This window comes from Achromobacter colocynthidis (assembly GCF_057334535.1).
Window position 1 is genome coordinate 384212 of the sequence record NZ_JBHFIZ010000037.1, and the last position, 57671, is coordinate 441882.

At 65.3% G+C, this 57671-nt stretch carries 38 protein-coding genes and 1 pseudogene; 21 read left to right on the top strand and 18 right to left on the bottom strand.

Features of this window, described 5'->3' with window-relative positions; translation table 11 throughout:
* The 5 genes and pseudogenes from ACE04A_RS21550 to ACE04A_RS21570 form a co-directional block, all read left to right on the top strand.
* Positions 1 to 610, top strand: a pseudogene (locus tag ACE04A_RS21550) (hypothetical protein); the annotation flags it as partial.
* Positions 611 to 613: 3 nt separating this feature from the next.
* Positions 614 to 1540, top strand: coding sequence for a LysR family transcriptional regulator (locus tag ACE04A_RS21555; protein ID WP_485820503.1), 927 nt, complete (start codon positions 614 to 616; stop codon positions 1538 to 1540).
* A 107-nt stretch (positions 1541 to 1647) separates the two neighbouring features.
* The gene (locus ACE04A_RS21560; RefSeq protein WP_448716358.1) at positions 1648 to 2631 is read left to right on the top strand and encodes a tripartite tricarboxylate transporter substrate-binding protein; all 984 of its coding nucleotides are present in this window, start codon (positions 1648 to 1650) and stop codon (positions 2629 to 2631) included.
* A 39-nt stretch (positions 2632 to 2670) separates the two neighbouring features.
* The gene (locus ACE04A_RS21565) at positions 2671 to 4119 is read left to right on the top strand and encodes a sulfatase family protein (protein ID WP_448716359.1); all 1449 of its coding nucleotides are present in this window, start codon (positions 2671 to 2673) and stop codon (positions 4117 to 4119) included.
* Positions 4120 to 4181: 62 nt separating this feature from the next.
* Positions 4182 to 5492 carry an FAD-binding oxidoreductase gene (locus ACE04A_RS21570; RefSeq protein ID WP_448716360.1) on the top strand — a complete coding sequence of 437 codons (1311 nt, stop codon included), beginning with the start codon at positions 4182 to 4184 and terminating at the stop codon, positions 5490 to 5492.
* A gap of 27 nt (positions 5493 to 5519) precedes the next feature.
* Here ACE04A_RS21570 and ACE04A_RS21575 read toward each other — a convergent pair whose 3' ends face one another.
* Both ACE04A_RS21575 and ACE04A_RS21580 read right to left on the bottom strand, forming a co-directional pair.
* Positions 5520 to 8267: a hybrid sensor histidine kinase/response regulator gene (locus ACE04A_RS21575; RefSeq protein ID WP_485820504.1), complete on the bottom strand. Its 2748-nt coding sequence runs from the start codon at positions 8265 to 8267 to the stop codon at positions 5520 to 5522.
* Positions 8260 to 9090 (bottom strand): response regulator transcription factor, encoded by an 831-nt coding sequence (locus ACE04A_RS21580; protein ID WP_259250046.1) that lies wholly within the window; start codon positions 9088 to 9090, stop codon positions 8260 to 8262. The genes ACE04A_RS21575 and ACE04A_RS21580 overlap by 8 nt, the downstream gene beginning before the upstream one ends.
* Before the next feature lie 387 nt (positions 9091 to 9477).
* Here ACE04A_RS21580 and ACE04A_RS21585 point away from each other — a divergent pair, with 387 nt between their 5' ends.
* From ACE04A_RS21585 to ACE04A_RS21595, 3 genes are read left to right on the top strand one after another with little or no spacing between them, the layout of a single operon-like run.
* Positions 9478 to 11211, top strand: a complete 1734-nt coding sequence (locus tag ACE04A_RS21585; protein ID WP_279995886.1) for a ShlB/FhaC/HecB family hemolysin secretion/activation protein — start codon at positions 9478 to 9480, stop codon at positions 11209 to 11211.
* 24 nt (positions 11212 to 11235) lie between these two features.
* Complete coding sequence (locus ACE04A_RS21590; RefSeq protein ID WP_485820505.1) at positions 11236 to 28572, top strand: filamentous hemagglutinin N-terminal domain-containing protein; 17337 nt, start codon at positions 11236 to 11238, stop codon at positions 28570 to 28572.
* A gap of 9 nt (positions 28573 to 28581) precedes the next feature.
* On the top strand, positions 28582 to 29340 hold the full coding sequence (locus ACE04A_RS21595) for a SapC family protein (protein WP_448716367.1): 759 nt from the start codon (positions 28582 to 28584) through the stop codon (positions 29338 to 29340).
* A gap of 106 nt (positions 29341 to 29446) precedes the next feature.
* Here the strand turns inward: ACE04A_RS21595 and ACE04A_RS21600 are convergent, their stop codons facing one another.
* The gene (locus ACE04A_RS21600; protein WP_259250052.1) at positions 29447 to 30217 is read right to left on the bottom strand and encodes an aldolase; all 771 of its coding nucleotides are present in this window, start codon (positions 30215 to 30217) and stop codon (positions 29447 to 29449) included.
* A 192-nt stretch (positions 30218 to 30409) separates the two neighbouring features.
* On the opposite strand from ACE04A_RS21600, the gene ACE04A_RS21605 reads away from it, so the two are divergent.
* Positions 30410 to 31423: a helix-turn-helix domain-containing protein gene (locus tag ACE04A_RS21605; RefSeq protein WP_259250054.1), complete on the top strand. Its 1014-nt coding sequence runs from the start codon at positions 30410 to 30412 to the stop codon at positions 31421 to 31423.
* 19 nt (positions 31424 to 31442) lie between these two features.
* Here the strand turns inward: ACE04A_RS21605 and ACE04A_RS21610 are convergent, their stop codons facing one another.
* The 3 genes from ACE04A_RS21610 to ACE04A_RS21620 form a co-directional block, all read right to left on the bottom strand.
* Entirely contained in the window at positions 31443 to 32753 is a 1311-nt protein-coding gene (locus ACE04A_RS21610; RefSeq protein ID WP_438857586.1) for an MFS transporter, read from the bottom strand.
* Positions 32754 to 32865: 112 nt separating this feature from the next.
* On the bottom strand, positions 32866 to 33492 hold the full coding sequence (locus ACE04A_RS21615) for a glutathione S-transferase family protein (RefSeq protein ID WP_448716369.1): 627 nt from the start codon (positions 33490 to 33492) through the stop codon (positions 32866 to 32868).
* Between the two features lie 192 nt (positions 33493 to 33684).
* A complete protein-coding gene (locus tag ACE04A_RS21620) occupies positions 33685 to 34464 on the bottom strand; it encodes an SDR family oxidoreductase (RefSeq protein WP_485820506.1) in 780 nt (259 codons plus the stop codon).
* 179 nt (positions 34465 to 34643) lie between these two features.
* Between ACE04A_RS21620 and ACE04A_RS21625 the strand changes: the two genes are divergently transcribed.
* Positions 34644 to 35009, top strand: a complete 366-nt coding sequence (locus ACE04A_RS21625) for a winged helix-turn-helix transcriptional regulator (protein WP_279995880.1) — start codon at positions 34644 to 34646, stop codon at positions 35007 to 35009.
* A 387-nt stretch (positions 35010 to 35396) separates the two neighbouring features.
* A complete protein-coding gene (locus tag ACE04A_RS21630) occupies positions 35397 to 36449 on the top strand; it encodes an alpha/beta fold hydrolase (protein WP_485820507.1) in 1053 nt (350 codons plus the stop codon).
* A gap of 19 nt (positions 36450 to 36468) precedes the next feature.
* Here ACE04A_RS21630 and ACE04A_RS21635 read toward each other — a convergent pair whose 3' ends face one another.
* Both ACE04A_RS21635 and ACE04A_RS21640 read right to left on the bottom strand, forming a co-directional pair.
* The gene (locus ACE04A_RS21635; protein ID WP_279995877.1) at positions 36469 to 37431 is read right to left on the bottom strand and encodes a Bug family tripartite tricarboxylate transporter substrate binding protein; all 963 of its coding nucleotides are present in this window, start codon (positions 37429 to 37431) and stop codon (positions 36469 to 36471) included.
* 53 nt (positions 37432 to 37484) lie between these two features.
* A complete protein-coding gene (locus tag ACE04A_RS21640; RefSeq protein WP_448716371.1) occupies positions 37485 to 38759 on the bottom strand; it encodes a flavin-dependent oxidoreductase in 1275 nt (424 codons plus the stop codon).
* Positions 38760 to 38870: 111 nt separating this feature from the next.
* On the opposite strand from ACE04A_RS21640, the gene ACE04A_RS21645 reads away from it, so the two are divergent.
* On the top strand, positions 38871 to 39194 hold the full coding sequence (locus ACE04A_RS21645) for a hypothetical protein (RefSeq protein WP_279995875.1): 324 nt from the start codon (positions 38871 to 38873) through the stop codon (positions 39192 to 39194).
* Positions 39195 to 39198: 4 nt separating this feature from the next.
* On the opposite strand, the gene ACE04A_RS21650 is transcribed toward ACE04A_RS21645, so the two are convergent.
* Both ACE04A_RS21650 and ACE04A_RS21655 read right to left on the bottom strand, forming a co-directional pair.
* The gene (locus ACE04A_RS21650; RefSeq protein ID WP_279995874.1) at positions 39199 to 39474 is read right to left on the bottom strand and encodes a type II toxin-antitoxin system RelE/ParE family toxin; all 276 of its coding nucleotides are present in this window, start codon (positions 39472 to 39474) and stop codon (positions 39199 to 39201) included.
* Positions 39474 to 39740 (bottom strand): CopG family ribbon-helix-helix protein, encoded by a 267-nt coding sequence (locus ACE04A_RS21655; protein WP_448716372.1) that lies wholly within the window; start codon positions 39738 to 39740, stop codon positions 39474 to 39476. The genes ACE04A_RS21650 and ACE04A_RS21655 overlap by 1 nt, the downstream gene beginning before the upstream one ends.
* A 157-nt stretch (positions 39741 to 39897) precedes the next feature.
* Here ACE04A_RS21655 and ACE04A_RS21660 point away from each other — a divergent pair, with 157 nt between their 5' ends.
* The 4 genes from ACE04A_RS21660 to ACE04A_RS21675 all read left to right on the top strand — a co-directional run bounded on the left by ACE04A_RS21660 (position 39898) and on the right by ACE04A_RS21675 (position 44043).
* Positions 39898 to 40797: a helix-turn-helix domain-containing protein gene (locus tag ACE04A_RS21660; RefSeq protein WP_100854558.1), complete on the top strand. Its 900-nt coding sequence runs from the start codon at positions 39898 to 39900 to the stop codon at positions 40795 to 40797.
* A 128-nt stretch (positions 40798 to 40925) separates the two neighbouring features.
* Positions 40926 to 42611 carry a thiamine pyrophosphate-binding protein gene (locus ACE04A_RS21665; protein ID WP_485820508.1) on the top strand — a complete coding sequence of 562 codons (1686 nt, stop codon included), beginning with the start codon at positions 40926 to 40928 and terminating at the stop codon, positions 42609 to 42611.
* 85 nt (positions 42612 to 42696) lie between these two features.
* The gene (locus ACE04A_RS21670) at positions 42697 to 43689 is read left to right on the top strand and encodes a Bug family tripartite tricarboxylate transporter substrate binding protein (RefSeq protein WP_485820509.1); all 993 of its coding nucleotides are present in this window, start codon (positions 42697 to 42699) and stop codon (positions 43687 to 43689) included.
* Positions 43690 to 43725: 36 nt separating this feature from the next.
* Positions 43726 to 44043, top strand: a complete 318-nt coding sequence (locus ACE04A_RS21675; RefSeq protein ID WP_230694195.1) for an NIPSNAP family protein — start codon at positions 43726 to 43728, stop codon at positions 44041 to 44043.
* Here ACE04A_RS21675 and ACE04A_RS21680 read toward each other — a convergent pair.
* The 6 genes from ACE04A_RS21680 to ACE04A_RS21705 form a co-directional block, all read right to left on the bottom strand.
* Entirely contained in the window at positions 44033 to 44818 is a 786-nt protein-coding gene (locus tag ACE04A_RS21680) for an alpha/beta hydrolase (protein WP_448716377.1), read from the bottom strand. The two genes, ACE04A_RS21675 and ACE04A_RS21680, sit on opposite strands and share 11 nt — an antisense overlap.
* On the bottom strand, positions 44815 to 45972 hold the full coding sequence (locus ACE04A_RS21685) for a glycosyltransferase family 4 protein (RefSeq protein ID WP_485820510.1): 1158 nt from the start codon (positions 45970 to 45972) through the stop codon (positions 44815 to 44817). Before ACE04A_RS21685 ends, ACE04A_RS21680 begins: the two co-directional genes overlap by 4 nt.
* The gene (locus tag ACE04A_RS21690; protein ID WP_259250080.1) at positions 45947 to 46903 is read right to left on the bottom strand and encodes a glycosyltransferase family 9 protein; all 957 of its coding nucleotides are present in this window, start codon (positions 46901 to 46903) and stop codon (positions 45947 to 45949) included. The genes ACE04A_RS21685 and ACE04A_RS21690 overlap by 26 nt, the downstream gene beginning before the upstream one ends.
* Positions 46904 to 47072: 169 nt before the next feature.
* Positions 47073 to 48200 (bottom strand): serine hydrolase domain-containing protein, encoded by a 1128-nt coding sequence (locus ACE04A_RS21695; RefSeq protein ID WP_485820511.1) that lies wholly within the window; start codon positions 48198 to 48200, stop codon positions 47073 to 47075.
* A gap of 127 nt (positions 48201 to 48327) precedes the next feature.
* Positions 48328 to 49635, bottom strand: a complete 1308-nt coding sequence (locus tag ACE04A_RS21700) for an ATP-binding protein (protein ID WP_279995866.1) — start codon at positions 49633 to 49635, stop codon at positions 48328 to 48330.
* Entirely contained in the window at positions 49628 to 50329 is a 702-nt protein-coding gene (locus tag ACE04A_RS21705) for a response regulator (RefSeq protein WP_259250085.1), read from the bottom strand. Before ACE04A_RS21705 ends, ACE04A_RS21700 begins: the two co-directional genes overlap by 8 nt.
* Positions 50330 to 50498: 169 nt before the next feature.
* On the opposite strand from ACE04A_RS21705, the gene ACE04A_RS21710 reads away from it, so the two are divergent.
* From ACE04A_RS21710 to ACE04A_RS21730, 5 genes are all read left to right on the top strand, one after another.
* On the top strand, positions 50499 to 51317 hold the full coding sequence (locus ACE04A_RS21710) for an IclR family transcriptional regulator (protein WP_448716383.1): 819 nt from the start codon (positions 50499 to 50501) through the stop codon (positions 51315 to 51317).
* Between the two features lie 190 nt (positions 51318 to 51507).
* Positions 51508 to 52284: an enoyl-CoA hydratase/isomerase family protein gene (locus tag ACE04A_RS21715; RefSeq protein WP_448716384.1), complete on the top strand. Its 777-nt coding sequence runs from the start codon at positions 51508 to 51510 to the stop codon at positions 52282 to 52284.
* 40 nt (positions 52285 to 52324) lie between these two features.
* Positions 52325 to 53905 carry an AMP-binding protein gene (locus ACE04A_RS21720; RefSeq protein ID WP_485820512.1) on the top strand — a complete coding sequence of 527 codons (1581 nt, stop codon included), beginning with the start codon at positions 52325 to 52327 and terminating at the stop codon, positions 53903 to 53905.
* A gap of 93 nt (positions 53906 to 53998) precedes the next feature.
* On the top strand, positions 53999 to 54991 hold the full coding sequence (locus tag ACE04A_RS21725) for a Bug family tripartite tricarboxylate transporter substrate binding protein (RefSeq protein WP_259250093.1): 993 nt from the start codon (positions 53999 to 54001) through the stop codon (positions 54989 to 54991).
* Between the two features lie 30 nt (positions 54992 to 55021).
* Complete coding sequence (locus ACE04A_RS21730) at positions 55022 to 55804, top strand: enoyl-CoA hydratase/isomerase family protein (RefSeq protein ID WP_485820513.1); 783 nt, start codon at positions 55022 to 55024, stop codon at positions 55802 to 55804.
* A 6-nt stretch (positions 55805 to 55810) separates the two neighbouring features.
* On the opposite strand, the gene ACE04A_RS21735 is transcribed toward ACE04A_RS21730, so the two are convergent.
* Both ACE04A_RS21735 and ACE04A_RS21740 read right to left on the bottom strand, forming a co-directional pair.
* Positions 55811 to 56788 (bottom strand): Bug family tripartite tricarboxylate transporter substrate binding protein, encoded by a 978-nt coding sequence (locus ACE04A_RS21735; RefSeq protein ID WP_279995855.1) that lies wholly within the window; start codon positions 56786 to 56788, stop codon positions 55811 to 55813.
* An 18-nt stretch (positions 56789 to 56806) separates the two neighbouring features.
* Positions 56807 to 57667: an alpha/beta hydrolase gene (locus ACE04A_RS21740; RefSeq protein WP_448716386.1), complete on the bottom strand. Its 861-nt coding sequence runs from the start codon at positions 57665 to 57667 to the stop codon at positions 56807 to 56809.
* Positions 57668 to 57671 lie beyond the last annotated feature (4 nt).

Sequence of the window (57671 nt, forward strand, 5' to 3'; positions counted from 1 at the left end):
GCCCGGTGGGGGGGGGGGGGGCGCCAACGGCACCGCCTATCTGTCGCCGGAGCTCTATCGCGAGTTCTACAAGGAAACCAACTGGCATGAAGGCACCACCGGCACCCAGCTCAAGACGCGCAAGGTGTGCACGGCCGTGCACCGGGCGTCGGGCAACTGCGTCAGTTGGGGCGAAGAGCAATACACCGAGACCACGCAGGGCTCCCGCGCCGGCTACTACGAGCAGACGGATTCGCGCGATATCCCCGCCATCAAAGTGCAGTCGCGCGTGCCGCCGAAGCTGGCCTTGGCCAGCTTTACCCTCAAGGGCGGCCAACTGGTGCTGAGCCAGCGCATGCACATGAAGACGCCCAGCTACAAGTACAAGCAATCGGGCTGCCGCGCGGTCGACCCCAAGATGATCGAATGCCCGCTTGAAGACTTCACCGTCTACACGCGCCCGGCGCCGATGGATTTCACGCAGAAGCTGATCGCGCAGCGCCACAGCTTGAGCGATGCCCACCGGCAGTTGCTGTCCACGCTGCAACCCATGCAGATCACGCCGCTGGGCAAGCAAGGCATGGAAGATCCGATCTGGGGGGTGCCGCTGTCGATGGGTAGGGCAAAATAGCGCATGACCCCGCGCCAGCTCCGCTATTTTCTGGAAATCGCCCGCAGCGGCAGCTTGTCGCTGGCCTCGGCCGCGCTGCGCATCGCGCAGCCCGCGCTTAGCCAGCACGTGGCGGCGTTGGAAGCCGAGTTGGGCGTGGCCTTGTTTGAACGGCATGCCAAGGGCGTGACACTTACCGCCGAAGGCAAGCGCCTGCAACAACGCGCCACGTCCATTCTGGAACAACTGGAATCGCTGAAGACAGACGTGCTGGCTCCCACCGGCAAGCCGCGCGGGCCGGTTCGGGTATGTCTAGCGCGGTCGTTGGCCCAGGTGGTTGCCGCGCCGCTCGTGCGGTACGTCGAACAGAACTACCCCGACGTCCGGCTGTTGTTGTCGTCGGCCTTGTCCAGCGAAGTGCGCTTGGCGCTGCAAACGCGGCAACTGGACGTGGCGCTCATGCCCAACGCCTTCGAATTGCCGGGCCTGTATTGCAAGCCGGTCTATGAAGAACAGTTTTCGTTGTTCGGTCTGGAATCGCTATTCGATCGGCCGGGAAAAACGATGGCGTTTTCCGCGATCGGGTCGCGTCCGCTGGTGGCGCCTGACCGCGCCCACGATTTGCGCCGCCTGATCGAACGCACGGCGCTGGATCTGGATTGCCCGCTGAACGTGAAGTACGAGATCAACGACCCCGAACTGAATTTCGCCTTGGTGCGCGACGGCGTGGCGTTTGCGATCCTGCCTGACAGCGCTGGCCTGGAACTGGCGCGTGGCAACAAGGCCATGGGGGAACGGCGCCTGGTCCGGCCGCCCATTGCGCGCATGCAATCCATTGTGCGCGTGGCCGAAGGCGCGCCAGACAGCACGACGCTGGCCATGGAACACGCGCTGGAAGCCGTGTTGCGTACGCTGGTGGCGCGCAAGGTGCTGCGCGGAAAGCTGGCATAAGAAAAAACTTATATAAAACACAGATAAATAATATTTGTCTTCAGGTCTGACGCAGCCGTACGCTACTCCAAAAATGGCGCATCAAAAGCGCCGATACGGAGACAAGCATGCACGTACGACGCAGACAGTTCCTGGGCGCCATGGGCGCCGCCGTGTGCTGTAGCGCGCTGCCGATCAGGCAGCTACAGGCCAGCCCCCCCTTACGCATGCTGGTGGGTTTTGCCCCGGGCGGCGCGGCCGACCTGGTGGCCCGTGCGCTGGCCGAAGGCATGCGGGCATCGGGCTATACCCTCATCGTTGAAAACAAGGCCGGCGCGGGAGGCCGCATCGCGGTCGACTCGTTGCTGGCGGCGGGCGGCAATGGCAATGGCACGGGCAATGCCGTGCTGTTCACCCCCTCCACGAACCTGACGCTGTATCCGCATCTATACAAAGACCTGCGCTACACCCCCGCGGACTTCACGCCGCTGGGCACCGCCAGCCAGTTTGATTTTGGATTCGCGGTGGGCGCCGACAGCCCGGCGAAAACGTTGCAAGAGTTCCTGTCACTGGCGCAAAAGGACCCGCGCATGGCGGTCTACGGTACGCCCGGCGCGGGCACGGTCATGCACTTCCTGGGCGTCATGCTGGCGAACGCCAGCAAGGTTCCCTTGACGCCGATTCCGTACAAGGGCGGTTCACTGGCGCTGACGGACACCGTGGGCGGCGTCCTGCCCGCGCTGATCACCACGCTGCCCAACCTGATTCCCATGCACAAGGCCGGCAAGATCCGCATCCTGGCCATGACCGGTTCGGCGCCGTCGTCCGCGCTGCCCGACGTGCCCACGTTCGCCACAGCGGGCTATCCGTCGCTGACAGTGGCCGAGTACTTCACGCTGATCGGCAACAAGAGCTTGCCCGCCGACCAGGCACAGGCATTGGCGGGGGCCGTGGCCGACGCCGTGCGTTCGCCTGCGTTTGCAAAGGTCATGCAGCAGCAATTCTTCGACCCCAAAGTCACCGCGCCCGCCGCCTTGAAACGACAGATGGAACGCGAAGATGCGTTCTGGGCCCGGGTCGTCAAGGACAGCGGCTACACCCCCGAGGCCTGACGCGCCGCGCGCGTGGCCTGGCTTTATCCAGGAAGCACTATGAAAGGCAAGAACATCGTCGTCATCATGTCCGATGAACACAATCCCGCGTTCATGGGTTGTTCCGGGCATCCGTTCATCAAGACGCCAAACCTGGACGCGCTTGCCGCGCGTGGCGCACGCTTTCCGAACGCCTACACGCCCAGCCCGATCTGCGTGCCGGCGCGCGCGGCGTTCGCCACCGGCCATCGCGTGCACCAGACCCGGCATTGGGATAACGCCATGCCGTACGTGGGTGATCCGCAAGGCTGGGGCCATGTGTTGCAGCAGCAGGGCATCAACGTTGAAAGCATCGGCAAGCTGCACTATCGCAACGAAGAAGACCCGGTCGGTTTCGACGCGGAACATATCCCCATGCACGTGGTGGGCGGACACGGCATGGTGTGGGCGTCGATCCGGGATCCCTACTTGCCGGTGGCTGGGCGCAAGCGCATGCTGGGCGACCGTATCGGCATGGGCGAATCGCCCTATACGTCATATGACAGGTCCGTTACCGACCGCACCCTGGAGTGGCTGCGCGCGGCGGCCGATCGCGGTGAACCGTTCGTGTTGTACGTGGGCCTGGTGGCGCCGCACTTCCCGCTGATCGCGCCTCGGGAATTCTTTGACCTGTACGACGCCCGGCAGATCCCCGACGCCAAGCTGCATCCCAAAGACGGCTACGAACGCCATCCCTGGGTGCAGGCCTACGCGGAATTCGAGCGCAGCGAAGACACCTTCGAAAGCGAAGACGAGCGCGTCAATGCGTTCCTGGCGTACTACGGGCTATGCAGCTTTCTGGACAGCAACGTGGGCCGCATCGTGGACGCACTGGGCGCGCTCGGCCTGGCTGATTCCACGCACGTGGTCTATACGTCGGACCACGGCGACAACGTGGGTGCGCGTGGGCTGTGGGGAAAATCCACGCTCTACCAGGAAAGCGTCGGCATCCCGATGATCCTGGCCGGCCCCGACGTATCGCCTTCCGTCTGCGATACCGCGGTGGACCTGCTGGACCTGTATCCGACGATCTTGCAAGGCGTACGTGTGGACCCGACGCCACACATGGGCACGCGGTCGGGGCAATCGCTATTCGATATTGCGCGGCAACCCGTCGACGACGACCGCGCCATCCTCAGCGAATACCATGCAGCCGGCAGCAACACCGCGGGTTTCATGCTGCGCAAGGGGCCCTGGAAGTATCACCACTACGTGCGCTTTCAGCCGGAACTCTTCAACCTGGAGTCGGACCCCGGCGAACTGCACGACCTGGCAGGCGAACCCGCTTATGCCGCCGTGCTGGCGGGAATGAAGGCCGCGCTGTACGCGATCTGCAATCCGGAAGACGTGGACCGGCAGGCCAAGGCCGACCAGGCCGCGTTGATTGAACGCATGGGTGGCCCGGAGGCCGCCTCGACGATGGGCTCAAGCGGCGCAACGCCCGCCCCCAAGGTGGAGCAAGCGGCATGAATGAGGAAGAACGGAATGGGGAAGAACGGAATGGGGATGAACGGAATGGGAATGAACGGCCTGTGGACGAACGATACCTACACGACTGGAGCGGCCTGACGCGGGGCGTGCCCAGCGTCGTGCACCGGCCTACTACCACCGACGAGGTGGCGGCCCTGGTACGCGATGCGGATCGGCAGGGGCGCAAGATCACCATCCAGGGCGGCTTGACCGGGCTGGCGGGCGGCGGCGTGCCGGCCGACGGCGACGTGGTCATCAACCTGGAACGCATGAACCACATCGAATCCATTGATGCGGTCGAAGGCGTCATGCAGGTGCAGGCGGGCGCAACCTTGCAACAGGTGCAGGAAGCCGCGCTTGAAGCCGGTTGGTTCTTTCCGGTGGACATGGGCGCGCGCGGCAGTTGCCAGGTTGGCGGCAATGCCGCCACGAATGCCGGCGGCACGCAGGTGGTGCGCTACGGCACCATGCGCGACTCGGTGCTGGGGCTGGAAGCGGTCATGCCCGATGGGTCTGTCGTGACGTCGTTGACGCGCCTGGTCAAGAACAGCGCTGGCCTGGATTTGCGGTTTCTGTTCATCGGGTCTGAAGGCACGCTGGGCGTGATCACCCGCCTGACCTTGCGCTTGCAGCCCGATCCCGGCGCGCCCGCCACGGCGCTGGTGCAGGTGCCGGACACGCAGTCCATGGCCTTGCTGCTGCGCCATCTGAAAAAAACCCTGGGTCCGCAACTGAGCGCGTATGAATTCGTGTCGGCGCAGTTCCTGGAACGTGCCAGCAAGCTGGCGGGCGTGCCCTTGCCATTGCCGGGCAACGCGCCCTGGAGCGTGCTGATCCAGGCCAGCGGCCTGGCCGGCATGGACCCCCAGGCTGCCCTGGAGAACGCGCTGGAAGGCGCGCTGGAAGCGGAGTTGATCAGTGACTGCGCGGTGGCGTCCAGCCTGTCGGACGCCCAGAAATTCTGGCGCTTGCGGGAGTGCATCCCTGAATTGCTGACCGCGTTGAAGCCCACGGTGAACTTCGACTGCGGCCTGCCTTGGGCTGAAATGCCGACGTATGTGGCCGAAGTCGAGGCCACGCTGAAACAGAGATACCCCGACGCGACGCATTTGTTCATGGGGCATCTGGGCGACAACAACATCCACATCCTGACCGGCCCCCACGCGCAAAGCGAATGGCTGGGCGTGGAAGAGATTGTGTACAGCGCATTGCGTGGCCGGCAAGGCACGATCAGCGCCGAACACGGCATCGGTTTCCTGAAGAAGCCATTCTTGGGCTACACGCGCAGCGACGGTGAAATCGCGCTGCTCAAGCGGTTGAAGCGCGCGCTGGATCCCAACGACACGTTGAACCCGGGCCGCATCGTCGATTGACGCTCACACGGCGCGCATTTCAGACGGTCAGGTGTGTTCCCGCATGGTCTCGCACAGCTTGCGGATCGCCGCGATATCGCCCTGCCTGGCCATGCGCCGCAGTTGTTCGCTGAAATCCTTGAACGCCGCATCGCGCGCCTGCAATGCCTGCGCCCAATCGATCAGGTCCGAGATGGCGCCGCTTTCCAGCAGCAGTTGCACCTGCGCCAACTCGGCGTCGGAAAGATGCGCCGTCTGCGGTGGGGCCGAGTCCATCTCGTTGCTTGAGGGTTTGATCGACAGATTCAACAGCCTGCCCAGCACATGGCGAAGCTCAACCAGGTTGATGGGCTTGAGCAAGCTGGCGTCGTAGCCCGCGCCGCCCAAGGCCTGCGTGTCGTGGGGCGTTGCCGACACCGCGATGACGGGCAGGTCCGGCCAGCGCGCGCGGGCGGCTGCCAGCACGGCCGAGCCGTCAACGCCGTCCATGCGGTGGTCCGTGAGGATCAGGTCGGGACGGCGGGCGTCGTCTGCCTGGATGCGCGCCCCCATGCCCTGGCCACCCGCCGCGCTGTCCACCTGAAAGCCCATGCTGGCCAGTTCCTCGACCAGGAACTCCCGAATCTCCGGCGTGTCCTCGGCCAGCCACAGGTGCTTGCCGGATCCGTCCAGCATCGGCAGCACATGCGGCGCGGCGGCAATGTAGTGGTGCGAGATGCGGGACTCGTCCATCTTCCTGACCGGCAGCGTGACGCTGACCCGCGTCCCCTGCCCCACCTCGCTGTCGATGCTGATCGCGCCTTTCATGCGCTGCACCCATTGCTGCACGATGGGCAGGCCCAGCCCCACCCCCGGCTGGTTCTCGGCGGAAGCCAGCCGCTGGAAGGGTTCGAAGATGCGCTGCCGGTCTTCCGGCGCAATGCCGCAGCCGGTGTCGCGCACCGACAGTGCGAGCCGTCCCGCACCCTCGACCGCGTCGCCCGAATCGGGCGCGATGTAGTCGGCGGTCAAGGTCAGGACGCCGCCGCGCGTGAACTTGGCGGCGTTGTCGATCAGGTTGGACAGCACCTGCCGCACGCGCTTGCCATCCATTTCCAACACGGCGGGTACGGACTCCGACACCCGCAACACGAATTGGTTGTTCTGCCGGGCGGCGATCGGCGCGGATTCCTTGGCGACGGCGTCCAGCAAGGCGTGCACGTATTCAGGAGACACGCGCAGCGCCTGGCCGCCCGCGCCGGCGGCGTAATCGATCAGGTCATTCACCATGCTCAGCATGTGATCGGCGCTGCGACGAATGATCGCGCCGCGCGGCGCGTCGTCGCGGCCGCCCGCCTGGATCAGGTCCGCGAAACCGATGATGGACGTCAGCGGCGTGCGCAGGTCATGGCTGATGCGGGCCAGGAAGTCCTGGCGCACGCGGCCGGCTTCGTCAGCCCGAATCAACGCCGCCTGCAACGCCCGCGTGCGCGCCTTGACGGCCTGGTCCAGCCGCAGGTGTTCACGTTCGCGCGCTTGCGTCAGTTCCTGCTGGACCGCCAGTTTTTCCTGACGATGCTGGCGCGTGCGGCCATGCACCAGCACGGCCAGCATCAGCGACACCGACAACAGGTCCCAAGCCACCTCGGGCCCACCTTCCCACCGGCCGGGCAACAGCCCGTTGATGAAGGCCAGCCGCAAGAAGAGCAAGGCGCAATACACCGCGAAGGACAGCAGGAAGATCCGCGCATTGGCATGCCCGCGCCGCCAGCCATCGGCCATGGAAACCGGCCATACCAGCCCCCACAGGAAGACCAGTCCGACCACGGCCTGCGCGCTGGCGCGATACTCGCCCAGCGCCGCCCAGACCGAGCCCGCCAGGCCCAGGGCGATCAGCACGCCATACACCCAGCGCCACAGCCGCACCCGATGCAAGTCCGCGAACCGCATCACGGTATAGCCGAACACCGTGGCCGCCAGCGTCCCCAACACACTGGGCGCGCGCAACACCGTTTCACCGCCGCCCGTCAGTACGTAGCGGTACAGCAAACCCTGAAACGACAGGCTGTAGAGAATTTCAATGATGATGGCGGCGGCCAGAAACAGGAACACCTGATCGCGCTGGGCCACGCCCAGAACGCCGGTATAGATCGCCACCATCAGCAGCGCGCCGATCAGCAGCGCCAGGACCACCGTGCCGCGCTGCGCCGCGTCCACGAATGCCGCCGGCGTCCACAAGGTGGGTTCCATGCTGATGGCCGAACGGCTCTGCACCCTGACCAGCACCGTCACGCGCTCACCCGGCATCAGCAGCAGCGAGGCCACCGACACGGAAGAAGGCACTTCGCGCGAGGCGAGCGGCTCGCGGTTGCCCGCCAGCACGACTTTGAAGGGTTCTCGCTCACCGTCGTGATACAGGTAGAAGCGCACGTCTTCCAGCCTGGGCACGCCGAATGACAGCCAGCGTTCCAGGAAGCGATGGGTGGGGTTGTGCACGTCCAGCTTCAGCCAGTACACGGATGGCGAAAAGCCTCGGTTCAACCAGGCGGGGGTGACGGGCTGCCAGGGGCCGTCCAGGATCTGGCTGACGTCCTGGGTTCCGCTCGGATCTTCCACGCCGAGCAGTTCGTGGTTCAGCGGCAATTTGCCGGTGACGGCGCTCAGGTCCACGGGCGGCGGCGCGGCCTGGGGTTGCACGGCCTGCGCTTGCGCGGGCAGCAGCAGGCAAGACAGCGCCACTAACGTCGACAACAACGTCGACAACAACAACGACAACAACGGCAGCCAACCCGGCAAGCCCAGGCGGCGCTCACGCATGGGGATCCAGTTCCTGGCGCAAGGCCGTGGGCGGCATGCCGAAGCGTTCGCGAAAAGCCGTAGAGAAATTGCCACGGTTGCCATACCCCACCGCCTGCGAAATGGCCTGGATATCCAGGCTGGTCTCGCACAGCAAACGGCGTGCCTCGCGCATGCGTTCTTCCCGCAGGAACTCGAACACGGTCGTGCCCGCGCAGCGCCGGAAGGCCTGGTTCAGCCGCCGCGCATTGGTGTTCAACGCCTGGGCCAGCGCCATCAGTTCGGGCGTGTGGTCCAGCCGTTCGCGCAGCAGCTTGCGCGCCGCGCGAAACAACACACCGTCCAGCGTGGCCCCGGCGGCGGCGGCGGAGGTGCCGTCTTCCGCGCTGGCCTCGGCCACTGGTGACGCCGATGCCGGCACGGGCATGGGCGTTGCAGCCACCCGCAGATGAATCAGCAAGCGCAGGCGCACTTCCTCGAAATCAAACGGCTTGGCCACGTAGTCCACGGCGCCCGCCGACAGCCCCGCCACCCGTTCGCTGGGCAGGCAAGCGGCGGTCAGGAAGATGAGGGGAATGGCGCGCGTGGCCTGGTCGGCTTTCAGCAGGCGGCAGGCGGCAAGGCCGTCGCAGACCGGCATGTTCACGTCCATCAGGATGATGTCCGGCTGCACCAGTTGCGCCTTGCGATAGCCGTCGTTGCCATCCTCGGCCACATAGACGCGGCAGTCCTGACTGGTCAGGAAATCCACGAGCAGCATGCGGTCTTCGGGGCGGTCTTCAACGACCAGTACGCGCAAACCGGCGAGCTGGCCCGGAGCCAGTGGAAAAAAGGCGTCGTTCATGCCCCGAATTCTTTCATGCCGGCTGGCGCCAGCGTTGGTAACAAGAGACAAAACCGAGGCCTCGATTGGAATAATTTTCCTTGCGGCAAACCTACCTGGCATTCCAGCAAACCTCAGTAATGGAATATTTGCGTACTTACGATAATGTTTGTTACAGCGCGAAACTGGTCAGGGCGCCGTCTTTTCCGTCCCGTTGTGGCGTTGCCGCGACAGCCCGACGGAAGCCGAATTTCCCCGTATTTTCCGGCACCTACCAGTGACGGCGTCACGAGCGAAGGCATATTTCAGCGCCAGTCGGTTGCAACAATGTTGTGTACCCAAGTGTGTTTTATATGTCAAATAGCGTCTATCCATTCCAAATGTAACAAATCGCCGTCCGATCCCCCCATGCGCCGTCTATCCCGAATTTGCCGTCCCGTTGTCCTCTGCCTGACCCCCATTTCCTTGCATATCGGCCTTGCGACGACGGCCCTGGCGCTGGCCGCCGGACCGGTCATGGCGCAAAGCGTGCGTCCGCAATTGCCGTCGGCCGCCGAGCCGGGCCGCCCCCTGCCGCAACCGGCCATGCCGGAAAGCACGACCGCCGCGCCGCAGGTGACGGTGCAGCAAGGCAGCGCGTCCGAGGCGCCGGCAGGGGCCGAGAAGCTGAGCTTCACGCTGAGCAACATGCGCGTGGACGGCGTGACCCACTATCCCCCTGAAAAAATCAGCGCGTTCTACCAGGGGCTGGTGGGCAAGACGATCACGGTGGCCGACGCCTTCAAGGTGGCCAACGACATCGAACTGCTCTACCGCAACGACGGCTATGTGACCACGCGCGTCATCGTGCCGGAACAGACGGTGGACGGCGGCGTGTTTCGCATCGTGGTGGTGGAAGGCTATGTGTCGGACGTGAAGTACGACGGCGATATCGGCCCCGCGCAAGCGGCGGTTGAAAAGCTGGTGCAGCGCCTGCGCGGCGTGCGCCCCATCAATGTGGCCGAGGTCGAACGCCAACTGCTGCTGGCCAATGACCTTAGCGGCATGGTCGTACGCGCCTCGCTGGAAGCCTCACCCAAGGAAGTGGGCGGCTCGGTGCTGGTGGTGCACAGCGAACGCAAGCCCGTCGATGCCCGCCTGGGCTTTGACAACCGTGGCTCGCCCTACCTGGGCTGGAGCGAAATGACTGGCCAGGTCAGCCTGAATTCGTTTGGCGCGCGCGCCGACACCTTCACGCTGAGCGGGCGCCTGGGCTTTCCGGCCTACCGCAGCCAGGCCGTGGCCGGCAACTACGACATGCTGGTTTCCGACAGCGGCATGACTTTCGGCCTGGCCGCCAGCTACGCCAAGAGCGAACCGGGCCGCGACCTGGCCCCGCTGAACGTCGCCAGCGACGTGCAAGCCTACACGGCCACGCTGACCTATCCGCTGATCCGCTCGCGCCTGGAAAACCTGCGCGCCTTCGGCATGTTCGACGTGCGCAACGTCACCACCGACATCACCGACACCCCCTTCACGCGCGACCGTCTGCGTGTGCTGCGCGCGGGCCTGAGCTATGACCGCACCGACAGTTGGAACGGCATCACCGCCATACGCGGCACCGTGCACCAGGGCCTGGACGCGATGGGCGCCACGCAGGAAGGCGCCGAACTGGCTTCGCGCGCCAAGGGCCGCTCTGATTTCCTGAAGCTCACCGCCGAACTGACCCGTCTGCAACAGCTCACCGAACGTCTGTCGCTGGTGGCCACCTTCGCCGGCCAATACAGCGCCAGCCCGCTGTTGGCCAGCGAGGAATTCGCGCTGGGCGGCCCCAACTTCGGCCGCGGTTACGACGACGGCGAAATGTCCGCCGACTCCGGTCTGGCCGGCTCGCTGGAACTGCGCTACGCGGTGTCCACCGACAACTTCCTGCCGCACGGCGCGCACGTCTACTCGTTCATTGACGGCGGCCGCATCTGGTCGCGCAGCGAAAGCGCGCCCTTGACGCGCGCCAACGTGTCATCCATCGGGGCGGGCATGCGCGCCAACCTCAGCAAGAGCCTGTACGCCACGCTTGAAGTGGCCAAGCCCACCAGCGGCGATGTCCTGACCCAGGGCAACAAGAATCCCCGCGTGTTCTTCAGCATTTCGGCGCAGTACTAAGCAGCGAACGACAAGAGACCGACCATGAATCGCAATTCCCGCAGCCTTGCCCCCTCCGCTCGCCGTTCGCGCACGAAGAAAGACGCCGCCCTGCCCGCGCTCAGCACGCTGGCCGTGCTGATCGGCTCGCTAGCCTCTGGCGGCGCGCACGCCAACCCCACCGGCGGCAACGTCGTGGGCGGCGCGGCCACCATCATCGACCGCGGCAACGGCACGCTGGACATCAAGCAGTCGACCGGCAAGGCGATCATCAACTGGAAAGACTTCAGCATCGGCGCCAACGAGACGGTCAACTTCCGTCAACCCGGCGGCAAGAGCGTCACGCTGAACCGCGTGGTCGGCAATGACCCCTCGGCGATCTTCGGCCGCTTGAACGCCAACGGCACGGTCATGCTGGTGAACCCGAACGGCGTGGTGTTCGGCAAGGGTGCACGCATCGACGTGGGCGGCCTCGTCGCCACCACCGCGAACATCAGCGACAAGGACTTCCTGGCCGGCAACTACAAGTTCAACCAGGCCTCGTCCAAGGCCAACGCCGCGATCGTCAACGAAGGCACGATCAGCATCAAGGACAGCGGCCTGGCCGCGCTGGTGGCGCCGTCGGTGCGCAACTCGGGCGTGATCGAAGCCAAGCTGGGCCGCGTGGCCCTCGCGGGCGCCAAGACCGTCACGGTCGACTTCCAGGGCGACGGGCTGCTCAGCTTTGACGCCACGTCCACGGTCGGCGAACTGCCCAAGGACGCCAGCGGCAAGCCGGTATCCGCCCTGGTCACGAACAGTGGCGTCATCCGCGCGGACGGCGGCACGGTCCTGATGACCGCACGCGCCGTCAAGGGCGTGATCGACAACGTGGTCAACACCGACGGCATCATCAGCGCCCAATCGGTTGGCATGCAGAATGGCAAGATCGTGTTGTCCGGCGGCGATGCCGGCACCGTGAAGATTGCCGGCAAGGTCGACGCCACGGGCGTGGGCGCCGGCCAGCAAGGCGGCAAGGTCGTCGTTACCGGCGAACACGTGGACGTGACCCGCAGCGCCGCCATCGACGTCTCGGGCGCCGCCGGTGGCGGCGAGATTGCATTGGGCAGCCTGGGCGTGGCCCCGGACAATGGCTCGGCCGCGTTCAGCGACAAGTCGTCCACCGTCAAGATCGCGGCGGGCGCCACGCTCAAGGCCGATGCGCTTGTCAAGGGCAACGGCGGCAACGTCACGATGTGGTCGAACGACGCCACCGCCTTTGCCGGCAGCCTGTCGGCGCGCGGCGGTGAACAAGGCGGCGACGGCGGCTTTGCCGAAGTCTCCAGCAAGAAGAACATCGGCCTGACGGGCTCGGTGGACATGCGCGCGCCCAAGGGCAAGACGGGCCTGCTGCTGATCGACCCAACCGACCTGCGCATTGTCGATTCCGGTAGCGGATCGGGCGCGCTGGACGGCAGCGCCGGTGACGGCACCGTCAACGGCAGCGACGCCAACGCAGCCAACAACACCGTGTCGCGCGGCCTGTTGGAAAGCCTGGCCGGCACCACCAACATCAAGCTGGAAGCCACCGGCCAGATCACCATCGCGGACATGGCCGCGATCAATCTGCAAACCACCTCGGGCAACAGCTTCACGCTGCGCTCGACGCAAACGGGCGGCATCCGCTTCGAGAATTCGAATACGGAAATCAGCACCCAGGGCGGCGCCATCACGCTGGAAGCGCTGGGCGTGGGCAGCACGCTGAACAACATCGGCAAGCTGACCAGCCGGGGCGGCACGATCACGCTGAACGCAACCGGCGACATCAATCTGGCCAACGTCATTGACGCCGGCAGCGGCGCGGCGCTGGTCCGCACCAGCGCGGGCAACATCCGCAACGTGGGTGGCGCTAGCCAGGTGGTGGCGGGCAACACCGTCACGCTGGACGCCAGCGGCGGCAGCATCGGTGAAGCCGGCAACGCCGTCAACACCCAGACCGCGCGGCTGGCGCTTGCCACCGGCGGCAACCTGGCCGTGGCCAACCGCTCGGTGCTGAGCACGCTGGACATCACCAGCCGCCATGCGCAACCGGGCGTCAACAATACGTACGAGCTTGCGTCCAGCGGGCTGACTTTCTCGCTGACGGACAACGGCAGCTACCAACTGAACGCGGTCAACCAGGCCGGCCTGAACTTCTCGTTCACCGGCGACCGCACGCTCAACGTCGGCAACATTGCGCTGGGCACGGGCGCGCTGGCGCTGACGTCCACGGCCGGTGACATCCAGGCGCGCAACAGCCTCGGCAGCATCACCGCCGGCAGCATCGCGCTGAAGGCCACGGGCAGCACTGGCAACAACGGCGCCATTGGCTCGTCGGCCCTGGCGTTGACCACAAACACGGGCGCGCTGACGGCCGCCAGCGGCAGCGGCGGCGTGTATGTGAACAACCTGGGCAACTTGGCCCTGCGTTCGATCGACACCACCGGCGCGCTGTCCGTCTGGGCTGGCGGTCACTTGACCGTGGGCGCCATCAAGGCCGGCACGTCCGTCCTGAGCTCGGATATCGGCAACATCATTGATGATGGCGATGACGCCACCTCGATTTCCACCGGCATGCTGACGTTGTCGGCGCAGAACGGCGGCATCGGCGCCGCATCCCGCGCCCTGAAGACCAACGCCAACAGCGTGTCCGCCACCTCGGGCGCGGGCGGCGTGTATCTGGACAGCACCAGCGGCAACCTCACCATCACCCAGGCACAGGCCAACAACGCCGCGATCGTGATCAACGGCGCAGGCGCCCTGTCCGCCAACAACGTCAGTTCTTCGGGCGGCGCGGTCAACCTGACCGGCAACAGCATCTTCGCCGGCGAGATCAACGCGGGTTCGGGCAACGTCACGCTGACCGCGCGCGCGGGCAACATCACGGGATCATCGGCGTCGCTGATCACCGGCAACCTCGTCACCCTGCTGGCACCGGCTTCCAACAGCAGCTACACCGTGGGCACGTCGGGCACCTACCTGCGCACGGCGGCCGGTGAACTGCGCGCCACGGGCGGCAGCATCTACCTGAACCAGGCCCAGGGCTCGGTGTTGCTGGACGACCTGAAAGCCTACAACGGCATTTCGGTCATCGGCGTAGCCGACCTGACCGGCAACAAGCTGGACGCCGGCGCCGGAACCCTGTGGCTCAACGCCCAGGGCGGCAACATCCTGCGCGCCAATGCCAACAGCGAACTGCTGGGCAGCAGCATCAACCTGCAGGCCCAGCGCCACATCGGCACGGCCAGCGATCACATCAAGACCGCCACCACCAGCCTGATGCTGGCAAGCGGCGGCGACATCTATGTCGACAACCCCGGCAAGACGCTGACGTACCTGTCGGTCAGCAACACGCACGCCGACCCCGCGCGGCGCAACACGCTGCTGGTGTCCGCGCCCTACCTCGCGTTTGACGTCAACGACGATCTGGGCACCGCCTACGAACTGAAGCAGGTCTATAGCTCGTTGCTGAACCAGTTCATCTTCAGCGGCGACCAAACCCTGAAACTGGGCAACATCCGCGCGGGCAGCAGCGTTGCGCTGTCGTCCACGCAAGGCAGCATCCTGGACGATGGCATCGCGGATACGCGCGTTACCGCCAACTCCGTCACCCTTAGCGCCAACCAGGACATCGGCACCGCCGCCAATGCCGTCTCGGTCAACGCGCCCTACCTGTCGCTGAGCACGCGCGGCAACCTCTACGCCACCGACATCGCCGACCTTTATTCCCTGACGGTGACCGCACGCCACAAGGCCGAGGACGATCGCTACGTGCTGGACGTGCGCGCCCCGTCGCTGCTGTTCAACATCACCGATGACATCGGCGGGCACACGATTCACGAGATGCGCGATAGCAACTGGGTGAACTTCAACTTCACCGGTGACCGCGACATCACGGTCGGCAGCATCGACGCCGGCTACAGCGGCAGCATCTCGCTGAACACCACGGGCGCCATTCGCGACGACGGCGACAAGAGCACCCAGTTGCTGGCCAACTCGGTGTACCTGTATGCCGGCCGCGCCATCGGCGCCACCGGCACGGGCTATCTGGACATCCTGACCAGCAACCTGTCCGGCTCGGCCGGCAACGGCGGCTTCTACGCCCAGTTGCCCAAGCCCACGGGCGCCAACAACACCACCGGCATCATCACGCTGGGCAACATCACGGCGACCGACGCCGTGCAGATCGATGCGCGCCAGGGCGACCTGCTGCTGACCGGCACGGTGCGAAGCTGGAACGACGACGTCACGCTGAACGCGGCCAACGGTTCCATCCTGGGTAACGGCGTGGGCAGCGTGTATGCCGGCGGCAGCGACGTCTTCCTGACGGCCACGGGCGCGATCGGCGGCCTGTATTCGGGCAACGTGAGCTATGTGGGCGTGGGCGGCGCGGGCCTGGTCAACGTGCAGGCCAACGCAGGCGGCGACCTCTACCTGAACGGCGGCAACAGCAACATCAAGCTGGCGTCGCTGACGGCGGGCGGCCAGCTTGGCTACATGCAGTTCTCCGGCAACACGACGGTGGGTAGCGTGCAGGCCAGCGGACCGGCCTCGCTTGCCAACAGTTCGGGTTCCATCCTGGACGACGGCGACGCCGCCACGAAGATCCAGGCCAGCAGCATCGCGCTGTCGGCCGGTGGCGTGCTGGGCGCAGCCGGCGCCGCGCTGACCTTGCAAGCCCCCGACGTCAGCCTGACCAGCGGTGGCGACATCAGCGTCAACAACGAGATTGGCCTGACCCGTCTGGCCGTCACACGCAATGGGTCGAGCTATGGCTCGTACGCCATCACCGCGCCCAACCTGACGGCCTTCACGCTGACGGACGACGCTAACGGCATCCACCTGAAGGACATCGCCAGTTCTAGCAATCTGGACTTCGCCTTCTCGACCAACGGCAAGAACCTGCTGGTCGGCAACGTCGATGCCGGCGCGGCCGGCAAGGTCAGCCTGGTGTCGGCCGGCAACATCGCCAACGACGACCTGGCCAACCCGGGCGCGATCCGCGCGGCCAATGTTTCGCTGACCGCGGGGTCGAGCGGCTCGATCGGCTCGTCCGCCACCGACGGCACGCTGGCCCTGAACGGCACGTCGGCGCTGAGCCTGAAGGGCAATGACTTCTTTGTGGACAGCGACACCGTCCTGCAGAGCCTGGCCATCAACAGCCTGCGCGCGGCCGGCGGCACCAGCACCATCGCCATTGGCGGCGGCGCGGGCCAGACCATCCGCATTACCGACGACGGCACCACCCAGTACCTGGAACAGATCACCGGCGGGCTGACGGACTTCAGCTTTACCGGCCGCAAGAACATCCAGGTGGGCGACATCAGCGCCAGCGACTTGGTCAGCCTGACCACGGCTGGCGGCGGCGTCTATTCCAGCATCACCAGCGATGCCGGCTCCGGCCGTATCTCGGCCGGCACGGTCAAGCTGTCGGCCACCGGTAGCGACAGCTACACCGCGCGCAATGCCAACACGGGCGCCATCGGCAGCAGCGGCCGCGCGTTGCGCACCTTCACCAACAACCTGGTGGTCGTCAACAACGGGGACATCACCCTGCACAACAACGGTCGGGAACTTCGCAGCCTGGACCTGAACCTGACGCGCCGCGACGCCTACAGCGACACGATTTACGATACCAACGCCTATTCCTTTTCCGGGCTGGGCCTCCAATCGCTGTCGATCTCGGGTGGCACAACCCTGACGATCGCGGCGGACATGCCCGGCACCGCGCTGGCCATCAGCGCCGATTCCGCCATCACGACCGGCACGATCAATACGGGCGCCACGGGTTCGGTGTCCCTGACCTCGCGCTACGCGAACAGCGTGCTCAGCCCGACCATCTCACGCACGTCCGGCACGATCACCGGCAACAGCGTCACCTTGAATGCGCTGGGCACGAACGGCAGCGTGTGGGCGTCCACCAATACCGGTAACCTGACGATCGGGTCGGCGGGCAGCGTCACCGTCGCCAACGCCCAGCAGTTGTCGTCGCTGTCGCTAACGGCCAACCACAGCAACACCACCGGCACGCAGACGAATGCGTACAGCATCTCGTCCACCGGCCTGACCTTCGCGCTGAGCGATTCGACCAGCGTCAATGGGCTGACGCTCAGCAACGTCACCAGCGCGAACAATATGGCGCTGTCGATTGCGTCCGACCGCGCGCTGACCGTCAACAATGTCGCCACCGGCGCGGGCGGCTCCGTCACGCTGAACAGCAACAACATCTACGGCACCAGCAGCAGCGCCAGCAGCCCCAACATCACCACCGGCGAGCTGACGCTGAACGGCGGCTCGGTCACGGGACCGTACAACAGCAACCAACCGCTGTACGTCAGCGTCGACAAGCTGTCGTCGAACCTTCGCGGCAACCTGTGGTTGTCGAATAACAAGACGCTGACGCTGGGCAACAACAGCGCCCTCGGTTCGGCGCGCGTCAACGTCACCAACGGATCCATCCTGCAAGGCGCGGGCAGCAACTTTGTCACCCCCTCGCTGACGCTGACCGCCACGGGGTCCATCGGTGCCGCAGGCAATGCGGTGCAAACCGATACCCGCCAACTGACCACGCAGACCGGCGGCAACCTGTTCCTGAACAACGCGTCGAACCTGTTCAGCCTGAACGTCACGGCCAACCACGCGGACCAGGGCGTGAACAACACCGTCCAGGTGGCGGCCCAGGGCTTGACGTTCAACGTCACCGACACCGGCGCCTACAACCTGTTCGACGTGCGCGACACCACCGGTCTGCACTTCTCGTTCTCGGGCGACCGCACGCTGAACATCGGCAACATCGACACGGGCCCGGCCCATACCGTCAGCCTGGCCGCCAACGGCACCGGCAGCAACCTCGTCAACCTGTCGCCCACCTCGCACGTCACGGGCGATTCGGTGTCGCTGTTCGCCACCGGCCAGATCGGCGCGGGCTCGGCCGACAAGATCAGCACGACCACCAGCGAGCTCTACCTGACGGCCGGCAGCCACGTCTATGTAGGCAACGACCGCGACCTGTCCACCCTGTCGCTGTACGCGACCGGCGTGGCTCCTGCCACCTACGACATCACGTCGGACCAATTGGTGTTCGACGTCGAACACAACGGCCGCCTGGTCGTCAACGAGGTCCGCGACAACACCGGCGTGAACCTGATACTGTCCAGCAGCGTGGGCCAGGACATCGGCATCATCGATACGCTGCCCACCGGCACCGTCCGCCTGTCCACCAACGGCAGCATCCTGGGCAGCGCCGACGACAACCAGCGCATCACCGCCGGCCAGGTGTCGTTGACCGCACAGGGCACGGGCGGCATCGGCGCCGTGGGCAATGAAATCAATCTCTCCGCCCCGCTGTTGACCATCCAGAACACCGGCGACGTTTACATCGATTCCGACACGCACATTGATTCGCTGTCGCTGTACTCGATGGGCAACGGCGCGCGCACCTACAGCATCAACTCGCCGACGCGCGACAGGCAGGGCAACATCGGCTTTACCGCCACGGACGGCGGTAGCGGCAGCACGGCCGGCCTGGTGCTGGGCAACATCACGGACGCGGGCGGCCTCAACCTGAGCGTCAGCAGCGACCGCAACATCACCGTCGGCACCATCAACGTCGGCTACGACAACGTGTCGCTGACCGCGCGCAACAGCTCGCTGCTGGGCGATGGCGATGCCAACACCAAGATCGACGCCGCATCACTGACGTTGACCGCCAACACCGCCATCGGCGCCGACGGCGCCGGCAATGCCATCGACACCCGCGTCAGCACGCTGACCGGCCGTGCTCTCGGCGGCGGCGCGTACATCACGGTGGAAGGCAATACCAGCCTGCCCAGCCTGACGTCGGTGGGCGCCAGCGCGGTCAGCAATACCGTTGGCGACATCGAGCTGGGCTCGGTCAACACCAGCGGCAACGCCTTCACGGTCAACAACACCGGCGGCTCGATCCTTAGCGGCACGATCGTCAACGCCACCACCGTCAACCTGACGGCCAACGGCTCGATCGGCAACAAGAGCGCCATCCGCACCACGAATCTCACGGGTGGCACAACGACCGTCAACCTCAGCGCCAAGAAGACGGACACGGCGGACGGCAGCATCGCGCTGATTGAAACCTATGGGCTGCGCGCAGACTCGGTCACCGGCGATGGCAACATCACGCTGACGGCCGACACCGCCTACGCCGGCCGCGACCTGGTCGTGGGCACCATCAGCACCACCGATGGCGCGGTGGCGTTGACGACCAACCGCGGCAACATCGTCGGCGCTGACAACAGCAACCGCATCACCGGCAAGAGCGTCACGCTGACGGCTGATTACGGCTCGAATCGCAGCATTGGATCGGGCAACACAAGCCGCATTCATCTGGATACGCCGTCGCTGACGTTGAACACCCCGGGCAGCATCTACGTCGACAACCTGGCCGACCTGACCGATCTGACCATCAACCGGAACAACAGCGCGGGCAATCAGAATGGCAGCTATGGCTTCCTGACCATCGACGCCCAGAACCTGACGTTCAGCGGCGCCGACACCAGCAACAACACCGCGCTGACCATTGTTCGCGACACCACCGGCCTGAACTTCACGTACAAGGCCATCGGTTCGATCACGCTGAACGATATCAACGTGACGGCCAATGGCTCGGTCAACCTGTCGACCAATCCGTACTACACCACCGGCGGCTCCATCCAGGGCATGGTCAGCACGTCGAAGATCACGGCGGGCGACCTGACGTTGTCCACGGCGTGGGGCAACGCCAGCAACTCGATCGGCTCCGCCGGCAACGCCCTGAATACCCAGGTCAACAACATCTCGGCCACGGCCTCGGGCGGCATCTGGCTGAAGCAGGCGGGATCGATCAACCTGGGCAACCTGAGCGCGGGCGAAGACCTGTCGGTCACGACCACCACCGGCGACATTCTGGTTGGCACGGTCACCTACGGCACCGACAAAACGCTGACCCTGAATGCGCAGAATGGCAGCATTCTGGACGGCGGCGGCGCGATCACGGGTTCGGGCACCGGCGCCATCACGCTGACCGCGAAGAACGGCATTGGCACGAACGACGCGGCCGTCAAGATCGCCGCGCCGTACAACCCCGTGTCGGCCACCGTCACCGGCGCCGGTTCCTTGTACCTGGACAGCACCAACAACCTGCTGGGCGGCCTGACGACCTCGGTCGCCAATGGCGAAACGCGCGTCACGTCGACGGGCAGCCTGGTGCTGAACAGCATGACGTCGGCCACCGACGCGGCCGGCAACGGCATCTCGGTGAAGACCACGTCCGGCAACATCACCGTCAAGAACGTGCAGGCGGGCGCCACCCAGGGCCAGATCACGCTGAACGCCGAGAACGGCTACGTGCTGGCCGACGCGGCCGGCGCCACCATCAAGGCCTATGGCGTGGCGCTGAACGCGCGCTACGGCATCGGCGCGAACACCTCGACCGGCCGCATCAACGCAACCGGTCAACGCGTTGAAGCCACCACCAATGGTGCGATGTACCTGGCGGCGGACAACAACTCCGTCTACTCGTACCTGTCGGGCAGCATCATCGACATCGCGGCGGCCGGCAATTTGCAGATCGCCAACGCCATCGCCGGCAACGGCAGCGGCACGATCAAGATCGTGGGCAACGGCACGAACAGCCAACTGGTGGCCGGCAACATCGACGCGGGCACCGGCTCGGTCAATATCGACTACAGCAAGACCGGCAGCACCATCGTTGACGATCGCGAGGAATCCACGCGCATCATCGGCAATTCGGTCACGCTGAAGGCGGGCGCGGGCATCGGCGGCGCCGAAGGCTCGGCCGACAATCTGCAAACGACCGCTGCCCTCATCACGGCGGAAGTCACGGGCAACGGTTCCATTTACCTGGACGACAACCGCGCGGCCGGCACGACGCTGAATTCACTCATCACGCAGAACGGCGCCATCGGCATCACCACCGCCGGCCCCACGCTGGTCAACAGCGCCCTCACCAAGACCAACTCGGCGGACAACGATATCTCGATCGCCACGTCCAACGGCGACCTGTCGATCAACACGATCGACGCCATGGCCTCGGGCGACGTCACGCTGAAGGCGGGCGGGTCCATCCTGGGCGCGCTGGCGGGCAACCTGGTCTATGGCAACAGCCTGACGGCCACCGCCGGCGGCAGCATCGGCTCGGCCACCAACCTGGCCAACGGCACGGGCGGCATTGCGCTGCGCACCAACGTGGCGTCGCTGGGCGACCTGACGACCGGCGCCGACGGCGCGGTCATCGTGCTGAACAACGTGGGCACGCGCGCCTTGACGCTTACCGGCGACGTGACGCAGACCGGCGACAACAGCTCGGTCTACCTCCGTTCGTCGGGCGACCTGGACGCGCGTTCGGGCCTGTCCAACACCGCCGACAACCTGCTGCTGTCCTCGGCCGGCACGTTGACCGTTGCCGGCGCGGGCGTCCAGGCCAACGACACCGTTACCCTGGTGGGTACGCGTGACGTGGTCGCGGCCGGCGCCACGCCGCGCACCATCGCAGTCAAGGGCGACACGCTGAACTTCACCAGCGGCGCGGCAGGCGGCAACACGGTGTTGACCACCGAAGTGGCCAACGCCAACGTCAGCCTGACCGGCATCACCGCGCCGGCGAGCCTTACGCTGAACAACACCGGCGCGTTGAACGCCGCGCTATCCACGGCCAACGGCAACATCACGGCCAACGCCACCGGCACGCTGGATGTGTCGGCCACGGCCAGCGGCAACAACCGCACGATCGACCTGAGCTCGCAACACGGCGACCTGGCGTTCGGCCTTGTCGATGCCGGCGATGCGAGCGGTACCGTCATCCTGGCCGCCGCCGAAGGTTCGTTGCTGGGCGCGGGGATCAACCTCACCACCAACAGCCTCGACCTGACCAGCAAGACCGGCATTGGTGACGCCAGCGCGTCCTTCAACACGTCGGCGCGTTATCTCACGGCCAACGTCGTGGGTGCCGGCGACATCATCGTGGACGGCAACAGCGCCTTGACGCTGGGCAGCATCGCCACGGCGGACGGCCACATCCAGATCGCGGCCGTGGACGATCTGATCAGCACCGTCGGCCTTTCCGCCGGCAATCAGGGCGACATCTTCCTGGGCTCGGTGTTTGGCAACGTGGGGGTCAACCACGCCATCGCGAATACCGACGCCAACAACCTGATGGTGATAGGCGCGCAGATCGGTCTGGCTGCCGTCAACACCGCCGGGTCGCAAACCTATGACGGCGACGTCACGCTGAACGGCGACCTGACCGGCACGGCCATCGACATCACCGGCAACGCCACGCTGACCGGCGGCAAGCGCACGCTGACCGCCAACGGCGAAAACGGCGGCGTTACTGTCTGGGGCCTGCTGAACGGCGGCGGCCAACAAGCCGAGATCGTCGCCAATGACGGCGAGGTGATGCTGGGCGGCAACGCCAGCAACCTGGCCAGCCTCAACATCGACGGCGCCACCATCGACCTGCAGGGCGTCACCACGACCGGCGCGCAGCAGTACAACGGCGACACGACGCTGCGCGGCCAGTACATCACGAGCAACGGCGCCTTCGGTGTCGATGGCGACACCGTACTGGGCAGCGGCGTCAACGTGTACACGGGCAACGGCGCGGTCACGTTCACGGGCGACATCTCGGGCAACAAGGCGCTGAACGTCAACACCCAGGGCGCCATCACCTACGGCGGCGCCGTCAGCACGGCATCGCTGAACCAGGTGGGCACGGGCATCACCACCATCAACGGCGGCAGCGTCACCACGACCGGCTCGCAGTACTACACCGGCCGCGTGGTGCTGGGCGATGACACGACGCTGACCGGCAGCACCATCATCCTGGCCAACGGCGCGGATGGCGCCCATGCACTGGATATCAATGGCGCCGCGATGCTTGCGGGCGCCATCGGCGCCAACACCAAGCTGGCCAGCCTGACCATGAACGGCCCCGCCACGCTGACCACCAGCAGTATCGCCACCACCGGCAACCAGCATTACAAAAACGCCGTCTCGCTCGTCATCGACCAGTCTCTGTCCACCACCACCGGCAGCGTCACCTTCGACGGCACGCTGGACGGCGCCAGCAACCTTGCCATCACATCGACGGCAGGCGGCGACATCAGCTTCAACGGCGAGGGCAACGCCGGGCTGCGCCTGGGCAACGTCACGGCCAACACCGCGGGCGCCACCCGCTTCAACGGCGCGATGTACGCAGCGTCGGTGCAGACGGACGCCCCCGGCACGGTGGCCATCAACGCCAGCCGCATCGACACGACCGGCGTGCAGACCTTCCGCGAACTGGTGACGCTGGGCGCGGACACCGTGCTCAAGGGCAGCACCATCACGCTTGCCAAAGGCGTGAATGCCGCTGATGAAACGCAAGACCTGACCATCCAGGGCGATGCCGTGATCAACGGCGCGGTCGGCGCGGGCACGAACGCCCGCCTGGCTTCGCTGACGATCACCGGCAACACGCAGCTGGAGGGCGGCGCGATCAACACCGTGGGCGCACAAGCCTACCAAGGCAATGTCACGCTGGCCGATGACTTGGTGCTCAACACCAGCGGCGCGGCCGGCAGCAACGTCAGCTTCGGCGGCACCGTCGCCAGCACGGACGGCGACGCCAATGGCCTGACCATCAATGCGGGGTTGGGCAACGTCACGCTGTCGGGCAAGGTCGGCGACGACGCCGACGCCCGCCTGGGTGCGCTGGCCATCAACAGCAGCGGCGCCACCACGCTAGCCAGCGCGGTGTACGCGGCCTCTGTCACCACCAACACCGGCGGCACGCTGGCAATTGACGGCGGCCTGGTCGACACGACCGGCACGCAGTCCTACGGCGAACGTGCCGTGCTGAGCGCCAACACCGTGTTGAAGGGCAGCACGGTCACACTGGCCCAAGGCGCGGATTCGGTCGACGAAACCCAAGCCCTGACCATCACCGGCAACGCCGTGATCAACGGCGCGCTGGGCGACAACGCCCGCCTGGCATCCTTGACCATCTCTGGCACGGCTGACCTGAACGGCGGCAGCATCGACACCGTGGGCGCGCAGTCGTACCAAGGCAACGTCACGCTGTCCGATGACCTGGACATCTACACCGCCAACAGCAACGTTACGTTCAACGGCACCGTCGCCAGCGCTACCGGCGAGACGAACAACCTGAGCATCGGCGCGGGCAATGGCAACGTCAGCTTCGTGGGCGCGGTGGGCAACCCCACCACGGCCCGCCTGGGCGATGTGGCCATCAACAGCAGCGGCGCCACGACGCTGTCCGGCGCGGTGTACGCGGCGTCGGTCACGACCGATGCGGGCGGCACGCTGGCGATTGATGGCGGCCTGGTCGATACGACGGGCACGCAATCCTACGGCGAACTGGCCGTGCTGGGCGCGGACACGGTACTGAAGGGCAGCACCGTGACGCTGGCGCAAGGCGCGGATTCGGTCGACGAAACCCAGGCCCTGACCATCGACGGCAACGCCGTGGTCAACGGCGCGCTGGGCGACAACGCCCGCCTGGCCGCGTTGAGCATCACCGGTTCGGCCGACCTGAACGGCGGCACGATCAATACCGTGGGTGCACAGTCGTATCAGGGCAATGTCACGCTGTCCGACGACCTGGTGCTCGACACCAACGGCGCGGCCGGCAGCAACGTCAGCTTCGGCGGCGCCATCGCCAGCACGGACGGCGACGGCCACGGCCTGACCGTCAACGCGGGCCTGGGCAACGTCACGCTGTCGGGCAAGGTCGGCGACGACGCCAACGCCCGCCTGGGCGCGCTGGCCATCAACAGCAGCGGCGCCACCACGCTTGACGGCGCGGTGTATGCCGCCTCGGTCACCACCGACGCGGGCGGCACGCTGGGCATCAACGGCGGCCGGGTCGATACGACCGGCACGCAGTCCTACGGCGAACTGGCCGTGTTGGGCGCGGATACGGTGTTGAAGGGCAGCACCGTGACGCTGGCGCAAGGCGCGGATGCGCTTGACGAAACCCAAGCCCTGACCATCGACGGCAACGCCGTGGTCAACGGCGCACTGGGTGGCGGCACGGACGCCCGCCTGGCTTCGCTGACCATCACCGGCGACGCGGAACTGGGCGGCGGCACCATCAACACCGTGGGCGCGCAGGCTTACCAAGGCAATGTCACGCTGACCGATGATCTGGACAGCCGCAGCGCCAACGGCGACGTCAGCTTCGGCGGCACGCTGCTCAGCTCGGCCCAAGACGGCCACGGCCTGTCGCTGGCTTCCGGCGCGGGCAACGTGACCTTCTCGGGCGCGGTCGGCGACGCCGCCGATGGCCGCCTGGGCGACATCACCATCGCCAGCAACGGCGCCACCACGTTGGACGGCGCCGTGTACGCGGCATCGATCAGCACCGATGCGGGCGGCACGCTTGCCATCAACGGCGGTCTGGTCGACACGACCGGCACGCAGTCCTACGGCGAACTGGCCGTGCTGGGCGCGGATACCGTGTTGAAGGGCAGCACCGTCAGCCTCTTGGGCGGCGGCGACGGCGAACACGGCCTGACCATCGACGGCGACGCCGTGCTGAAGGGCGCGTTCGGCGCGCAAGACGCGCTGGCCAGCCTGACGATCAACGGCACGTCCAGCCTGGACGGCAGCATCGGCACCACGGGTGAACAGTCGTACAACGGCGCGGTCACGCTGGATGGCGATGTCACGCTGGCTACGCAAGGCGGCAACATCACGTTCAACGACAAGGTCGCCAGCAGCCAAGGCGATGGCCACGACTTGTCGCTGGCCACCGGCGCGGGCAACGTCACCTTCACGGACACCGTCGGCGACGACGCAGGTGGGCGCGTGGGCGACATCCGCATCGCCAGCAGCGGCGCCACCACGTTGGACGGCGCCGTGTACGCGGCATCGATCACGTCGGACGTTGGCGGCACGCTTGCCATCAACGGCGGCCTGGTCGATACGACCGGCACGCAGTCCTACGGCGAACTGGCCGTGCTGGGCGCGGATACCGTGTTGAAGGGCAGCACCGTCAGCCTCTTGGGCGGCGGCGACGGCGAACACGGCCTGACCATCGACGGCGACGCCGTGCTGAAGGGCGCGTTCGGCGCGCAAGACGCGCTGGCCAGCCTGACGATCAACGGCACGTCCAGCCTGGACGGCAGCATCGGCACCACGGGTGAACAGTCGTACAACGGCGCGGTCACGCTGGATGGCGATGTCACGCTGGCTACGCAAGGCGGCAACATCACGTTCAACGACAAGGTCGCCAGCAGCCAAGGCGATGGCCACGACTTGTCGCTGGCCACCGGCGCGGGCAACGTCACCTTCACGGACACCGTCGGCGACGACGCAGGTGGGCGCGTGGGCGACATCCGCATCGCCAGCAGCGGCGCCACCACGTTGGACGGCGCCGTGTACGCGGCATCGATCACGTCGGACGTTGGCGGCACGCTTGCCATCAACGGCGGCCTGGTCGATACGACCGGCACGCAGTCCTACGGCGAACTGGCCGTGCTGGGCGCGGATACCGTCTTGAAGGGCAGCACCGTCAGCCTGCTGGGCGGCGCTGACGGCCCGCATGACCTGACGATCGACGGCGACGCCGTGTTGAAGGGCCCGTTCGGCGCCCAAGACGCACTGGCCAGCCTGACGGTCAACGGCACGTCCACGCTGGGCCAAGGCAGCATCGCCACCACAGGCGACCAGTCGTACAACGGCGCGGTCACGCTGGGCGGCGACCTGACGGTGGCCAGCCGCAACGGCGACATCCGCTTCAATGACGCGGTTGACGGCACGCACGACCTGGCGGTCTCCGCCGGCAAGGGCAAGGTCGAATTCGCCGGCCCGGTCGGCCAAGGCTCGCGCCTGGGCGACCTGACGATTGCCGCCGCCGGAGACACCGTGCTGGACGGCCCGGTCCGCGCCGCCTCGCTGCAAACCAGCGGCAACGGCGACGTGCTGATCAACGGCGGTTCGGTCAACACCACGGGCTCGCAGCAATATGGCCAGCACGTGATCCTGTCGGGCGTCGACACCACCCTGACCGGCACCAACGTGCAGCTCAAGGCGGGCGTGGACGGCACCGAATCGGGCCAGCAAGGCCTGATCATCGCCGGCAACGCCGACATCCAGGGCGACGTCGGCGCCACCACGCCGCTGCGCGGCCTGGCCGTCCAAGGCACCACCACGATGGGCCCGGGCAAGGTCGTCACCACGGGCGACCAGGTCTATGCCGGCGCGGTCACGTTGACGGGCGACCGTGAACTGACCAGCAACACCGGCTCGGTCGTGCTGGGCAGCACGCTGGACGGCGGCAATGGCAACAACCTGGCCATCAATGCCGGCCGCGACGTGCTGGTGGCGGGCGACGCCACCGGCCTGGGTTCACTGACCTTGCGCGCCGTGGACACCATCGTGTTCAACGGCGACGTCAGCGCCTACCGCGTGCAGCAGTTGGAAGCCAAGTCCGCCAGCTACAACGGCGCGGTGCGCGCCACGGGTCCGGACGGCATCGACATCTCGGGCGGCACGGTGTCGTTCGGCAAGGACGTTACCGCCGACACGGGTTCCATACGTATCGCCAACACCGATCCGACCGGCACGACGAGCTTCGCCGCCGGCACCACGGTCAAGGCCGCCACGGGCTTCACCCAGACCGGCGGCGCCGGCCTGACGCTGCCCGCGCAACTGCTGGTGACCCAAGGCCCCATCAACCTGGGCGCGCCCGCCACGCTGCAAGGCGCGACGGCCACCATCAGCACCAACGGCGACATCACGGCCGTCGGCCTGTCCGGTCCGCAGACCGCGTTGACCCTGGCCACCGGCCCGCTGGGCGCGCTGCGCGTCGGCCTGAACGACGCCAACCTCAGCCACAAGCTGGACGTGGCCGAGCTCATCGTTCCCTCCGCCGGCTCGGCCGACGTGTGGGGCACGGTCGGTGGCAAGACGGGCGCCCTGGCGGCCTCTTCCATCAAGAGCTCGCTGGTGGGTTCGCCGTACTACCTGAACGGCGTCACGTGGGGCCCAACGGGCACCGTCGACCGCCTGGCCGCCATCACCGCGCCGCAGCCGATCATCCCGACCACGCCTACCGCCGACTCTTTGTTCCGTGGTACGGTCCCGTCTGATGGTTTCGGCCCGGATGCGCTGGGCGCGTACGCCGATCCGCAGGTGCTGCAGGTGGCCACCGCCAGCTTCAACTGGCTGCTGCCTTCCGGCGACAACGCCATGCTGAACGTACCGACCGGCAACAACTCAGTCCTGCAAGCCCCTGGCAGCAGCCCGCAACAACCCGTCGCCGAAGGCAACCCGTCTTCCGACGACGAGCGTCGCGACAACGACGCGCAATCCCGCACTCTTTGATTCGACACCATGACTACGCAGACTTCGCTTCCCCTGTTCTACGAACAACCCCGCCCCCTGGCGGCCGGCGTGCACGCCAACCTGTCGCTGGCCGGCAACACGGGCTTTGCCTATGCCGCCAACACCAACGCGGTGCCGCTGGTGGCCACCGAGCTGCCCACCGCGTGCCGCCATTTCCCCATCGTCTTCACCGACGGTGAGCAGCCCACGCCCGTCGCGGTGCTGGGTGTGCGCGGCCAGGAAAACCTGTTCGTCGATGCCGACGGCCAATGGCGCGCCGGCACCTACATCCCGGCCTACATCCGCCGCTATCCCTTCATCTTCATGGAAAACGAAGACCGCAGCCAATTCACGCTGTGCGTTGACGAGAAGGCCGCATCGGTCGTTGAAGGCCGCGACAATCCGTTCTTCGACGAGGCCAGCGAGCCCACCGACCTGGCCCGTAGCGCCCTGGAATTCTGCCGCGACTACCAAAACCAGCACGCCTACACGATGGAATTCGCGCAGGCCCTGGCCGCCGCCGACTTGCTGGTCGAGAACCGCGCCGACATCACCCTGCCCGACGGTCAGCGCCTGGCCATGTCCGGCTTCAAGGTGATCGACGAAGCCAAGTTCAACAAGCTGTCGGACGAAGAGTTCCTGCGCTGGCGCGCCAACGGCTGGCTGCCGCTGGTGTACTGCCATCTGCTGTCGATCAATACCTGGCCGGCCCTGATCAATCAGGTGCAGGCGGTGGCTGCTGTCGAGGACACGTCCGCCGAGGCGTAATCCGCACAGTGCAATAGCAAGGCCGGCCCTTTTTTGGGGGCCGGCCTTTTTGTTTGGTGGCAGGTCTTCGTTATGCCCGGGGTTATGCCCGTGGTTATGCCTGCGGTTATACCCGTGCAGCGTCTTGCCGTTCAATCCGACGGGCAAACATGGCAAAGCTGGCGCGCACAATACTGGGCTTGAGCAGAAAGTCGTGCGACTCCGCCGCCAGCGCATCGTCCACCGGCTTCACTTCGCCATAGGCCGCAGCCGCCAGCAGTTGGTTACGCGCGGCGCGCTCGATCAGCACCGACAGATACAAGGTCTCTTCCACCGAGCTGGTCGCCGCCAGAAAGCCATGGTTGGCCAGCAGCACACATCGCTTTTCCCCCAAGGCGGCGGAAATGATCACGCCTTCCTGATCGGCAATCGGCAAGCCCGGCCATTCCTTCAGATGCGCACAGTCGTTATGAAACGGCGTGGCGTCCATGTGCGACACCACCAGCGGGCGGCCGGTCATGGCCAGCGTCGATACGTAAGGCGGGTGCGTGTGCACGATGCAGCGCACGTCCGGCCGGTTGCGATAGACCCAGAAATGGAAACGCACGGCGGGGTTGGGCGTGCCTTCTCCTTCCAGCACATCCATGTTGTCGTTGATGCGGATGACCGTGTCGGGGCGGATCTCATCGAACGCCTGGGCCAGCGCCGTCGTGAAAAAGGTGCCGTCATCGTTCTTCACCGTGATCTGCCCCGCCAAGGTCTCGGAGTGCCCTTCCCTGGCCAGGATCCGACAGCTTAATGCGATCTTTTCCTGCACGTTCCAGTTGCCGAAATCCAGCTTGTCAGCCGACCGCTTGAAAAACGCATCGGACTGCAGTTTCTTGTCATCCACACCCATCTCCTAATGCCTCGTGGCACAACACTGCCATTACATCTTGCGGCGGCTTCCACGCCATTGACCCCAACCGCACAGCGATTGTCCGAGAGTGAACGGCCTAGGGTAAACGGCAGGTACGCGCGCGATCGGCGCCGATACAATGATTTTGATTTTGCGGGCACTGGGCTCGCGCTGAAAGTCGGGTCCATCCATATGCAAGTTGCCCAATCGCTTCCGCCTGCTGCCTCCCAGCAGGAACCGGACCTGAACTTCGCCCCCCGTTTTCGTCCCTTCTACGAAACCGAACTGTCCGGCTATCAGGCTCAGCTGAACAAGCTGGTTTTGCCCGGTGAATTCCTGCCGCTGACTCTGCAACCGCGCCTGCATTTGCAGGCTTGCCGGCTGCGCGCGGGCGGCTTGGCCGTGAACCTGGAGTCCACCCCCATGCGGGTCCAGCACCGGGCAGAACACGCGGCCGACGCGATGCGGGCGGAGTTCCTGGCCAGCTTCATCCTCGAAGGGCACGGCACCATCAGCCAGAACGGCGCGAGCCTGCCCGTGGAAACCGGCGACATCATTTTTCGTACGACTGCGCTGCCCTCTGAAGTGCGCATGCTGACGGATTCCAGGCTGGTAGTGATCAAGGGATCGTTGCTGAATCTGCTGGGCATGCATTTGCAGGACATCTCGCAGTTCACCGCCCAACGCGCGGCGTCGACGCTGCCGATGGTGCGCACGGCGCACCACTGCTTGGAACATGTGTTCTTTGAGCAAGCCGACACGGTCAGCCCCACGTCCAGCATGTTTGCCGAACAGGCACTGATCTCCTTGCTGGCGGCCATCTACACCAGCCAGGCGCTGGAGCAACTGCCCTCCACCGAACGTGGCCCCATCGAAAGCTGGCAAGCAATCACCAGCTACGTGGACACGCATATCGTCGATAGTGACTTGTCCGTTGCGGCGGTGGCGCGCGCGTTGCGGGCGTCCAGCCGCTGGGTGCATCGCCTGTTCCAGATGCGCGGCATTCAGTACGGCCAGTACGTGCGCGAACGCCGGTTGGAACTGGCCCGCACGGCACTCGTTGATCCGTGCAAGGCCCATGTGGCGGTCAAGGACATTGCGCTGTCTTGTGGCTTTCAAGATGCCAGCCATTTCAGCCGCTGCTTTCAGCAACGCTTCGGCAGCCCGCCCAACAAATATCGCGCGTCGGTTCTGGCGCAAGAGTAGCGGGCGGGCCGAGTGCGGCTCAAGCGGTGCGTCGTGCCGGGGTAGGTTTCATCAAGAACGCCGACGTGCCTGCAATCACGCCCAGCACGGCCAGGTAGCCGCCCACAGGCACGATGCTGTCAAAGCGCGCCACCAACATGGCCGACACCATCGGCGCCAAGCCACCACCGATTGCCGCCGAGAACTGTACGCCGATCGACAAGCCCGAGTACCGCAGCTCCGGCGGAAACTGCGCGGCGTACAAGCTGGATTGCGGGGCAATCATCATCGCGTAGTTCAAGGCCATGGCCACAAACGCCGCCACGCTGTAAGCCAGCAGCGAGCCACTGCCCACGGCCATGAAGATGGGAATCGCCATCACGGCCAGCAACAGCCCACCCCAGCCGCACACGCGCCGGGCGCCATAGCGGTCGCCCAATATGCCAAACACGGGAATAGTGAACGTCATCACCGCCGCGCCGTACAACAACGCTTGCAGCGCGTCAGACCGGTTAAAGCCCAACGTGGACACCGCGTACGACACGGAGAAGACCAGGAAGGTGTAGATCAGCGTCACTTCGGCCAGTTTGCAACCCACACACAGCAAGAGGGCTTTGCCATGCTTGCTGAGCAACTCCGCCACCGGCAGCTTGACCTGAGTTTGCTCGGATTTGACGCGAGCGAAATCGGGCGATTCATCGATGCCTCGGCGTATCAATATCCCGACCACGATCAGCACCGCGCTGGCAAGGAACGGCAGGCGCCAGCCCCAGGACAGGAAGTCTTCTTCCGGCAGCCGCGTGACCAAGGCAAACGCGCCCACCGACAGCAAAATCCCCAGCGGAGAGCCCACCAAGGGAAGGCTGCCAAAGAAGCCCCGCCAGCGTGGCGGCGCGTGTTCCACGGCCATCAGCATGGCGCCGCCCAGCTCGCCGCCAAACGACAAGCCTTGTCCGATACGCAACGCCACCAGCAAGATCGGCGCCCACACGCCAATTTGCTCATACGTGGGTAGCAAGCCGATCAGCACCGTACAGATGCCCATCATCAGCAGGCTCAGCGTCAACATGGACTTGCGCCCGATGCGATCCCCGAAGTGCCCGAACAGAATGCCGCCGACGGGACGGGCCAGCATGCCGCTGGCAAAGGCGGCGAACGCGGCCAGGGTGCCGGTCAGCGGGTCGAATTGCGGGAAGAACAGCTTGTTGAACACCAGCGCCGCGGCCGTGCCATAGGCTAGAAAATCAAACGCTTCGACGGCCGTACCCACCACGGTCGCCACGGATATTCGAAGCAGGTTCGGCTTTTTTCCGGCCCCCACATTCATGTCCGGTCGAGAGATCGCTTCCATGTTTTTTTCCCCATTGTGTAGTGCGTGATGGCGCGGCGTGTTGCGCTTAGGTGTGCTGCTTAGGTGTGCCGCTTTGGTATGCCGCTTTGGTATGCCGCTTACTGACTCTTGCTTACGTCACGTGCCCGGGCGCGACATAACCCGGCAGTGCTTCAATACGGCGGCGCCAGGCCGATATCGCGGGATAGGCGTTCACATCGATCTCGGCCTCTTCGGCCAACGACAGATAGCCATAGCAGGCGATGTCCGCGACGCTGGGTACGGTTGCCAGCCAAGGGCTTGCGTCAAGGCGCTTTTCGATCAGGCCCAGCAGCCGATCGGTCCGCTGTTGCAGCCCGTTCAAATCAAGCATGGCTTCGCTCACGCCCAGGTGATGGGCGGCCTCGGCAAGGCTCACCACCTTGGTCAGGCGCAGCGGCTGCAAGCTGTTGGCAATCTCGTTTGCCGACACCGATATCCACGAGACCATCTGCGCGCTATGAGGCAGCGGCGCCAGCCATTGCGGGGCGTGCTTCTGCGCCAGGTAAAGCAGAATCGCGTGGCTGTCCCAAACCGCCAGGCCGTCGTCGTCGATCGCCGGCACTTGCCGCCACGCGCTGATGCGTTCAAACGCTTCGGTCTGGTTCTTGCGCGCCAGCACATCGATGAATTCGCGCCGATAGGGCAAATTGATCAGGGACAGAAAGAGGCGCACCTTGTAGCAGTTGCCGGATCGGGGATGGTCGTAGAGCGTGATCATGGGGAGCGGGGCGTGGCGCCTAATCAATAGCCTGCACGGGAAGAATGCGGGGAAGATGCAGGGAATGTTAGGGGCGCCCGCTCGGGCTGAATTGACGGCACGCGCACGGGGATTGACCACAAGCGACAAAGTCTGCGCTCACGCGAAGTGGAATTCGCGTTCCATTAAAGGCGCGGCCGGCGGAGCCTGGCATCAAGCCGTGGGTATCGTCCCTCCGTCCACGACATACTCCGTACCCGTGATGGCGGCTGCACGGCTCGATGCCAGGAAGACAATAAGGTCGGCGACCTCGGCGGGTTTGGCGGGCCGGCCCAAGGGGATGCCGCCCAGGGAATTCATGATGATCTGCTTGCCGCCTTCATAGTCGGTGCCCGCTTCGCTGGCCAGCCGCTCGGCCAAGGCGACCGCGGCTTCCGTCTCGATCCACCCGGGCGCCACCCGCACCACCCGCACGCCCTTGGGCGCAAGCTCCTTCGACAGGCTCTTGCTGTAGGTGGATAGCGCGGCCTTGGCGGCGGCGTATGCCGTGGTCGCTTCCGGCAGCGGCATCGCACGCTGGATCGACGTAACGTGGACCACCACGCCGCCGCCCTGCGCCACCATGCCGGGCAGCAAGGCGCGATCCAGACGTACGGCAGGAAAGAGATTGAGCGCCAACTCGCGCTGCCACACGTCGTCGTCCAGCGCAGCGTAGCCGCCGCCGGGCGCGGACGACCCGCCCAACACATGGACGATGACGTCCACGCCGCCTAACTTCGACGTGACGGCGCGCACTACCTCATCGCACCCTTCCACGGTTGAAAGATCCGCCAGGGAAAAATGCGCGCCGCGTGCGTCCGCTGGCTCGTTTCGCGCGGTCGTCAACACCGTCGCACCCAGCTCGACGAACAACTCAACGACTGCTTTGCCCAGCCCTTGCGTGCCGGCCGTCACCAGCACTCGCTTGCCCTTAAGTTGCAGGTCCATGGTCATCAGCCAAGCTCCCAAGCAAGTGGGGCGACATTTGTCAGGCCGCCTGCGTCGAAATAGGCGCCGATTGGACTAGGTGGGGGAATAGACATAGGTTCTCGCTAAGCGAAGTTGCGGTGCGATAATTGTCCGCACCCTACGCCCCGCCGACAAGAACGCACGAAAAAGTTAGCGACTCCCCCATGAGAAAGCAATACACGCCCGAGACCGCCGCCCGAGACGTCGAGCAGGCCATACGCTTGCTCGAAGGCCGCTGGAAACTGCTTATTCTTTTTCATCTGTTCGATGGCAAGGTCCAACGCTATTCCGACCTTGAACGGCTGATTCCTGGCATCTCGCAAAAAATGCTGGCGCAACAGTTGCGGCAGATGGAAAGCGACGGGATGGTGTCGCGCACGGTCTATCCGGAAGTACCGCCCAAAGTGGAATACCGGTTGACGGAATGGGGGCAGGCGCTGTGTCCCGCATTGGATGCGATGTTGCAATGGACAGAGAAAAAGGCGGGGACGAGCACGGATGCAGAGGAAGTCCCTGAGCACACGAAGTAGGCCATCGTGCGCATCGTCGGCAACCATTACTCGGATACTGACGGTGACCCCGCAGGCGCGTTCAACGCATGCACGGCATCCGACCTGATGGGCGGAGCGGAGAGTCTTTGCGACCACATTGCGACGCTCGCCGAAGGCATGCTGGATCAGGCAAGGGAATCGAGTCGGCACTGAGCCGCAGCGGGAGCCGCCTGAAGCTCGCAGACGGCTCCGACCTAGCATCGACTCGCGGCAGAGAAGCCTCGCTTCCACGACTGAGCCCCCCGTTTTGCATCGCACTGTATCCGCCCCTGGGCACAGTACATTCCGACACCCAACGCCATCGCGCAGCCCCTATAAATCGTTCGCAGCACCCCCAACCCCGCGAACTTTTATGGAGCTTTCACGATGACGAACCCCATCGACCCGCAGCGCCGCCGTCTGCTTGCCACGCCCTCAACGCTGGCGGCCGCCAGTCTGCTGAACCTTGCCGCCAGCGGCAGCGCAATGGCCAAGGCAACATCCCCATCCTCGAACACCGCAGGCGCTGGCAGCGCCACGCCGTTCAGCGATATCCGCCAGATCCGCGCTGGCACGCTTGACGTGGGCTATGTGGACGTGGGCCCGGCCAACGGCCCCGTCGCCGTCCTGTTGCACGGCTGGCCCTACGATATCCACGCCTTCGCCGACGTGGCGCCCCGGCTTACCGCCGCCGGTTACCGCGTGATCATCCCCTATCTGCGCGGCTATGGGTCCACCCGCTTCCTGTCGTCGGACACGCCCCGCAACGGCCAACAGGCGGCCATTGCCGCCGACATCATTGCGCTGATGGATGCGTTGAAGATCGAACGCGCGGTCATTGCCGGCTTCGATTGGGGCGCGCGCACCGCCGACATCATGGCCGCGCTGTGGCCCGAACGCTGTGTAGCGCTGGTCTCGGTCAGCGGCTACCTGATCGGCAGCCAGGAGGGCAACCGCAAGCCGCTGCCCCCGCAGGCGGAATTCCAGTGGTGGTATCAGTTCTACTTTGCCACCGAGCGCGGCGCGGCAGGCTACGCCGCCAACCGCGACGGCTTCAACAAGCTGATCTGGCAACTGGCGTCGCCCCAGTGGAAGTTCGACGACGCCACCTATCAGCGTTCGGCGCGGTCGTTCGACAACCCGGATCACGTAGAGATCGTCATCCACAACTACCGCTGGCGCCTGGCGCTGGCAGAAGGCGAAGCGCAGTACGACGATCTGGAAAAGCGCCTGGCGACGATGCCGAAGATCAGCGTGCCCACGATCACGCTGGAAGGCGACGCCAACGGCGCCCCGCATCCGCCCCCCGCCGCCTACGCCAAGCAGTTCACCGGCAAGTACGAGCACCGCACCATCACGGGCGGCATCGGCCACAACCTGCCGCAAGAGGCGCCCCAGGCGTTTGCGGATGCCGTGCTTCAGGTGGCGGGACGCTCCTGATAGACGCCCAGGCAGGCGATCATTCGGCCTTGATGCCCGCGCGTTGAACGACTTCGCTCCAGCGTTTTTCATCCTTCGAGATCAGTTGGCCGAATTCTACCGGGGTGGAGGTCGCGGGCACCATGCCTTGGGCTTCGAAAGAGGCGGCTACATCAGGCGCCTTCAGCGCTTGCCCGATCTGCTTGTTCAACGCGTCCACAATCGGCTGCGGCGTGCCTTTGGGGGCCAGCACGCCGTACCACATGTCCACGTCAGCGCCTTGCAAGCCGGCTTCGGCCAGCGTGGGCACGTCGGGCAACTGGGCCAACCGCTTGGGGCTGCCGGCGGCAATCGCCTTCAGCTTGCCGGCCTTGATCTGCGGCAACGCCACGTGCACCGGAAGAAACATGTAATCGAGCCGCCCGCCCAACATGTCGGTCACGGCGCCCGCCGTGCCCTTGTAGGGCACATGCAGCATCGTGGTCTTGGTGCGATCCAGGAACAACGCCATCGACAGATGATGCGGCGTACCCACGCCCGGCGTGCCATAGCTCAGCTTGCCCGGCTGGGCTTTTGCGGCGTTCACGACGTCGGCGACCGAATTGGCGGGGTTCGAGGGCTGCGTGACCAGCAGCAGCGAGCCCCATGACGTCAGGCTTACCGGCACGAAGTCCTTCAAGGGGTCGTAGCGCAGCTTGCCTTGGTAGAGACTGGCGTTCATCACGAACGTGTTGACGGTAACGATCAGCGTGTACCCGTCGGGCTGGGCGCGCGCCACCTTCTCGCTGCCGATGTTGCCGCTGGCGCCGGGCAGGTTTTCCACCACCACGGGCTGCCCCAGCGTTGTGGGAAGGCGGGCGGCCAACTGGCGCGCGATCAGGTCGATACCGGTGCCGGGCGTAAAGGGCACAACCAACGTGATGGGCCGTTCGGGCCAGGCAGCCTGCGCGGAACCCGCGACGGCCAGCAGCATGCAGGCCAGCATTGTGTAGAGGCGTCTCATGGTTTGTCTCCGTGATGCGCGGGCCGTGTTTCCGGCCCTGCGCGGTGGTGCAATCAAAGGAACGACGGCCGGGCTTTCAGTCCTGCCGGGTCGAAGCCCGCGACGAGCTTGTAGTTGGCCGAGATGCGCTCGAGCTCTGCGGGGCTGATGACGTCTTCGATACGCTCGTAAGGACGATCCCCCGAGCGCAGGTGCACTTCGCGCAAGATCGCGTCCGGCGGATTGACGCGATTGGTCAGCACCACGCGGGTGGTGGCCTCGACGCGCACGCGGTCGTAGTCGGCCAGCGCGTCGGGCGTCAGGCCCTGACGCTTGAGTTGCCCTGCCAGATAACGTGCGTCGATGATGGCTTGGCCGGCGCCGTTAGAACCGCGCGGCACCATGGGATGCGCGGCGTCGCCCAACAGTGTCATGCGACCCTGCGTCCAGGTGGGAAGCGGGTCCTGGTCCACCATCGGATACTCCAGCACACTGTCGGCATTCTGGATCAACGCCGCCACGTCCAGCCAATCAAAGTGCCAGTCGGCAAAGGCAGGAAAGAAATCTTCCAGCCGACCCTCGCGCGTCCAATCGCGCACGGCGGGTTGCGGCGCTTCGATCTCGGCCACCCAGTTGACCAACTGGCGGCCGTCCGCGTCGACGTTGTCGCGGATGGGATAGATAACCATTTTTCCCGTGGACAGCCAGCCCGCGCGCACCATGCTGGCGCCGCTGAGGAACGGCTTGGCGCGCGTGGTGCCGCGCCACATATTGACGCCCGAGTAACGTGGCGCTCCTTCCTGTGGATACAGTTGTTTGCGCAACGCGGAATGAATGCCGTCGCAACCCACGACGATGGCGCCGCGCACGGGAGGCAGTTCACGGTTGTCGTTGTCGCGCAGGTGCGCGGTGATGCCAGCGTCGTCCTGCTCGACGCCGGTGCAGCGCGAGTTGACCACCACGCAGTCCTTGCCCAAACGTTGCCGCACGGCGTCCAGCAAGGCCATTTGCAAGTCGCCCCGGTGAATCGAATATTGCGGCCAGTCATAGCCCGCGGCCTGGCCAGCGGGTTCACGATAGATAAGCTGGCCATGGCGCGTGTAGAACACCGATTCCTTGGTGCGCACGGCAATGTTATCCAGCGAAGGCAAAAGGCCTAGTTCGTCCAATTCGCGCGTGGCGTGAGGCAGCAGGTTGATGCCCACTCCCAGCGGGCGAATCTCGCGCACGGCTTCGTAGATGCGGCAGGCGATCCCGGCCTGGTGCAGGCTCAGCGCAAGCACCAAGCCGCCCACGCCTGCACCGATGATGACAACGTCGGTATCTCGCTTCCTGATTGCGTCAGGCATATATGTCTCCGTTGTGTACGGAACGCGCAGTGGCGCCCCGGCCTGTCTATGTCACCTTGATGGCGACGCAGGTCATGAAGGCATTATGGAAGCGACGGTATCTTCAAAAAAATGAAAAAAACTTATCATCCATACGACGAAACATATGCCAGATCGCAGGCATGGGCGAAAGTTGCCCGCATCGCGTTCGTGCGCGACAAGATCTATGCCGAGCCTTTCTCGGGCAGCACGCCGGTCAAGGAGATCGGCAGCAGCATGAAGTACCGCCTGGCATTATCGAAGTCCATCAACCCGAAGCCGCCTGCTGGTTTTGTGGGCAAGTGGAGAAACGTCGAAGGGGAAAGTTGGCTTCGGCCCGCCTTTTTGCCGCATGAATGGCAGCCTGTCTGGCGATTGGTTCGCGCTGCGGTGATCACAGCCGTCAATCGCTTCTGAAGTGTCAGCGTTCCTCTCGGCTGTGCCACAGACGCAATACGTAGATGATCGAACCCTGAATTTCGTAGCGCACCTCAAACTGCCCGACGAGTATTTTTCGAACCTCTCGCGGTTCGAACTGGAATAGCTGCTCGCCGATACGGGGATGGGTCAGCAATATGCCGGGCGCTTTTACCAGCGCCTGGACCGCCCGCGCGGCTGCGGGCGCATTCGCCGGGGCCAGGAATTCATACAAGCGCGCCAGATCGGAAAGCGCCTTGCTGGTCCATTTCAGTTCCATCAGCGGGGTACCGGCAACGGCTTGTCGGTACCCAGACTTTCTGCCCACGCTTGCACGGCCTGGTGGTCAACCACGCGACCGGCCTCGACATCAGCCAGCGCTTCCTGGGTAAGTCGATCACGTTCTTCCTCTTGGGCGATCCAAGCGGAAAGTGCCTGCTTCATGATCCAGCCGCGCGGGCGTTCAAGACGAGCAGCCATCTGATCTACCTTCTCGGCCAGCGGGAGCGGCACGTGTGCGGTCAGCACCTTGGTGGCTACGGGCATCTTCTACCTCCTTGAAGTACGGTCATGCGGATAGGGTTCGATTTAATTCTAATCGTGATGATTAATTTTGAATCGGATAGGCAGACTGTACGCTTTTTGCCTTTATCATGGCAAAAAAAACGAGCCGCCCCCCGCGCGCCATCCAGGAGACTCCCGCTTGTCCGCAGGCACACCCACGCCCTTCCCGGCGCCATTTCCCACCTTTGAAACCTCCGATTTCTCGGGCGAGGGGTCGTTCTATTTCGATCTGGTGCGCCTGCAAGACCGTGACGATATTCCGCGCGGCTTCCTGCACCGGCACAACTACTACCATCTGCTCTGGATGAGCGAGGCCAGCGGCACCCACATGCTGGACTTTGAACAGCACGAGGTGCGCGACCACTCGGTATTTTTCCTGTCGCCCGGCCAGATCCACGCCTGGACGTCGTCCGTGAAGCCGCGCGGCTACGTGCTGAACATCAGCACGGACTTCTTCGCGCACATGTTCCCGCGCGCGGACGACATCGCCAAGTTTCCCTTCTTCCATCTGGCGGGCGGTTCACCCGCCATTTATCTGTCGCGCGAGCAGCACGACGGCATGCTGCCGCTGCTGAACGAAATCGAACGCGAAACGCGCGACCGTCAGACCGGGCGCTTCGACGTGGTGCGCTCTTACCTGCTGATTCTGCTGACGCAGTTGCGCCGCCTCTACCCGGCCGACGAGCGCGAGACGGCCGCCGGCCCCAGCTATTCGCTGACCAAGCGCTTCACCATGCTGATCGAGGAACACTATCTGGAATTCAGCGCCATCCGCCAATACGCGGACGCGCTGTGCGTCAGCGAACGCCAGCTTAACGAGGCCGTCAAGCGCAGCGTGGGGCGCACCGCCAGCCAACTGGTGCAAGAGCGCATTGCGCTTGAGGCCAAGCGCCTGCTCAGCAACACGGGCTTGAGCATCAACGAGATCGCGTTCCAGCTTAACTTCGAAGACCCCTCCTACTTCGCACGCTTCTTCAAGAAGCACACCGGCAGCACCGCCGGTGATTTCCGCAAGAAGTACGACCGCCCCATCGGCTGACGACCGCGCCGGACGGATCCGCGAAAAAGTGCAATACAAGCTCTGATCTGTCCTAACGCGCCCGGCACCGGGCTGCGTACAGTTCATCCAGACCCAACCCGCCGCCTAGCGGCCTGATTGAAACTGCGATGAACGACACTCCCCAATTGATGACGGGCGGCCAGCATGTGGTGCGCGCGCTGCTGGAACACGGCGTGGACACGGTATTCGGCGTGCCCGGCGAAAGCTATCTGGACGTGCTGAACGCGCTGTACACGGAACGGGAGCGCATCCGCCTGGTGTCCTGCCGTCACGAAGGCGCGGCCTCGTTCATGGCCGAAGCGCATGGCAAGCTGACCGGGCGACCGGGCATCTGCATGGTCACACGCGGCCCCGGCGCCACCAATGCCAGCATCGGCGTGCAGACGGCGTTTCAGGATTCCACGCCGCTTATCGTGCTGGTGGGCCAAGTGGGCAACGACATGGTGGAGCGCGAGGCCTTTCAGGAAATCGACTACCGGCGCATGTTCGGGCAGTTCAGCAAATGGGTGGCGCAGATCGACAGCGCCGCGCGCGTCACCGAATACATGAACCGCGCCTTCTCGGTGGCGATGTCGGGCCGGCCTGGCCCCGTGGTGCTGGCGTTGCCCGAGGACATGCTGACCGAATTGGCCGCGCCCCAGGACTGCGGGACGATCCAGTTTCCGCAGGCGCACCCGGCGCCCGATGCAATGGCCGACATGCGCGCCCTGCTGGCCGGCGCACGGCGGCCGCTGATGATCGTGGGTGGTTCGGGCTGGAGCAGCGCGGGCCTGGACAGCCTGGCCCGCTACGCCAGCCGCAACGGCCTGCCCGTGGCGTGCTCGTTTCGCCGCCAGGACCTGTACGACAACCACCATCCGCAATACGTGGGCGAAGTGGGCATCGGCGTCAATCCGGAACTGGCCGAGGCCGTGCGCAACGCCGACGTGATCCTGGCGGTGGGCGCGCGCCTGGGCGAAATGGTGACGGGCGGCTATACGCTGCTGCAATCTCCCGTGCCCAGGCAGACGCTGATTCATGTGCTGGCCAGCCCGGAAGAGCTGGGCCGGGTGTATCAGCCCACCGTGAAAATACAGTCGGGCCTGAACGCCTTTGCGGACGCAGCCGCCGCACTGGACCCGCTGGACGCGGCCCCGTGGCGCGGCTGGCTCGACGAACTGCGGCAGAGCTATCTGCGCTACACCGAACCGCCCGCCACCGCGCTGCGCATGGACCCGGCACGTGTCATCGTCGCGCTGCGCGAAGGGCTGGACGCGCGCGCCATCCTTACCAACGGTGCGGGCAACTACAGCGCCTGGGCGCATCGCTACTACCGTTTCAGCCACTCTCGCACCCAGCTTGCGCCCACCAGCGGCGCCATGGGCTACGGCGTGCCCGCCGCCATTGCGGCCAAGCTGCGCCACCCCGAACGGCAGGTGGTGTGCCTGGCCGGCGACGGCTGCTTTCTGATGACCTCGCAGGAACTGGCCACCGTCAAGCAGCACCGTCTGGCCATCGTCTTCATCGTGTTCAACAACGGCATGTACGGCACGATCCGCATGCACCAGGAAGTGCACTACCCGGGCCGGACCATCGGCACGGACCTCTGCAACCCCGACTTCGTGGCCTACGCGGAATCGTTCGGCGTGCCCGCCGAGAGAGTGGACAGCCACGAAGGCTTCGCGCCCGCCTTGGCGCGCGCGCTGGATAGCGGGTCGCCGTATTTGATCGAACTCAGTCTGGACCCCGAGGTGATCACGCCTCGGGCCACCCTGACCAGCTTGCGCGAAAAGGCGCGGCTTGCCGCATCCTGAGGTTCAGGATCGGATTGCCGCGCGCCGGCCGCAAGCACGGCGCGCGGCGCACACATAAAAGAATATCCACACCTGGAGAGAGACTATGAATACCCCCCTGCGCCCCCCGCGGCGACTGGCCATGACCGCGATGCTGGCTGCCGCGACCCTAGTCGCCACATCGTTCGCGGCATCGGCCGCCGACTATCCCGAACGCCCCCTGCGCATCATCGTGCCCTTTGCCGCGGGCGGCGCCACCGACGTAATCGCCCGCACCGTGGCGCAATCCATGTCCACGCGCCTGGGCCAGCCGGTGGTGGTGGAGAACAAGGCCGGCGCCAACGGCAACATCGGCGCCGTCATGGCGGCGCGCGCCGAGCCTGACGGCTACACCCTGCTGATGGCCACGTCCAGCCACGCCATCAATTCCACGCTCTATCACAAGCTGGACTACAGCCTGACGGGCGACTTCGCGGGCCTGTCGAACCTGGCGTCGGTGCCCTTGCTGCTGGTGGTGAACCCGTCGGTGCCGGCCAAGACGCCCGCAGATCTGGCCGCCTACGCCAAGGCCAACGGCAACCGCGTGAACTACGCCTCGGGCGGCACCGGCACGGCATCGCACCTGGCGGGCGCCCAGTTCAATTCGCTGGCCGGCGCGCAGATGACGCATGTGCCCTACAAAGGCGGCGCGCAAGCGCTCAATGACCTGATGGGTGGCCAGGTCCAGATCATGTTCGCGAACCTGCCGGAAGTGCTGTCGCAGGTGCAGGCCGGCCGCCTGACGCCGATTGCCGTCACGGGCCAGCAGCGCCACGCCGCGCTGCCCAACGTGCCGGCGTTTTCCGAGACGGCCTACCCGGCCATGAACGCCCGTTCCTGGTTCGGCCTCTTCGTGCCCGCGGCCACGCCCAAGCCCGTGGTGGAAAAACTGTCGCAGGCCATCACCCAAGGCGTGGCCGACCCCGCCGTGCAGGACAAGCTGAAAGGGCTGGGCGCCGACCCCGTCGGCGACGGCCATGCCGCCTTTCAGCAATACGTGAACCAGGAAGTTGAGCGCTGGAGCGTGCTGGTGAAACAGTCCGGCGCCACGGTCGACTGACGATCAATTTTTCGCAACATCAATCGAGGACACCCCATGCTTTACGACGTACGTACCTACACCTGCCGCGCCGGCACCATCAAGAAGCATCTGGCGCTGTATGCCGAGCACGGCTATGAAGTGCAAAGCCGCCACCTGGGCAAGCCCCTGGCCTACATGCAGACCGAGACGGGTGACGTGAACAGCTACATGCACATCTGGGTCTATGACAGCGCCGCCGACCGCGACGCCAAGCGCCAGGCGCTACAGAAAGATCCCGCCTGGGCCGGCTACCTGACCAAGAGCGCCGACGCCGGCTATCTGATCAGCCAGGTCAACCGGCTCATGACGCCCACGGCGTTTTTCAAGCCCTGAGCGCCTCCCCCTGAAGCGCGGGCGCCTCGGCAATCCCGTTGACGAACGCCGCCACCCGCGCGATCACTTCGCGGCGATCGCGACCCATCGTGATCAGGTGGGGGCTGTCTGCCAGCAGCTGCAAGGACACGTTCGTGTTGCATGCCCGACGCACGATTTCAAAGGCGTTCGACACGGACGCGATGTCGTCGTGCCGGGCATGCATGACCAGGCAAGGCGCACGCAGCAGGTTCATGCGACGCAACACCGAGGCCGTCAGCTTTCGCATCTGGGGAAGCGCCCACCAAGGGGTGCCCGGCTGCCCCATTGGGAGCGATCGTTCTGCAAACACGCGATGTTGGCCGATGCCCAGCGCCCGCAACACGGGCATCAGGAAGGCCAGCCGGGCATAGCGCGGCATGTCCCTGCCGTCATGTCGGAAAGCGGGCGACAAGGCCAGCACACCCGCCACGTGCAGCGGGCGTTCCTGCGCCAGGGCCAGCGCCAGTACCGCTCCCGTGGAGAATCCGCCAACCACCAGGCGATCGACCCGGCTTGCCAGCAGATCTGCCCCACGCCGCACGCTGGCCAACCAATCCAGCCAGCTTGTATTCACCAGATGTTCCCGCGTGCCGCCATGGCCCGCCAGCGTTACCGTCAGCACCGTGTAGCCCTGAAGATTCAGGCTGCGCGCCAGCAGGCGCATTTCCTTGGGCGTGCCGCTCAGGCTGTGGACCAGCAGGATGCCCGTGCGACCACGCGCGCCCTGTCCAACAAGCAGTTGCTCATTGTTCACGCCGACGACCCCTCACCCTGGCAGGCTTCAGCGGGCAGACTTGGATCCATCGCGCGGCGGTACGCCTCAAGCGTGCGGAACATCTTTTCGCCCAAGCGGAAGTGCGCATCCGCAAACGCACGGGCGTTTGCCACGATGGCTTGCGTATGCCACGGTCGGTTTCGGATTTGCGTGATGCAATCGACATAGCCCGCGACGTCGCCCGGCGCGGCCAGCCAGCCGGTCTGGCCGGGCGTGACGATCTCGGGTAAGCCGCCTACATTGCTGGCCACGACAGGGCGGCCCGTGGCGAAGGCTTCGGGCACGATGCGCGACCAGGCTTCCGTGGCCGACGGCACCAGCACGACGTCAGCCGCCCGGATCATGTCGGGCACATCCGTCCGATGGCCGGCGAACACCACGTGTTCCGCAATGCCTAGATCCACCGCCAGGCGGTACAGCTCGTACGCATAGGGCTGGGTGGCAGGGGTAGCCATGCCCACGACCAGAGCCACGGCGGGTACGCCTTGGACACGCAGGCGTTGCACGGCGCGTAGCAGGTCGGCCTGGCCTTTCTCAGGGCGCAGCATCGCAATGGTCGCGATGACGTAAGCCTCTTTGCCGGCAGGAATTTGCAGGTCGCGCCGGATGTGCAAGGCCGCGTCCAGTTCGTCAGCCGGCCGGAAGAATTCGTCGCCTGCCCATTCGCCCACGACGCTGATCCGATCTTCACGCACCAGCCGCGCGGCCAGCAGTTCCTGCTTGCCAACGTTGCTGGTCGCGATGACGTGGTCGCAGCCGATGTGCCATTCCAGCCGGCGACGCGGCGAGGTGCGCATCGGCTTGGCGAAATGACGGGTTCGGACAACCGCGCACAGGTCGCGGCAGAGCGCGGCGGTTTTGCCGTCGGCGCGGCTATGGCTGTCGATGACCTGGATGTGCAAGGCCTTGATGGCGCGGCGCAGCGCCAGGACGGTCAACGGCGAATATGCCGACTTGAAGTCGATGTCCACGGTTGTCAGGTGGCGCTCGCGCGCCGCGTGGCTGACGGCGCTGCCCGAGGGCGACGCGATGGCCACGTCGTAGCCGTGGTCTTGCAGCCAGCTTGCCTGCTCCAGGGTGCGGAATTCCAGTCCGCCCAGGCTGGGTTCAGCCAGCGTATGCAATATGCGCATGATGCTCCAATACATTAAGACAAGCGGCCAGCACGTCATCGGGCGTGATGGCGTCGATTCCGTCCTGCGGATGGGGCGGCACGACAGAGGCCGAGCCGCGCCGATGCCAGAACCATTCCGGATTCGGTTCGTTGAAAATTCCGACATAGGGCACACAGGCGCCTTGCCCAATATGCGAGGGGCCGCAGTCATTGGCCACCACCAGGCGCGCGCGCAGCATGATGGCGCTTAGCTCGGGAATTGGCCGGCAATAGGCAATGGCGAAGTCGGGCCGCTGCATCGCCTGCAAGGTGTCGCGTTCCGCGTCCTCTTGCCGGCCCAGCACGAACAGAAAGCGGGTGTCGTCGCCCAAGCGCCGCTTGAGCTTGTCGGCCAACAGCAGGTAATTCGCCAGGCTCCAGCGTTTGAATGCGCCCGAGCCGCCGCCAGGAATCATCACCACATCGGCGCTGTGAACGGTACGCAGGTGCGGGCGCGCCAGCGTCTGGAAACACGCGCGCGTTGCGCGTCCCAGGTCAAACGGACGGTACGCGGCCAGCAGGCGCAGATTGGCCTGGCCGATGTATTCGGTGATGTCCTTGCGGTGGCAATGCGTCCACGCCAGGTCGCTGATTCGTGCGTTACGAAACCCCAGGCGGATCGGCGGCCGACGCAACAGGTTGACCAGGCCGAAGCGTTCGCTGCTGTGATGCAGGCTGACGCATATGCGCGTCTGTTTCTTCAAGCTGCGCAGGTAATCGCCAAAGGTCGACGCCTGCGTGAACTCATCAACCCAGGGCAGCGCCCGATAGAAACCGCCCACGTTGTCACGGGCCACCACCTTGATTCCCAGCGACGGCCACCACGTCTTCAGCTGATACAGCGTGGGCATGGCAACGATCTGGTCGCCTAGCTGCGGCTGGCTTCTGACATACACAACGATTTCCGACACCTGCGGCCTCCCTGCCTGCGAACGCGGCCGGTCGACCGCTGGCGGGCAATGTATCGGGACGTGCCCGGCAAATTTCCGGGTTCCCTTTAACGATTGTGAAGAAGCATGCAGGTGCGCTTCATACAACTACACAATTTGCCGGCAGCCCGACGCGCGGACCACGAAGCGGCTACCTGCCTTGCTTGGCCTGGCGCATCATGCGCATGGCCGTGGTCGACACCGATGCGACCAGCGACTCGCCGGAATCAGAATTGCTCATGACCAGCACGGCAAGCTTGTCCTGGGGGGCTAGCACCCATCGCGCGTGGAACGCTTCCGTCGCGCCGCTGTGTTCACGCACCGAAGCGGCGCTTACCAGGTCGTCGCCACAGGGCGCGGCCAGCCATGACAAGGCGATGCGGCAATCCAGGTCCAGGCCGCCGCCCGCCACGGTGTCCAGGTCAAGCAGCGTCTGCGCGGATTTTTCCGTCAGCACCCGCTTGCCGCTGTCTTTATCGCTGTCTTTATCGCCGTATTTGCCGCCGTATTTGCCACCGGCAAACAACATGCTGGAAAAGCGCGCCATCTCGGACGCGCTCATCCACAGCCCGTCCGCCGCCTCGTTGGGCTGCGGTGCTTCAGTCCATGGCTGCCCGCGCCGATACCCGGACGCGCGCTGTTCCAGCATGCGCGCGTGCGGCTGAAACCCCGCGCGCGGCATATTCAAGGGTTGAAGAATCGTGCGGCGCACATAGGTGTCGAAGGGTTCCCGCGCCACATGCGCCACCATGTCGCCTAGCAGCGCGTACGCCATGTCGGCGCGGGCGCGGCCCATCGTGTCTTCCAGCGTGGCGGGATGCAGGCTCAGCAGATTGCGGGCGGTATAGGGTTCCGCGCCCATCCACTGCATGGCGTTGCGGCGGGGTTCAACATGCCAGTCCGGCAAGGCATCTTCGGCCGGGGCGTCCAGCGGCAACCGGCCATCGTCGGCGGCACGCAGTACGGCCGCCGCCGTCACGACCTTGCTGATGGCGCCCACGCGATACAGCGTGTCGCGGGTGGCGAGTCGGTGCCGCGACGCATCCGCAACTCCAAAGCCCGTGCTCCAGACCACGCGCTGATCATCCACGATGGCGATCGACACGCCGGGCACCCTGGCTGCGTCCATGTCGTAGGGGATGCGCTGGGCCAGGTATTCCACCACCGCCGCGTAGGCGCCCTTGGCGATGGTGGCCGGCGCGGCGGGGGGCAGGCTCTGGCAACCGCCCGCGGCAAGCAGCAACGTTCCAATGGCAAGCAAGCGACTGAGCGAGAACATGGCGGTCGGCAAACCCTATCAATGAGGAATGCCGTGATGCTATCGATGCGCCCGCGCGGGATCTTTCCCGGTTTGTAGGGAGTTTGTGAAGATCTTTACTCGGGTGTCGCCATGCCTGGCCGTGCGGTCAGGGCGCGTTCCAACTGATCACAAAGCGGGCGCCGCCCAGCGGGCTATCTGCCACGAACGCCGTGCCGTTATGCCAACGCGCCACGCGGCTGACGATGGCCAGCCCCAAACCCGTGCCGCCCGTGCCGCGCGCCCGGCTTTCATCCAGGCGGATGAAGGGCTCGAAAATTCGTTCGCGATCGGCGGGCGGCACGCCAGGCCCGTCGTCGTCCACCGTCAACACATAGTTGTGCGGCGCCGGACTGGTCAAGCCAACCTGCACCCGCTCGCCCGCGTGCCGGATCGCGTTCTGCAGCAGGTTTAGCAAGGCGCGCGTCATGTAACGCGAGTGCAGCCGAACCTCGTCCACATCGCATTGCGTCACGGTGCACTGCACACCCAGCAGCCCGGCCTCGAATGCCGCGTGCTGCACGACGGCATCCAGCCAGCCACGCGCATCCAGCGCCTGTAGCGCAACGTTGTCGCTCTTGTGTTCCAGGCGTGCGTACATCAGCAATTCCGACGCCATGCTGTCCAGCTCGGCCACATCGCTTTTCATTTCCTCAACCAGGCGGCTGCGCGCCTCGGGGTCGGGTTCACGGTCGATCATGTCCAACTCGAACGACAGCCGGGAAATGGGCGTGCGCAGTTCGTGCGACACCGCGTTGGTCAGGTCGCGCTGGTTGCTGATCAGTGCACTGATGCGATCGGACATCTGGTTGAACGTATCACCCAGCCCACGGATGCTGGAAAACCGCGACAGCCGCACGCGCGCGTGCAAGTCGCCCTGCCCCATGTGCTGCGCGGCGGTCTTCAGCGCTTCCAGGTCGCGCCAGATCGGCAGCGCCCACAGCAGCATGAAGCCGCACAGGAGCAAGCCCAACGCGGAATAAACGCCAACGATCACCCAGGTGCCGACAAGCGGTTCGGGGGGCATCTTGACCAGCAACCATTGCGCGCCCGGCCCCGGAATGGCGGCAACAAAGCTCATCAGCTTGTCACGCAGGAAGAACCCGCCCGCATCGATGGTGCGCCACTCCTCATCCGTCAGCGCGAAGTCCGCGGCGTTGTAGTCAGCGGGGTCCAGCACCTGCAAGGCCAGGCCGTAATGCGGCGCCAGCGTGTCGCGCACATAGTCGCGGCGCGCCTCGGGCGGCACGTTGGCCAGTTCCTGCTTCAGGCTGTGTAACTGGCCGCGCACCGCTTCGCGCGTGTAGTTCGCGGTCTCGGGCTCGAACAAGTAGTTCGCGGCCCGGTCCACCACTTCGCTTGACAGCACAAAGCCAATCGCCAGCACCACGAAGATGCGGAGGACAAACTTAAGCATCGCCTAGCTCGTGCGCCTTGGGCGAAAACAGGTAGCCCTTGCCCCAGATGGTCTTGATGCGCGTGGGGTCGCGCGGATCATCTTCCAGTTTGCGGCGGAGCTTGCTGACGCACACATCCACACTGCGATCCAGGCCATTGAATTCGATGCCGCGCACGGCGTTGAGCAGATCGTCGCGCGTCAATACCTGACCGGCCTGGCTGGCCAAGGCCCACAGCATTTCGAATTCCATGGTGGTCAGGTCAACCTCGACCCCCGCAAGCCGCACCGCGCGCGTCTGGCGGTCGATGGACAACGGGCCGAATTCCAGGTGATCCGGCTGCGCGTCAGTCTGGTTGTGGCGGCGCATCAGGGCGCGAATCCGTGCGAGCAGCACGCGCGGCTCAACCGGTTTGATGACGTAATCGTCCGCGCCGGATTCCAGCCCCAGAATCTGGTCCAGGTCATCTTCGCGAGCGGTCAGCATCAGGATAGGCGCGCTTGAAAACGCGCGCAGGTCACGGCAAACCTGCAAGCCGTCGCGGCCCGGCAGCATCAAGTCCAGGATGGTGATGGCCGGCTCGTGGCGGCGAAACGCCTCCACGGCATGGTCACCGCGATAGGCCTGGGCGACATTGAAACCGTGCTGTTCCAGAAACTGCGCGATCAAGCGCGAGAGCTTCGGATCGTCTTCGACTAACAAGGCCTTGGTCATGGTGTCCAGACTAAAGTTCTTGCACCGTTACGGTGCATTGGCGCGGCAAGCATACACCGAAAGAATGGGAATTTTGCCTGGGATTCGGGCCGCGCGGCAGCCCGGTTCCCGGGGTGTTCCAGGGCGGTACACTGTGCGCTCCCTGGCCCAGAGCGCTACCTGTCCGACCGTGCCCACCCCTCCGCTTACGCCCACCGCCGCACCCGCCAACGACATCGCCCGCGAGGACGACGTGGACGAACGCCTGTTCGTGGCGTCGGTGGAAAAGGCCATGCGCGTGCTGGAAAGCTTCGACCGCGACAACCAGGCGCTGTCGATTCTAGAGCTTAATGAACGCACCGGACTGGGCCGCAGCGCAACCCAGCGCTTTGTCTACACGCTGCATCGGCTGGGCTATCTGCAACGGCTGGCGGGCGCGAAAACCTATCGTTTGTCGACGCGGCTGGTGGGCCTGGCCGGGGCCATGCTGGGCGGAAACGCGCCCTTGCAACATGCCTGGCCGCACCTGGTCGAACTGGCGCGAGAAACCGGCGAATCGGTGTCGTGGGTAGAGCTCGACGGCGACGAGATCATCGTGCTGGGCAACATCCCCAGCGTGCATCCGGTGTCGGTGAACCTGCCGGTGGGCAGCCGCTTCGCGGCCCTGCCGGCGTCATCGGGGCAGGCCTTGCTGGCGCACCTTCCCGACGAAGCGCTACGCGCGCGGATCGTGGCCATGCCGGCCCGCGTGCGCGCCCGCTTTGGTGACCGCGACGACGACGAAATCCTCAGCTTCTTCACCAAGGCCCGCGCCCAGGGCTACTCGATGACCGAGAAGAACCTGGGTCAAGGCAGCGTGTCGATCTCCGTGCCGGTGGTCGATGCCCGTGGCCAGACCATCGCCGCCATCAATCTGTCCACGCTGGCCGCGCGCCACGACGCCAACGCCGTAAGTACCCGCCTGCTGCCGCTGGTGATGCAGGCCGCGCGCGACCTCATCGCGGCATAACAACTCCCCTCATTAAAATTTGCATGGCAATTTTATTGCCACAGCTTGTGCTCGCCTTCGGGAAACCCCTCGGTTTTTCCGCGCAAAAATCCGCCGTATGATCCATAAAAATTAAATAGTAATTACGTAAATTGCTATGTAATTTTCTTGTCCCCGACGGCGGCGGACGCTCTTGCAAAGGACGAACACCATGGACTTCATCAAATTGGAACGGGTTGGCAACGTAACGGTGCTGACGCTGAATCGGCCAGAGTGCCTCAATGCCTGGCATACGGCGATGCGCGCGGAAATCATGCAGGTGCTGCGCGAGGCCGCCACGGACTCGACCGTCGGCGCGCTGGTGATGACCGGCGCCGGCGATCGCGCCTTCTGCGCGGGCCAAGACCTGAATGAGGCGCGTGACTTCGACGGCGCCCGCGCCGAAACGTGGATCGGCGAGTGGGAAACCTACTACCACCTGCTGCGCGGCTTCCCGAAGCCCTTGGTCATGGCGCTTAACGGCACGGCCGCCGGTTCGGCTTTCCAGGTGAGCCTGCTGGGTGACATCCGCGTGGCCCACGACGGCGTGAAGATGGGGCAGCCCGAGATCAACGCCGGCATCGCCAGCGTGACGGGGCCGTGGATCATGCGCGAAATGCTTGGTCTGTCGCGCACCATCGAGCTCACGCTGAGCGGCCGCATGATGGACGCGAGCGAATGCCACCAGCTTGGCTTGATCCATCACCTGGTCCCGGCCGATCAGGTGCGTGCACGCGCGCTGGAGATCGCCGCCGACCTCGCGGCCAAGCCACCCGTGGCGCTGCGCCTGGACAAGCAACGCTTCCAGGAGATGACCGAAGCGGGCTTCCGGGACGCCATGAAGGCGGCCGCGCGCCTGCATCACGAATCGTACGAAAGCGGCGAGCCCGCCCGCATGATGCAGGCCTTCTTCGCCGAGCGCGATCAGCGCCGCCAAGCCGCCAACTGACGTGGCCGCCTCACTCGACTCTCCGATCGCTTCACGCATCATGAACGCAGACACTCACATCGACATCCCGTCGGCCTCCGACGAAACCCTGGCGCAGCTCATCGCGCGCCGCGCCGCCGAGGCGCCCGACGAGGTGTATTGCCTCTTCAATGACACGCCGCTCACGCTGGCCATGCTGCACGAGCGCGTGCTGCGCCTGGCCAACCTGCTGTGGCGTGAAGGCCTGCGCCCCGGCGACCGCGTGGCGCTGATGCTGCCCAGCCACCCCGACCACATCGTCGCCATCTTCGCGCTGGCCACGCTGGGCCTGGTGCGGGTGCCTGTGAACGTCCACCTGAAGGGCCCCTCGCTTGCGCATCTGTTCGAGCACCTGGCGCCGCGCGCCCTGATCGCCGACGCGGAACACGCCGACGCGCTGGCGCCCGAGCTCCACCGGCTGGACAAGGTGCTGTGGCGCGGCGGGCAAGGCCCCGATGCCGATGCCAGCCGCGCCTTCGAACGCTATCTGGACACGCCGGCTGACCCGCTGCCGGTGGCGCCCGGCCCCGACGACATCCTGGCGTTGACGCCAAGCTCGGGCACCACGGGCGCGCCCAAGGGTGTGCTGAAATCCGACCGCACCCTGCGCGCGGGGCCGCTCGCGATCCTGCGGCTGACCGGCGCCGAACCCGGCAGCGTATTCCTGTTGTGGGAATCGCTGCACCACGGCGCCGGCGTCGCGGTGATCATCTCGGCGCTGCTGGGCGGCACCCGGCTCGCGATGGTGGAGCGCTTCAGCGCGTCGCGCTTCTGGGACGACGCCCGCCGCTACGGCGTGACGCACATCCACTATCTGGGCACCGTGATTCCGATGCTGCTCAAGCAACCCCCGCGCGCCGACGATCGCGACCACGGCGTACAGATCGCGTGGGGCGGCGGCTGCCCGCCGGATCTCTGGCAGACCTTCTCACAACGCTTCGGCGTGGAAATGCGCGAAGGCTACGGGCTGTCGGAGCTGATCACCTTCGTCACCGTCAACCCTGCCGGGCCGGCCGGCTCCGTGGGCAAGCCGCTTGATTACTACGACGTACAACTGACTGGCGACGACGGCGAACCGGTGCCGGTGGGCCAGACCGGCGAAATCACGGTGCGCGCGCGCGTGCCCGGCCTGGAGTTCCTGGGCTACTTCCGCAATCCCGAGGCCGAGCGCGCGGCGCGCCGTGGCGACTGGTTCTGCACCGGCGACCTGGCGCGCCAGGATGAACAGGGCTTTCTGTATTACGCCGGCCGCAAGAAAGACATGCTGCGGCGGCGCGGCATCAACATCTCGGCATGGGAGGTCGAGCGCGTGATTGCCGAGCATCCCGATATCGAGGAGACCGCGCTGGTGGGCGTGCCCAGCGATCTGGGCGAAGACGAGCTCAAGCTCTTCGTGCGCCTGCGCGAGGGCCGCGAGCTGGCGCCGCTGGACCTGATCCGCTGGAGCGAGCCGAAGCTGCCGTACTACCAGATCCCGCGCTTTGTGGCCTTTGTTGACGAATTTCCCAAGACGCCGACGCAGCGCATTCAGAAGAAAGAGCTGTCGCGCCAGACCGACGGCGTGTGGGATTTGCAGGCCTCGGGCTACCGGGTCGGCAAGTAGCACGCTTTTATCAACCCGCAGTACAACACCCGCAGTTCAACGGACACATCAGAATCCGCGGGCGCGACCGCGCACCGCATCAAGGGGAAGTCGATGAACATCATTTTCAATTGGAAGTCGCGTTGCGCCACCTGGTTCGCCGCCGGCGCATTGAGCCTGGCGGCATTGCCGGCACAGGCTGAGTATCCGGATCGCCCGATCACGCTGATCGTGCCGTTTGCCGCCGGTGGCGCGGTCGACGTGGTCGGCCGGATCTTCGCCACGGCCTTGGGCGAACAGCTAGGCCAGACCGTCGTGGTTGAGAACAAGGCCGGCGCCAGCGGCAACATCGGCGCGCAGCAGGTGCGGCGGGCCAAGGCCGACGGCTACACGTTGCTGATGGCGCCCACCACGTCGTATGTGCTGAACAGCCGGCTGATGGGCAAGGAAGTCGTGGGCTTTGACCTGCTGAAGGATTTCCGCTCGGTGGGTGTGGTCGGCGAGCTGCCCGTCGTGCTGGTGGTGAACCAGGGCATGGGCGTCAAAACCCTGCCCGAACTGGTCGCCAAGGTGCGGGCGGCGCCGGCCGACTACGCCTACGGCTCTTCGGGCCCCGGCACGCTTGAGCATGCCATCGCCGAGATGTTCCGCCTGCGCGAAAAACTGGAACTGCTGCACGTGCCGTATCGCGGCGCCGCGCCCGCAATGGTCGACCTGCTGGCCGGCCAGGTGCAGTTGATGTTCGCCACCGCGCCAACCGCACTGGCCAACCTGCCCGGCGGCCGCATCGTGCCGGTGGGCGTGGCCGCGCGCAAGCGGCTGGCTTCGCTGCCCGACACACCCACGCTGATCGAACAGGGGTTGTCGGACTTCACCGCGTCGTCGGTCTACGCCATCCTGGTGTCGCGCGACACGCCGGAGCCGGTGGTGCAAGCGTTGAACAGCGCGCTCAAGCAGATCAACTCGGGACCGGCGCTGGCCGAGAAGCTGCGGCTGCAAGGCGTCGAGCCGGTCTACACCGACACCAAGCAGGCCGACGCGGCACTGCGGGCCGAGGTCGAGAAATGGAACAGCGTGGTGGATGCCACGCACATCAAACTGAACTGAACCGCCGCGACTGCGGCACGGGAGATTGCGTTGGCATCTGAAATTCTTGTGGAAAGCCGTGACGGGGGCCGCGTGGCCGTCGTCACCATCAACCGGCCGCATCGGCGCAACGCCTGCGACCTGGCGGCCTGGCGCGATATGCGCGACGTCTTTCGCGGTTTTGCCGAAGACCGGGCGCTGCGGCTGGCGGTGCTGACCGGCGCGCAGGGCCACTTCTGCGCGGGCGACGACATTCTTGCGTTTCGCGAGGCACTGTCGGACCCGGAGCGCGCCGACGCCTATCGCGCCGTGATCCAGGAATGCTTCGCGGCCGTGCAGGCCGCGCCGGTGCCGGTGATCGCCGCAATGAGCGGCGTGTGCGTGGGCGGCGGTGCAAGCCTGGCGCTGTGCTGCGACTTCCGCGTGGGCGATGCCAGCGCCCGGGTCAGCGTGCCCGTGGCGCGCCTGGGCCTGGTCTATCCCACCATCCAGTTGCAACGCCTGTCCCAACTTATCGGCGTGAGCCAGACGCGGCGCTGGCTCTACACCGGCGAGTTCGTGAACGCCGACTCGGCACACCAGGCGGGCTTCATCGACGCCATCCACGACGACCCGGTGGCCGGCGCGCTGGCATTCGGCGCGGGCATGATGGACAACGCGCCGCTGTCGATTGCCGGCAGCAAGCTCCAGCTCAACGCAATTTCGGCAGGCACGCTGATCGAGGACGCCGCGCGCATCCAGGCGCTGGCGGACCAGGCCAACCAAAGCGAGGATTACCGCAACGCCGCGACCGCCTTCGCCGAGAAACGACAACCGGTGTTTGTCGGGCGCTAAGCGTCGCTATTCCGCCCGGGCCCCGGACACCTTGACGATCTCGGCCCATCGTTTGGTTTCCGTGGCGATGAATGCCGTGAATGCTTCAGGGCTTGAGGCGAGCGGGTTGAGCGACATCGTGGCATTGGCCCGTTCGACTTCAGGCGTCTTGAGGGCAAGCCCGATCGCTTCGTTCATGCGCTTGATGATGGCATCCGGCGTTCCCTTGGGCGCCACGATCCCGCCCCAAGCCACCGCTTCGAAGTTCGGAAAGCCGGATTCAGCCATCGTTGGAACATCCGGCATGGTCGCCAGGCGCTTCGAACTGGTGACTGCAAACGCTTTCAGCGTGCCGTCGTTGATGAACTGCTGGACGCCGTTCACGTTATCGAACATGACGTCGACCCGGCCGCTGACCACATCCGACAGCGCCATGGATCCGCTGCGATACGGCACGTGGGTGATATCCAGTGCACCAACGGCCTTCATCATTTCGCCGGTCAGATGGCTACCCGACCCTACTCCGGTTCCCGAAGCGAAGTTCACCTTGCCGGGGTTCTGCTTGATATACGCCGTCAACTCCGAAATGGAGTTCGGCTTGAAGTTCTTGCCCGCAACAAGAATGTAAGGGTTGTCGAACAGCAAACCGACCGGCGCAAAATCCTTGATCGGGTCATAAGGCAGGCTGCGGTAGAAGCTTGCGTTGACCGCCAGGGTGATGTTGTTGCCAAAGCCGAACGTGTAGCCATCCGGCGCCGCCTTGGCAACCGTGCGGGTGCCCACGATCCCTCCGGCGCTCGACAGGTTTTCCACGATAACGGGCTGCTTGAGGATTCTTCCAATCTGTTCGGCAACGGGCCGCGTCGCCACGTCAGGCCCAGACCCTGCCGCATAGGGAATGATGAGTTTGATGGGCTTGTTCGGCCAGGATTGCGCCTGCACGGCTGTAGAAAACGTGATCGCCACAAGTGCGATCCATCGGGAAATTTTCATCGGATTCTCCAAGCTACTTTTGAATGCACGTCATCCGCGCAAAATTTGAATCAGGCGATTCGTCCAGGGCGAATCCGGTTCCCCCGCCGCAAGCGCCGGCGAAAAATGATCCCCCGGCAGCACCATGGTTTCGCAGGGTTGTTGCAGCCGGCGCAGCTCGGCTTCCATCGTTTGATTGCCCTTGACGATCCTTGGCAAGTCTTCCTTGGCATAGGCCAGCAACATCAAGGGCGCGTCTTCATTCAATAGACAAACCGGACTTGCCAACGCCGCTTCCGAAGCGTCATGTAGAAGAATTTGATGCGTACGTTCTTCCCCACTATCTGGAAGCCGATCGGGATACCGAATATCAAGCGGCGCACACAGCGGAAAGCACGCAAAGATCGACGACGCCGGGATGCCGTGGCGGGCCAGACCGTCGGCGCTTAACGCCGCAAGCGTCATCAAATGGCCGCCAGCGGAATGGCCGCCAAGCGCAATGCGGCTGGGGTCGCCGCCATACTCGTGAATGTTCCGATGCACCCACGAGATCGCTGACAAGCAATCGTCCAGAAGCGCCTGCCATTTGAAGCGAGGCGCAAGCCGATACGAGACCGAGACAAACGTAATGCCGGCGGCGACCAATGCCGGGGCCATCAACGCCACCCACTCCTTGTAGCCGTTCGTCCACGCGCCGCCATGCGCGAAGACCAGCACCGGGCCGGCTCGCCCCTGAGCGTTTTGGCTGGGGTACACGTCAAGCCGGTGCGCGGCGGTGTCGCCGTATTGAATGTCGGCGACACGTTCGCATCGCTGTATGGCGGCCGCCGACAGCGCGAGTGCCGCTTGCGCATAGTCCTCGGCCTCTGGGGGATACAACGGGGGCTGTGGGGCAAGATGGGGAAAGCTCATGTCT

Coding starts and splice junctions, on each gene's coding strand:
- ACE04A_RS21625 (WP_279995880.1), top strand. CDS start 34,644: ATGAGAAAGCAATACACGCCCGAGACCGCCGCCCGAGACGTCGAGCAG.
- ACE04A_RS21555 (WP_485820503.1), top strand. CDS start 614: ATGACCCCGCGCCAGCTCCGCTATTTTCTGGAAATCGCCCGCAGCGGC.
- ACE04A_RS21670 (WP_485820509.1), top strand. CDS start 42,697: ATGAATACCCCCCTGCGCCCCCCGCGGCGACTGGCCATGACCGCGATG.
- ACE04A_RS21560 (WP_448716358.1), top strand. CDS start 1,648: ATGCACGTACGACGCAGACAGTTCCTGGGCGCCATGGGCGCCGCCGTG.
- ACE04A_RS21695 (WP_485820511.1), bottom strand. CDS start 48,200: ATGTTCTCGCTCAGTCGCTTGCTTGCCATTGGAACGTTGCTGCTTGCC.
- ACE04A_RS21610 (WP_438857586.1), bottom strand. CDS start 32,753: ATGGAAGCGATCTCTCGACCGGACATGAATGTGGGGGCCGGAAAAAAG.
- ACE04A_RS21620 (WP_485820506.1), bottom strand. CDS start 34,464: ATGACCATGGACCTGCAACTTAAGGGCAAGCGAGTGCTGGTGACGGCC.
- ACE04A_RS21650 (WP_279995874.1), bottom strand. CDS start 39,474: ATGGAACTGAAATGGACCAGCAAGGCGCTTTCCGATCTGGCGCGCTTG.
- ACE04A_RS21605 (WP_259250054.1), top strand. CDS start 30,410: ATGCAAGTTGCCCAATCGCTTCCGCCTGCTGCCTCCCAGCAGGAACCG.
- ACE04A_RS21580 (WP_259250046.1), bottom strand. CDS start 9,090: ATGAACGACGCCTTTTTTCCACTGGCTCCGGGCCAGCTCGCCGGTTTG.
- ACE04A_RS21685 (WP_485820510.1), bottom strand. CDS start 45,972: ATGCGCATATTGCATACGCTGGCTGAACCCAGCCTGGGCGGACTGGAA.
- ACE04A_RS21655 (WP_448716372.1), bottom strand. CDS start 39,740: ATGCCCGTAGCCACCAAGGTGCTGACCGCACACGTGCCGCTCCCGCTG.
- ACE04A_RS21675 (WP_230694195.1), top strand. CDS start 43,726: ATGCTTTACGACGTACGTACCTACACCTGCCGCGCCGGCACCATCAAG.
- ACE04A_RS21595 (WP_448716367.1), top strand. CDS start 28,582: ATGACTACGCAGACTTCGCTTCCCCTGTTCTACGAACAACCCCGCCCC.
- ACE04A_RS21635 (WP_279995877.1), bottom strand. CDS start 37,431: ATGAGACGCCTCTACACAATGCTGGCCTGCATGCTGCTGGCCGTCGCG.
- ACE04A_RS21600 (WP_259250052.1), bottom strand. CDS start 30,217: ATGGGTGTGGATGACAAGAAACTGCAGTCCGATGCGTTTTTCAAGCGG.
- ACE04A_RS21715 (WP_448716384.1), top strand. CDS start 51,508: ATGGACTTCATCAAATTGGAACGGGTTGGCAACGTAACGGTGCTGACG.
- ACE04A_RS21630 (WP_485820507.1), top strand. CDS start 35,397: ATGACGAACCCCATCGACCCGCAGCGCCGCCGTCTGCTTGCCACGCCC.
- ACE04A_RS21615 (WP_448716369.1), bottom strand. CDS start 33,492: ATGATCACGCTCTACGACCATCCCCGATCCGGCAACTGCTACAAGGTG.
- ACE04A_RS21590 (WP_485820505.1), top strand. CDS start 11,236: ATGAATCGCAATTCCCGCAGCCTTGCCCCCTCCGCTCGCCGTTCGCGC.
- ACE04A_RS21575 (WP_485820504.1), bottom strand. CDS start 8,267: ATGCGTGAGCGCCGCCTGGGCTTGCCGGGTTGGCTGCCGTTGTTGTCG.
- ACE04A_RS21585 (WP_279995886.1), top strand. CDS start 9,478: ATGCGCCGTCTATCCCGAATTTGCCGTCCCGTTGTCCTCTGCCTGACC.
- ACE04A_RS21640 (WP_448716371.1), bottom strand. CDS start 38,759: ATGCCTGACGCAATCAGGAAGCGAGATACCGACGTTGTCATCATCGGT.
- ACE04A_RS21565 (WP_448716359.1), top strand. CDS start 2,671: ATGAAAGGCAAGAACATCGTCGTCATCATGTCCGATGAACACAATCCC.
- ACE04A_RS21705 (WP_259250085.1), bottom strand. CDS start 50,329: ATGACCAAGGCCTTGTTAGTCGAAGACGATCCGAAGCTCTCGCGCTTG.
- ACE04A_RS21725 (WP_259250093.1), top strand. CDS start 53,999: ATGAACATCATTTTCAATTGGAAGTCGCGTTGCGCCACCTGGTTCGCC.
- ACE04A_RS21645 (WP_279995875.1), top strand. CDS start 38,871: ATGAAAAAAACTTATCATCCATACGACGAAACATATGCCAGATCGCAG.
- ACE04A_RS21720 (WP_485820512.1), top strand. CDS start 52,325: ATGAACGCAGACACTCACATCGACATCCCGTCGGCCTCCGACGAAACC.
- ACE04A_RS21700 (WP_279995866.1), bottom strand. CDS start 49,635: ATGCTTAAGTTTGTCCTCCGCATCTTCGTGGTGCTGGCGATTGGCTTT.
- ACE04A_RS21740 (WP_448716386.1), bottom strand. CDS start 57,667: ATGAGCTTTCCCCATCTTGCCCCACAGCCCCCGTTGTATCCCCCAGAG.
- ACE04A_RS21665 (WP_485820508.1), top strand. CDS start 40,926: ATGAACGACACTCCCCAATTGATGACGGGCGGCCAGCATGTGGTGCGC.